The organism is Streptomyces hygroscopicus subsp. hygroscopicus, assembly GCF_030269125.1.
GTDB classification, from domain to species: Bacteria; Actinomycetota; Actinomycetes; order Streptomycetales; family Streptomycetaceae; genus Streptomyces; species Streptomyces hygroscopicus_C.
Window position 1 is genome coordinate 55,822 of the sequence record NZ_BSSM01000017.1, and the last position, 55,228, is coordinate 111,049.

Genomic DNA, 55,228 nt, shown 5'->3' on the forward strand with positions numbered 1-55,228 from the left:
GCAGCGCGCGCAGCCTGTCCTCGTCGTCGGCGGTGAGCAGCTGCTTGCCGCGCGGGGAGCGGAAGCAGGCGTAGACGACGGCGCAGAAGGCCGCGGCGAGCAGGGCGTTGACCGTGATGTCGGTCCAGCGGGGCGCGTGCACATGCTCGATGCGGTCGGCGAACACGCCGACGCTGATGCCGCGCAGATAGGTGTAGACGATCTCGTCGGCCAGACCCGCGCCGGGCAGCGTGTTGGTGGCGTGCACCAGCAGGGTGCCGAGGCCGCCGGTGACCAGCACTCCGCCCGCGCCGACGGCGAGCGCCAGCTTCGGGTTGGAGGGGTCGCCGACCGCGTTGAACTCGCGTCGGCCGATCACCAGGGCGGCCACGAACAGGCCGGTCAGGGCGGCGGAGACCCAGTTGAAGAGGTGGTCGGCGTACCGGTCCTGGGTGAGCCCGACGACGTAGACCGCGAAGAGCGGTCCGGCGAGCAGGAGGTTGGTCAGCCAGGCGGCCCGCTTGCGACGCCGCATCACCAGCATCAGGAGGATCGCGAGCGCGGCCGAGACCAGCCCGCCGGTGGCCAGGTACGGCGTGAAGAAGGCGCCGTGGTGCTGCGGGTGCTCCTGGTTGAAGAGCTTGCTGGTGTTGTGCTCGTGGACCTCCTCGCGAAACGGCAGGGAGAGGACCGCGAGGACGTTGAGCACGGCGATCAGCCGCAGGTACCACACCGTGGCCGAGGCCGCCGCCGCGCGCAGCCGGGGGCCGGGCGTGATCGTCGGGAACTCGCGGCGCGGGGTGCGCCGGGCGGGGGCGTGCGGGGAGGGGACGGTCGACTGCGGAGCGGGCATGGTGACTGGTCACCTTGGGGAGGGGGACGGTGCCTACGGGCGCGACCCTACAGCGCGTAGGGAAACTCGCCCGGTCGGTCTACGGTAAAGGAGCGTACCGGGACCGCTTCTTACCCGGCCCTTTCCGTACCGCGCCGGCCGGAGGCCAGCGTCCAGGCCAGGTTCCCCGCCGCCGCCCCGGCGGCCACCACGGCGACGATCACCCCGGCGGTGGCGAGGCCGTCGCTGAACAGGTGCGGGCGCCGGTCGAGGCTGTGCAGCCCGAAGCCGCACAGCTCGTACACGCCGACGGCGGCGATGAAGAGGCTGACGACGAGTACGGTGAGGGTCGGCGCGAGGCTGCGTGCGCAGACCTCACCACCGGGCGCCGTCTCCGTGTCCTGCATGGGTCCCCCGTCGGACGTCGTGGAACAGGTGTGTGAACTGCCTTGAGGCTCTGACCGATCGGGAACCTACAATACGTAGGGTCCGTCGAGGCCGACGCCACCGTGTCCACGTGAGTGCGGACATGGAAGGCGTCACCGGCCTCGTCGACGCGGACGGCGTCCAGCCGGACGGCCGGGGCCACGAGTCGGGCCGCTCCATGATGGCGGAGGACGTGAACGCGGCGGTGCGCGGCGCGCTGGCGGCCGGCGCGAGCGACGCCCTCGTCGTCGACGCCCACGGCCCGGTGCGCGGTCCGCGCCCCGACGACCCGCCCCGTCCTCGGGCGGGGCGACCCCTGACGTCCGGTGGCGGTCCGTGTCCATCGCCACGACGGCGCGCGGCCCGCCCGGGTCATGGCGCGGAGGACGGCCGTACGGTCCCTGCGAGCGGCGGACCGCCCTCCCTGTACCGGCGGTTCGGGGTGGGGGCGCGGGGGCCCGCTGTCCGGACAGGCGCCGTGCCGCCGAGAGGGCCGGGCCGCGTGTTCAGGAGGGGCTGCCCCGGGTGCTCGGGAGGAGCCGCGTCGCGGGTTCCTGGCGGGGCGGGGCCGTGGCTCGGGAGGGGATGCCGCGGCTCGCGTGCTCCGGTGGGGCGGCTTGCGCGCTCCCGGCGGGGGCGGTTCGCGGGTTGCCGCGGGGCGGCTGGTGTCGTCCGGGTGCGGTCGGCTCAGGCGTCTTCGGCGGGGGAGGCCGGGTCGGGGCGCGCGGTGCGGCGGGCGTAGGCGCGGGCCGCGCGGGCGCGGTCGCCACAGCGGGTGGAGCACCAATGGCGGCGGCCGCGGCGGAGCAGATAGCGGTTGCAGGGGGCGGAGCCGCACGCGGTGAGCCGGTCGGCGTCCGGCCCGGTGAGCAGCCGGGCGGCGTCGGCGGCGAGGGCGGCCAGGGCGTGGTCCAGGATCTGCGTGGTGGGGTGGGCGGCCGCCCGGTGCAGGCCCCGCTCCGGGGACCAGTGCAGGAGTTCGGCGGCGGGGGCCCGGGTGAGCGCGTCGTTGACGGCGTTCAGGGCGCCGGCCGGGGGTGCCTGCCCCTCGACGCGGGCGGCGATCAGGGACCGTACGTGCTCGCGCAGGGAGCGCAGCTGGGCCGCGCAGGTCTCCCGCAGGCCCGCGTCCTCGGGCGCGAGGGCGTGCGCCGCGAGCCAGTGGTCCGCCGCGGCGGGCGTGCCCAGGAAGTCGGTGAAGTGGCCGCCGGGCAGCGCGATCGCGCTGTTGGCGAGGTCGAGCGAGGGGTACTCCTCGGCGCCGGGGGCCGGGGACGGCTCGTCGGCCGGCCGCGCGACAGCCGCCCCGGTCCCGGCGGTCGTCCCTGCCTCCGGCCCCATCGCGGTCCCCGCCCCGGAGCCCACCGCCGACCCCGCCACGCTCCCCGCCATGCTCTTCCTCACGCTTCCGGCGACGCTTCCCGACTCTCATGGTAGCCCTTGCGGTCATCCGTGAGGAACGACTACCGTCCCTCACGGATGAACTCATACCCAACCGTGAGGTGAGTGCCCATGGCAGCGACCGCCCGCCCCGTCGACCTTCCCGTCCGTGTCCTCGGCGGCCCCACCGTCGTCCTCGAGTACGGCGGCCTGCGCTTCCTGACCGATCCCACCTTCGACGAGCCCGGCGACTACCCGTCCCCGAGCGGCCGCACCCTGGTCAAGACCGCGCCGCCGTCCGCGACCCCCGCCGACATAGGCGCGGTGGACGTCGTGCTCCTCTCGCACGACCAGCACGCCGACAACCTCGACCACTCCGGCCGGGCGCTGCTCGCCGCCGTACCCCGCACCCTCACCACCCCCGCGGCGGCCGGCCGGCTCGGCGGCACCGCCGAACCCCTCACCCCCTGGCAGTCCGTCGACCTGCCACGCCCCGACGGCGGCACGGTCACCGTGACCGCCGCGCCCGCCCTGCACGGCCCCGAGGGCTGCGAACCGCTCGTCGGCGAGGTCACCGGCTTCGTGCTGACCGCCGCCGACCTGCCCACCGTGTACATCAGCGGCGACAACGCCTCCCTCGGCCTGGTCCGGGAGGTCGCCGCCCGGTACGCCCCCGTCGACACCGCCGTACTCTTCGCGGGCGCCCCCCGGATGCCCCTCCTCGACGACGCGCTGCTCGTCCTCGACGGCAAGGGCGCGGCCGCCGCGGCCCGGCTCCTCGGCGCCCGCCGGGTGGTGGCGGCCCATGTCGACGGCTGGGCGCACTTCACGGAGACGCGGCGGGACGTGGAGGCGGCCTTCGAGGAGGCGGGCCTGGCGGACCGGCTCCAGTCGGCCTGACCCGTACGGCCCGGTCGCCGGGTCCCGCAGCAGCACGGCGAGGCAGCCCGAGGCCCCCCGCCGGCGTCGACCCGTCGGCCGCCGCGTGCCGTGGCGACCGCCCGCCGTCGAAGCCACGCCGAGCCCGTCCCGCGTCCGCCGATCGACGCGGAGGGCGGGGTCGTGCCCGCGCGCCGTGGCGAGCCGCCCGATGGACCGCTGCCCGTCGCCCGCCCGACGCGGGATGACCACGCTTCTCCTCGGAAGGCCGACGGACGTCGCGGCCGTAGCCCGCCGCCGGCCGCCCCCACCCCGCCGCCGAAGCCGCCCCCGTCCGCCGTGGCGAGCCCGCCCGGGGCGGCCGCGCCGACGGCCCGCGCGAACACCTCGGCCACGACCCGCACCCCACCGCCCTCCTCGGCCTGCGCCCGCTCTCTCACGGCACCGGCACCGCCGCCGCCCCGGGCTCCGCGCGGGAGCCGCTTTTGCGGGCGCGTCCGCGCCCGGGGCCGCCGCCTCGTCGCGGTCGGTGTCCGCCGGCCCCGCTCGGGATCACCTCCCGGAAGGCCCGACCGCCCGATCGCTGCCGACGGGCTGTTCGGGCAGGCGCGGCTCGCCGTGGAAGACCTGGCGGGTGTGCCAGTCGCGGTGGGCGGCGGCGACCGGGCGCACGCCCGGCTGGGGGCCGACGAGCCGGCGGCCCGCGAGGGCCGTGACGTGCGCACGGGCGGCGGGGCTGTGGCCGACGAAGCGCTGGGAGACCAGGATGCGCTGCCCCTCTCCGACGCCGAGGACCCCCCGGTCGAACAGCTTGTGGTGCAGCGAGCACAGGCACAGCCCGTTCTCGATCTCGTCGGGCCCCCCGAACGCCCACCAGCGCACATGGGCCGCCTCCAGCCCGACCGGCACCGCGCCGATCCTGCCGTCGTACCCGCAGAACGCGCACCGGTACTCGTAGGCGGTCAGCACCAGCTCCCGCATCCGCGGATCCCGCCGCCTGCGCGCCACCGCGAGCGCGTCGCCCTCCGCCGGGTCCAGGCGCAGGCCGACCGCCTCGCACAACTCGCCGTGCAGGGAGGGCGGGAAGTGCACGTCGAGCAGCAAGCGTGCGACGGCGCCGAGCAGTGGCGGTTCCCGTCGCAGCGCCGCTCGGAACTCCGGCGCGAGCCGCCCGGTGGCACCCGTCTCCCTCAGGTCCCGCACCCCGGTTCCCGGACTGCCGGACCCGCGGTCGGTGCGCACCTCCCACACGCCGTCACCGACCAGGTGGTGGAAGGGGTACGCGGGCGTCGTCCGGTGCGGCGGCCCGTACTCGGTCAGCAGGCGTTGCAGATCCCGCTCCACCGCCGTGTACCGCAGACCGCCCTCGGCGTCCTCCTGGAACCGGCCGAGCGCGTACAGCAGCAGGAGCGGCTTGTGCGGAGCGCGTGTCCCGTTCCTGGCCCACTGCCTCAGCTTCCCGACCCGCCCCAACCAGTCCATGCCGCCCGATCGTAGACGCCCTCCCCGAGCCCCTGGCAGCGCCGTCGAGTCGGTCGGGGCCGGGGCGCGTTGCCGGACGGGGCGGCCCGCCCGGCGTCCGGTCCGGTCAGGCCGGGGCCGCGGCGCCGGGGATGTCCGCGCGGGCGGAGCGGACGCCGTCGCCGGTCACCGGGTCACGCCTCTCGCCGGGCGTCGATCTCGGTGATCAGGGCCTCGATACGGGTCCTGATCTCGTCGCGGATGGGGCGGACGGCCTCGACGCCCTTGCCGGCCGGGTCCTCCAGGGCCCAGTCCAGGTACTTCTTGCCGGGGAAGACCGGGCAGGCGTCGCCGCAGCCCATGGTGATGACGTAGTCGGACGCCTGGACGGCCTCGGTCGTCAGGACCTTGGGCTCGGCCCGCGAGATGTCGATGCCCACCTCCTCCATGGCCTCGACCGCGGCGGGGTTGACCTGATCGCCCGGGAGGGAGCCCGCGGAGCGGACCTCGACCCGGTCGCCCGCGAGATGCGAGAGGAAACCGGCGGCCATCTGGGAGCGGCCGGCGTTGTGGACGCAGACGAACAGCACGGAAGCGATCGGGCTGGAGGGCATGGTTCTTCCTTCGCTGGACGTACGGCTGCGGGCGGGCCGGGGTCCCGCCGGACGCGGGCGATCCGCGGTCGGCGGGGGTCCGCTCCGCTCCCACTGGACGGGAAGCCGGCTCCGACGAGCGACGGATCAGCCAAGGCTGGTATCAGCCCTGACTGATGTGAGAGTATCAGTGCATGCTGACGTCAGTCGACGCTGATCTGATCCGGGTGCTGGCCGACCCGCTCAGGCTCAGGATCGTCACCCTCCTCGCCAAGGAGACGCTCTGCACCACCCACCTGGTCGAGGAGACCGGCGCGAAGCAGACGAACCTCTCCAACCATCTGAAGGTGCTGCGCGAGGCAGGGGTGGTGGATACCGAGCCGTGCGGCCGGTACACGTACTACAAACTGCGCCCGGACGTGCTCGCCCGCCTCGCCGACCGGTTCGCCGAACTGGCCGGGTCCGCCCGGAACGCCGCCGACACCAAGAGAGCCTGCCCGTGACCCGCACCGAAGCACCCGCGACCGCCGAGGACGCCTCGGTCGTCGCGAAGCTGTCGACCCTCGACCGTTTCCTCGCCGTCTGGATCCTGCTCGCCATGGCCCTCGGCCTCGGCCTCGGCCGGCTCGTCCCCGGGCTGAACGACGCGCTGGCCAAGGTCGAGATCGGCGGCATCTCGCTCCCGATCGCCGTCGGCCTGCTGATCATGATGTATCCGGTCCTGGCCAAGGTCCGTTACGACAGGCTCGACGCCGTCACCGGCGACAAGAGGCTGATGGTCTCCTCGCTGGTCGTCAACTGGCTCGTCGGGCCCGCGGTGATGTTCGCCCTGGCGTGGATCTTCCTGCCGGACCTGCCCGAGTACCGCACCGGCCTGATCATCGTCGGCCTGGCCCGCTGCATCGCCATGGTCGTCATCTGGAACGACCTCGCCTGCGGCGACCGCGAGGCGGCCGCCGTCCTCGTGGCGCTGAACTCGGTCTTCCAGGTCCTGGCCTTCGGGCTGCTGGGCTGGTTCTACCTCGACCTGCTGCCCGGCTGGCTCGGCCTCGGCGGCGGCCGGCACCTGAGCATCTCCATGGGGAAGATCGCCCTGAACGTCGTCGTCTTCCTCGGCGTCCCGCTGCTCGCCGGGTTCCTCACCCGCCGCGTCGGCGAGAAGAAGCTCGGCCGCGCGAGGTACGAGACCCGCTTCCTGCCGAAGATCGGCCCGTGGGCGCTGTACGGCCTGCTGTTCACGATCGTCATCCTCTTCGCGCTCCAGGGGAGGACGATCACCTCCCGGCCGCTGGACGTGGCCCGGATCGCGCTGCCGCTGCTGGCCTACTTCGCGATCATGTGGTTCGGCGTCTTCGCCCTGGGCAAGGCGATCGGCCTGGCCTACGACCGCACCGCCACCCTGGCCTTCACCGCCGCCGGCAACAACTTCGAGCTGGCCATCGCCGTCGCCATCGCCACCTTCGGCGTCACCTCCGGCCAGGCCCTGTCCGGCGTGGTGGGCCCGCTGATCGAGGTGCCGGTCCTGGTCGCCCTGGTCTACGTCTCCCTCGCCTGGCGGCGGAGGTTCGGCGCCGACCCGCGGCCGGCCCCGGCCGTCCAGGACAGCTGATGCCCGGCCCGGACCGCCGCGGGGAGCCCGGGGCGGCCGGCCGGGGAGTGCGATGAGCGTCCGGCACCCGCAGGTGGTGATCGTCGGCGGCGGCCAGGCCGGGCTCGCGGCCGGGCTGCCACCTGCGCCGCCGGGAACGGAACGTCAGGCCGCGGCCGGGGCGACGGCGAGCAGCTTGCCCATCGACGCCAGCACCGACGGCTCGACCCGGTAGTACACCCAGGTGCCGCGCCGCTCGGAGGTGAGCAGCCCGGCGTCCTTGAGCTTCTTCAGGTGGTGGGAGACGGTCGGCTGGGAGACGCCGACGTCGGAGATGTCGCACACGCACGCCTCGCCGCCCTCGTGGGAGGCGACGGCGGAGAACAGCCGCAGCCGCACCGGATCGCCCAGCGCCCTGAACATGCGCGCCGCGGTCTCGGCCTCCTCCGCGGTGAACGGGCGCTCGGTGAGCGGAGGGCAGCACGGCGCCACGGCGCCGGACTCGGGCGCGATCAGCGGCAGCACCTTGGGGTTCGACATGCGTCTATGTTGACACGTCTCGAACCAAGGGGTGAGGGGTCGACCGGGGCGACGGGACGGCCGCCACGGTGGCGCACCCCTTCGAGCTGGTGAATTCGACACATGTCTATGTTGACGTTCATCGAATCAGCTGGAATGCTGGCGGTACAAACCATCGACGGATGTCGAAACACGCGAGGAGTCGCCGTGAACCTGCCCGCCATCGCCGAGCTGCCCGTCGTGGTGATCGGAGCCGGACCCGTGGGCCTGGCCGCCGCCGCCCACCTGGTCGACCGCGGCATCGAGCCCCTGGTGCTGGAAGCCGGTCCGGCCGCCGGCGCGACCGTGCGCGAGTGGTCGCACGTGCGGCTGTTCTCCACCTGGGGCGAGGTCACCGACCCCGTGGCGGAGAAGCTGCTCGCGCCGACCGGCTGGACCAGGCCGGACGCGGCGACCTATCCGTCGGGCGGGGACTGGGCCGAGCGGTACCTCCAGCCGCTCGCCGACGTCCTCGGCGACAGGGTCCGCGTCGCCGTGACCGTGACCGGTGTCTCCCGCGCCGGCCGCGACCGGATCGTGGACGCCGACCGCGAGGAACAGCCCTTCGTCGTTCACGTCGCCCACGCCGACGGCCGCGAGGAGCGCCTCTTCGCCCGTGCGGTGATCGACGCCTCCGGCACCTGGACCACGCCCGGCCCGGCCGGCGGCAGCGGGCTGCCGGCGCTCGGCGAGAAGGCGGCGGCCGAGCGGATCAGCTACCGCGTCCCCGACCTGAAGGACCCCGCCGTACGGGCGCGGTACGCGGGCAGGCGCACCGCGGTCATCGGCTCCGGCGCCTCCGCGTTCACCGCGCTCGCCTACCTCGCCGACCTGGCCGAGTCCGACGAGGGCGAGGGCACCAAGGCGCTGTGGATCCTGCGCCGCGGCATCTCCGGCTCCACCTTCGGCGGTGGCACCGCCGACCAGCTGCCCGCCCGCGGCGCGCTCGGCCTGGCCGCGAAGGCCGCGGTCGAGAAGGGCCACGCCGACGCGGTCACCGGCTTCCGCACCGCAGCCGTCGAGCGCGACGGCGACGGCCGTCCGGTCCTGGTCGCCGAGGACGGCCGACGGCTGGAGGCGGTCGACGAGCTGATCGTGCTGACCGGCTTCCGCCCGGACCTGTCCTTCCTGTCGGAGGTCCGCCTGCGCCTCGACGAACGCCTCCAGGCCCCGGTCGCGCTCGCGCCGCTGATCGACCCCAACCAGCACTCCTGCGGCACCGTCTACCCCCACGGCCACCGCGAGCTGTCCCACCCCGAGCAGGGCGTCTACCTGGTCGGCATGAAGTCCTACGGCCGTGCCCCGACGTTCCTCGCCATGACCGGGTACGAGCAGGTCCGCTCCGTCGTCGCCGCGATCGCCGGCGACCTGGAATCCGCCGACCGCGTCGAACTCACCCTCCCGGAGACCGGGGTGTGCGGCGGCGCCGGCCTCTTCGACGACCCCGACGCCGACCAGGGGGGCGGCTGCTGCGCCCCCGCCCCCGCGCTCGTCCAGCTCGGCACCGCTCCGGCGGCCGAACCGGGCGCGGAGACCGCGCAGCGACCGGGTGAGGGCTGCTGCGGCTGACGGCCGCCCGCACCGCCCGCCGTTCCCGGCTCAGGGCCGGACCAGGCGATACGCCGGCCCGCCTGACGCCCGCGCGTGCCCTGGCGGGCCGCACCGGAGGGCGCCCGACCGGGGACCCCCCGGGCACCGCCTCGGCATGCGCGGGGAGCGCCCGGGGTCCCTGTCAGTGCTTGCCCTTGCCGTGCTTGGCGGTCTCCTTGGCGTCCTGCTCGGCGGGCTGTGCCCGGGGCGAGGAGGCCGTCTGGTAGGCCGTCGGGAGCGACGGCGCGGTCGTGGAGGAGGCGGTGGGGCTCGCGCTCGTGGACGGCGTGGTCTGCGGCTCCTGCGACGAGCCGGCGTCGGGCGAGAACCACGCCATGCCCACCAGCAGCGCCAGGGTGAAGAGGACGGCGCCGCCCAGTGCGGCCACCAACCGGGAACGGCGCAGGAACGGCAGGCGCGGGCGGCGGGGCGCGGCCCGGTGCACGCTCGTCTGCCACTCGGTGCCCGTCGCCGGGGCGAAGGCGCCGTGGGCGGCGGGAGCGGGGACGGGGCTCGCGGGAGCGGCGGCTTCGAAGCCGGTGCCGTGCGGCAGGGCCGGGCGGCCGTGACCTTGGTGTTCGTTCGGCAGCGGCTCCGGCGTGCCGCGCCAGGCCCCGCGCCCGAACCAGTCCGCCACCTCCTCGGCCGTGGGGCGGCCCTCGGGTTCCTTGGCCAGCAGACCGAGCAGGTAGCTCTCGAAGGCGGGCGGGAGGTCGGTGCGCATGCGCCGGGGTGACAGCGGGGTGGAGTCGAGGTGCTGGTGAAGCACCGCCAGCGCGCTGTCCGCCTGGAACGGCGGTCGCCCGGTGAGGAGTTGGTAGAGGACGCAGCCCAGGGAGTAGACGTCGGACGCCGGGCCGGCGGTGTGGCCCAGGGCCCGCTCGGGCGCGAGGTAGAGGCTGGTGCCGACGATCTGCCCGGTGGCGGTGAGCGCGGCGCCGGGGTCGTCGAGGAAGCGGGCGATGCCGAAGTCGCCGATTTTCAGGGTGCCCTCGGTGTCCAGCAGGAGGTTGGCCGGCTTGATGTCCCGGTGCACGATGCCCTGCCGGTGCGCGGTGGCCAGTCCGACGGCGGCCTGCGCGGCGAGCTGGGCCACCCGCTCGACGGGCAGTGGCCCGCAGGCGGCGAGCAGCCCGGCGAGGCTGCCCCCGTCGACCAGCTCCATCACCAGGAACAGGCGGTCCTCGTACTCGCCGAAGTCGAGGACGCCGACCACGTTCGGATGGCTGAGACGGCCCGCGGTCTGCGCCTCCAGCCGGAAGCGGGAGGACGCGGTGGGGTCGGAGTCGTGGGGGAGCAGGAGTTTCACGGCAACCGGTCTGCCGAGCATCTCGTCGTAGGCCCGCCAGACCTCCCCCATCGCGCCCCGCCCGATGGTGTCCCGCAGCCTGTATCGGCCCGCTATAAGCACTTGGTCTTCATCCCCATGCCCAAAGACGTCTCGTTCGCCGCAGGCGTGACTCACCGCGGGAGCGGATCATCGGACGGGAGGGTGCCGCAGCGGCCCAAGCGTACCGGCCCCCGCGGCCCGGCCCTGGCGCGCTCCCCACGAGGAGGGACGCGGGAGGCGGCGGCCCGGCGGCGCAATTTCTTTCCGCGGCCCTTCGTCCGCCGTCCATGATATTCACGCCATCGCCACAAGAATCCCGGTGTTCTCACCCTCTCCGTGAAGATCTGACTTACGTCGGCGCGGAACACGGATATGAGGGTGGAATGGTGACCCGAGTTACTTTGTTTTCGGCCGCGAATGTCCCGACATGAGGGACAGGGGTATCAAATCCGTCGCGCGGAATATCTCATCAGGTGGTACCAGCTGGTCCGATTCGGAAAATGCCCTGAAGTTGCTCGCGGCGTCGAAACGGTGATTGCATCGCGGCCGGTCGAGGAACCGCTCTCCGCGCATGGACGGGGCGCGGTCGGAAGGGAGTGACGTGGGTTGCTCGCACGCCGCAGGATGCCCCCTTTTCCCTTTTCTCAGGGGGAGCCTGCAAGGTTGGCGCGAATATTACTGCGACAGCGAGGACCGGTGGCTCGGCTGCGCGCGTTACCAGACGTCACTCACCGGCGAGCGCGTGCCGATCAGCCTGCTGCCCAACGGAGCCCGCGCACGACACCTGGAGGCCGAGGCCGAGGCGGGTCGCTCCGGCGCCGCGTCCCGGTCGGCACCGGGCCGGCCGCAGGAGCGGCCGGCGCGCGAAACCGCGGCACCGCAGGCCACGGACCGGTTCGGGGCGGCACCGTCACCCGTCCCGCGTGACCGCTCGGCCCCGCCTCCACAGGTTCCCGCGCCCTCGGACGGCCGCGCCGGACACACGCGGCGAGCGGCCGGACCGAAGAGCGGCTGGTGGACGCGATTCGCCGACTGGATGAGAGGACCCGCATGAGCAGTACCTACTGGCCCTGGTGGGCGGGCGCCATCGGGCTCGCTCTGACCACCGTCAACTACACCCTCGTCACCGACCGGTCTTTCGGGGTGTCGTCCGCGTGGGACCGCGTATTGCACTGGCGCCGTGAACGCCGCATCGAGCGGATGGACGAGGAATTCACCGACGACCAGGCACTCGCCGACGCCCTCGCCGCGGCCACGGCTGAGCACTTCGGCACGGGCACCGGCCCGTCCGCCGAGCCGGCGATTCCGTACGGTACGTCGCGGCCGGTCGAAGCGGTCGCCCGACCGGCGACATGTGAACCTCCCGCGACCACGAACCCGCGCCCGGTCCCGCTGGTCACCCAGGCCGCCCTGCTTTTGTCGATCTTCGTCGGCGGGTTCGTCGCCGCGGTCACCTCCGGGCGGTTCCACCTCCGCTACGACATGGGCCCCGGTTTCCGGAACCTGGTCACGGCCGACCCGGCCACCATGATCGCCCTGCTGTTCGCGGGTGGCGTGCTGGTCGGCTTCGGCACTCGGCTGGCGGGCGGGTGCAGCTCCGGCCACGGACTCAGCGGCTGCGGCCGTCTCCGCCCGGTCAGCATCGTCGCGACCACCGTGTTCTTCGGCACCGCCGTCGCGGTGTCGTTCCTCCTGTGGAAGGTGATCTGATGCGTACCCGGGGCGCGATCCTGCTGGCCAACATCATCACCGGCCTCCTGCTCGGCTACACCGTCAGCAACATCGGCTTCGGTGACTACGCCCAGCTGAACCGCATGTTCACCTTCCAGGACCCGCGCATGCTCCTCTCCTTCGCCGGCGCGGTGGTGATCATCGTGTGCGCCTTCGCCCTGCTGAGGGTGCGCCGGACCCCGGAACGCATCCACGCGGGCGTGGTCCCCGGCGCCGTGCTGTTCGGCACGGGCTGGGCGATCTCGGGCGGGTGTCCCGCGATCCCGGTCGTCCAGGTCGCCGGCGGGTACCTGCCTGCCCTGGTCACCATCGCCGGCGTCGTCGTCGGTATGCGGCTGTGCCGCTGGGTGTCCACCCGTTACCTCGGCCTCGACCGCGGCTCCTGCGGGCTGTAGCCCAGGCGCCCTCGCGAAGGCCCTGGCGGGCGACCGGGGGCGGTTTCGGCCGGACCGCCCGGTCAGGTGTGGTCGCTGTCCTCTCGCATCCGCAGGAAGCGGCCGTGCCAGGTGTGGTCCCAGACGTCGCCGGTGGTCGCGTTGACCGAGATCATGCCGACGACGTGACCGTCACGCAGGGTGTGCAGGGTGTAGTAGCCGGGAAAGGCGTCCGGCCGGGCGGCGTGCAGCCCGGGGCGGTGGTCGCGCAGCCACTGGTCGGCGATGCGCACGGCCCGGTCGGGGCCGACGGCCGGGGCGCCGCCCGGGGCGCGGCCGGGGGTCATGCCGTGGCCGGGCATCATGCCGTAGGCCGTGTTCCACATCATGGCCGGGCCGTATTCCAGGTGCACGGCGCCCGAACCGGGCTCGACGAGGACCTCGGTGGCGTGCCTGCCGTGGGCGTCGAGGAGCTCCGCGTAGTAGTTCTCGCTGAACTGCATGACCTCGCCGACACGCAGGTCCCACCGGCCGGCGAAGCGTTCGGCGGCGCGGTCGGCGCCGGCCAGGTCGCGCACCGGTCCGGCGCGGGCGGCCGTGCCGGCGGTGGGGCCCGTCCGCTCGAAGCCGCCGCCCGCCGGCCAGACCACGGACGCGATCAGCGCGGCCAGCGCACCGACCAGCACGGCCAGCGGCAGCCGACGGCCCCGCAGCCGGCTCACCTCGGCCCCGCCCGGTACGAGGAGAGGTGCTTGCGCGCCTCGTGATAGGCGTCCGCGTCGATCTCACCCGAGGCGAAGCGCCGGTCGAGGATCTCCTCCGGTGTCTCCCGCGACGTCTCCCGGGGAGTCTCCCGGGGAGCCCAACCGTGATCGCCGCCGCCCCGGCCCTCACCCGGGTGCCGGGTCAGGCGAACCACGGCCCAGACCACCAGCCCGATCAACGCGAGCCAGAACAGCGGCATGAACGCCATCCAGGCCCAGCCGCCACCGTCCCAGTACATCATCAGAACCCACCTCCTCAGGAGCTTCCGCGCACTGCTGACACTCCTCATCGTCCGCCCGGCCCGATGCCGGGGCCAGGGGCCCTTCGCCCGAGGCGATGGGCCGGTCGGTACCCGGACACGGCCCACGCCCCGGGCCGGTCGGCCGCCGCGGGAGCGGGCGCCTCGCCGTCGTTCACGGAGCGAGGGAGAAGTAGTTCTCCTCCTCCTGCGTGAAGTGCAGGCGCAGGACGGTGTTGAGGCCGTAGAGGCACGAGCGCAGGTCGTCGAGCTGTCCGGCGGAGAGGTGCCCGTCGGCGTGGGCCAGTTGCAGGTGCGTGGCGATACGGCGGGAGAGCCGTTCGATCTCGGTGTGGGCCCGGCTCATCGTGGCGGTGGCCTCGGGACCGCCGAGTGTCGGAGCGAGGGCGGGGTAGAGCTGGTGCTCCTCGGCGTACTCGTGCGGCAGCAGCCGTTCGGTCAGCAGCCGGTGCGTCTCCTCCACCGCCGCCAGGGCTGTCGGGCCGGAGCTGTCGGAGAGACGGTCGGCCGCGTCGCGTACCGCTTCCAGGACGTCCTGGAGGTCGTCGTGCTCGGAGGCGAAGCGGTGGATGAGGGCTTCGGCGGCAGGGGTGAGCGGCGGACGCGCGGCCTGGCCGACCCGCAGGGCCCGCAGGGCGTTGAGGATGACGGCGACGTCGATGCCCTCCTGGAGCAGGGCGCCGGCGGCGGGCGGGAGCAGCCCGAAGGCGGCCGCGGCCATGGCGGCCAGGGACATCAGCATGCCGCCGAGCGCGCTCTGGACGGCTATGCGCCGGGCTCGTTGCGCGATGGCGACGGCGTCGGCGAGCCGGTCGACGCGGTCGGTGGTCAGGACGATGTCGGCGGCCTCGGAGGAGGCGGTGGAGCCGCGGGCCCCCATGGCGACGCCGATGTCGGCGGCGGCGAGGGCGGGGGCGTCGTTGACGCCGTCGCCGACCATCACGGTGACCGCCCGCTCGCGTTCGGCGCGTACGGCGGCGACCTTGTCGGCCGGGCCGAGTTCGGCCCGGACGTCGTCCAGGCCGAGGACGGCGGCGACCTCATGGGCGGGTGCGGCCCGGTCGCCGGTGAGCATCAGAATCCGGTCGATGCCCGCCGTCCGCAGGTGACGCAGGGTGCGTGGGGCGTCGTTGCGCAGGGGATCGCGCAGCAGGACCGCGCCGGCCAGGTGCCCGTCGACGGTGAGCCAGGCGACGGCGGCGCCGTCGAGCAGCGCACGGTTGTCGACCGCCTTCGCCCAACCGGGCCGGGCGGTCGCGGCATCCGTACGGCCCACGGAGATCCGGTGCCCGTCCACGGTTCCGGTGGCCCCCCGGCCGGGCTCCTCGGTGACGTCCGCCGGGACCGAGAGCCCGAGGCCGCGTTCGCGCGCGGTGTCGACGATGGCCTGGGCGAGGACATGCGGCGAGTACTGGTCGAGGGAGGCGGCGAGGCGCAGCACCTCCGCGGCCTTGACGTCGGGCGCGGCGATCACGTCGAGGACGCGGGGACGGCCGCGGGTGAGGGTGCCGGTCTTGTCCAGCAGCAGGGTGCGGGCGCGGCCGAGGTTCTCCAGCGCGCCGCCGTCCCGGATGACGACGCCCAGGCGGGAGGCGCGGGAGAGACCGGAGACGATGGCGACGGGGGCGGCCAGCAGCAGCGGGCAGGGGGTGGCGACCACCAGGACGGCGACCGCTCGTACGGCGGAGCCGCTGACCAGCCAGGCCAGCCCCGCCACCGCCAGGGAAAGCGGCAGGAACCAGGCCGCGTAGCGGTCGGCCAGCCGCACCACGGGCGCGGACTCGGCGCCGGCCTGCTGGGCCAGCCGTACGATCCCGGCGTAGGTGCTGTCCCGCTCGGTGGCCGAGGCACGCAGCTCGAAGGCGCCGCCGGCGTTGACCACGCCGCTGCGCACCGCCCCGTCCCGGGCTCGCTCCACCTGGACGGACTCCCCGGTGAGCACGGACTCGTCGAGGACGGCGGCGTCGCTCTCCACGCGGCCGTCGACGGGCACGACCTCGCCGGGACCGACGACGAGCAGGTCGCCGACGGCGACCTCGGCCAGCGGCACCGTGGTCACCCCGGCGTCCGTGCGGCGGCGCGCGGAGCGCGGCGCGTGTTCCAGCAGGGCGCGCAGGTCGTGGGAGGCGCGCCGCTGGGCCGCCGCTTCCAGGGTGCGGCCGGTGGCGAGCATGAGCGCGATCAGCGCACCCGCCAGGTACTCGTGGACGGCCAGGGTGCCGACGAGCGCGAGGACGGCGATGAGGTCCACGCCCGCGCGCCCGTGGCGCAGCGCGGAGAGCACCCATCCCACCGCCGGGACGACGGCGGACAGGGTGCCCAGCGCCCAGAGGAGGTCGGCGAGGCCGCCGGCGCCGGCGAGCCAGGCGATGCCGCCGGCCGTCAGGGCCGCCGCGGTGACGGCCAGGAGGACGGGTTCGAGCCGTGGCGAGACGACCGCCGCGGTCAGACGGCGCAGCGGGGTCGGGGACGTGCGGTGGGTCATGGCGTACCTCGGTTCGTCCGGCGCGGCGTTCGGGGGACGGGTCCCCCCTCCAGCACACCGCGTCCCGGATGCCGGCGCGAGGGGACGTCCGGCCCTGCTTCGGGGCCCTGCGGACGGCGCGTGTCCGCGCCGGTCATGGCCGGTCCCGGTCGGCGTGGAGGGCCAGCCGGGGACACGCGGCGACGGCTCGGCGGGCGTGGGCGCGCAGTTCGCCGGGCACCGCCCGGCCTTTCAGGACGGGGTAGCCCCATTCGTCGAGGTCGATCAGTTCGGGCAGGAGCTCGGCGCACAGCCCCTGGCCGGTGCAGGCGACGCGGTCGACGCGCAGGCTTCGGGTGCGGGTCATCGCCATGTCTCCGGGGGTGTCGCGGGCGGTACCGGGACGCGGGGTGGCCGGTGGGCGGCGGGGCAGGGGCCGTGGGCGAGGTGGTGGCCGACGTCGTCGGCGAAGGTGTGCAGGGCGGAGGCGGCGAGGCGGGCGGCGCCGTCCGGATGGCGGCAGGCGCCGCGGTCGGGCAGCAGACCGGTGCGACGGCGCAGCCGCGCCGGCAGACCGGGGTCGGCACGTCCGGTGGCCAGCGTCGTGAAGTCCTCGGCCACGGCGGGCAGGCCGAAGTGGCAGGGGCCGCACTGGCGTGCGCTGTGGGCGGCCAGGTAGGCGAGCATCCGCGCCGTCTCGCTGAGCCCGCAGGCCGCTCGGGGCAGCGCGACGAGGACCCCGGCGCCGGGTGCGGCGCCCAGCGGGGCGAGATCGCGCCGGGCGAGGGGGGTGTCCAGGTGCGCGGCCGGGAGCCAGGTGCCGGCGAAGCCGCCGAGCAGCACCGCCCGCAGGGGGTCGGTGGGTCCCGCCGCGCGGTCGAGGAGCGTGCTGATCGGTGTGCCGAGCGCGACTTCCAGGACACCCGGTGCGGCGACGGCGCCGGAGACGGTGACCAGCGTGGTGCCGGGCTCGTCCGGGGTGCCCGCGCGCCGGTACCAGTCGGGGCCGTAGCGGGCGATGAGGGCGAGGTGCGCGAGCGTCTCGGCGTTGTCGACCAGCGTAGGGCGCCGGTCGACGCCGCGCTCGTGGGTGCGCGGAGGGCTGCCCTGCGGCCGGGCCGGGCCCCCGTTCAGCCAGCGCACCAGGGAGGTCGACTCGCTGGAGACGTAGGCGTGCAGGAGGGCGTGCAGCCGCAGCCGGACCGGATCGAGGCGGGCGCGCCGGCGTTCGTCCAGAGCCGCGCTCAGCTGCCGGTACTGGGCGGTGCGGTCGCGGGGCAGGCACACGTGGACGGTGTCCGCGCCGACCGCGACCGCGGCCAGTACGGCACCGTCGAGCACGAGGTGCGGTGCGACGGCGACGAGGAACTGGTCCTTGCGGCTCGCCGGTTCGCTCTCCATGGCGTTGACGACGACCACCGCGCGGCCACGGCGTTCCGCCACGGCGCGCAGCTTGCGGGCGGTGGGGAAGCCCGCGCCGCCGCGCCCGGTGAGTCCGGCCGCCTCGACCGCCTCCACGAGCGGCACGGACGTACGCCCGCCCTTGCCCGCGGGGACCGGCGGAGGCCCGTAGCGTCCGAGGTGATCGGACAGGGCAGCCGGCCGCCCCGTGGCGTACCAGCCGGCCAGCAGCCGGGGTTCGCCCGACGCGGCGGAGGGGCGGGCCGAAAGGGCCGCCGTGGCCGAGGAGTTCACCGTCCACCTCCCAGGAGGATCGTCGTCGCGGCCGCGCGCTGGGCCCAGCCCGGCTGGAGCGGGCCGGCGGCGAGGAACGCACCGAGCACCACCGGTACGGCGGTCGCGGCCACGGCGGTCAGCAGGCGCCCGGCGATCCGGCCCGGCCCGGCCTCGGCCGACCGCCACCACACGGCGGCCACCACCGTGCCGAGGCATCCGGCGTAGAGCCACAGCTGGAGGGGCAACCGGGTGTCGGTACCGGTTCCGACACCGTGGAAGAGGGCGAGCGGCCAGGCCGCGTACGCCAGCCAGTGCACGGCCTTCCAGCGACGCACGCCGAGGCGCCGGCGCAGGGCGCTGGTGACGATCACCGCGAGCAGCAGGTCGAGCGCGGCCGTGCCCAGGCCGAGCCAGAGCGGTCGGTACGACGCCCCGAACGGCACGACGGTCACCGCCCACCCCAGGCGGGCGAACGGATCGAGCACCGCCGTCACCCCGTGCACGGCGAGGAACACCAGCGTGAGCAGGGACAGGTTGCGGTGCAGCAGGCCGATCTCGAAGCGGCCGACGCGGTGGGGCGCGGCGCGGCCGCCGGAGGCGATGCCCAGGGCCACGACGGCGGTGAGCAGGATCAGGGCGAGGGTGCCGCTCGCCCGGCTGGCGTACCACAGGGGGCTGCCGGTGAGGGCCAGGGTCGTCATCGGGTGCCTCCCGGGGCGGGAGCGTCGGAGTCGGGTGGCCAGCCGCCGAGACGTACGACGTGGCCGTCGAGGCCGACCAGCCGGGCGGGCAGGGCGGTGCCGCGCAGCCAGTCGACGGCCCGGTCGCCCAGCACGATCGAGGCCGTACTGGCGGTGTTGGCGTCCACGCACGTGGCGGCGGCCACGGTGACGGTGCGCCAGACGGGGGCGGCCGGTTCGCCGGTGGCCGGGTCGACGATGTGGTGCAGCGTGCGGCCGGCGCGCCGCCAGGTGCGCACGCGGATGCCGGAGGTCGCCAGCGCGCCGCCGGTGATGGCCACGGCGGGGCCGTGGTCCGTGGCGGGCCGGGCGTGGTCGTCGGCCAGCGCGACGCGCCAGCCGTCCGCGGGCGTCGGCCCGGCCGTCGCGAGGTCGCCGCCGAGACCGACCAGGACGCCGCAGCCGGTGGCCGCGGCGGCGTGGCGGGCGGCGCGGTCGGCGGCGAGGGCCTTGGCGGTGGCACCCAGGTCGAGGGAGGTGTGCGGCGGCAGGAACAGCCGGCCGGTGCGGGGGTCGAAGTCGATCCCGCGCCATCCGGGGACCGGCCGGAGCCGGGGCAGCGGGCGGACGTCGTCGGGGCGCAGGGAGGCGAAGGTGCGGTCGTAGCCGAGCGCGGCCACCGCGTGGCCGACGGTCGGGTCCACCGCCCCGTCGGTGAGGTCCGCGGCCCGCAGAGCGGCCAGGAGGGCCTCGGCGAAGACCTCGCCGACGGTCACCGGGCCGCCCGCGCTCCGGTTCACCCGGGTCAGTTCGGAGTCGGAGCGGAAGCGGCTGCACGCGCGGTCGACGGCGGCCAGCTCGGCGCGCAGGACCGCCTCGGCGGTGCGCAGGGCGGCCGGCTCGGTGACGAACAGCGCGGCCGTGGTGCCGAGCGCCGGGAAGCTGACCTCGGCGGGAGACGGCTTCGGGATGTGCGTGGTCATGACGCCCCCGTCGTGGTGTGGGGCTTGTGCTGGGTGGAGGCGGGCGGCTGGGCCGGGGCCCGCGGCACGGGCTTCGCGGCGGCCGCCTCCTCCTCCTCGTCGTCGGAACCGTCCTCCTCGTCGTCTCCTCCGGCGGGGGCGGACGACGCGTTCGGGCTCTGCCCGGACGCGGGCGGCGTCGCGGGCGAGGACGCGCTCCCCGGGATCAGATGGGTGTAGAGGCCGCCGAGGGCCGCCGTGGCGGCCACGGCGGTGACGGCGAGCCACCGGGTGAGGCGGCGGGTCCGGCGCAGTCCGCGATCACGTGCGAGGGGCGAACCGGCCGAAGGGGTCCGGTCGAATTCGTGGGACGAGGGCGAGGGTGCCATGGCAGCGGCTCCTGGTGGATTCGGCGGCCCGGATCGGCTGCGTGCACCTCCAGGCTGTGACGGCGGCACCCAGGAACTCGCTCACGTCCTTTTCAGGACTGGTAAAGATCTCCGGTCACCGGGGCGACGGCCCGGGTCGGCCCTGCGGCCACGGCGGCAGGTCCAGTACGACGGTCAGCCCGCCGCCAGGGGTGTCCTCCAGCCGCGCCGTACCGCCGTTGGAGGTGACCAGCCGGTGGACGATGGCGAGCCCCAGACCGGCGCCCCTGGCCTCCGGGTTGCCGAACCGGCGGAAGGCGACCGCCTTGGCCCCGGCACTCATTCCGGGACCGTCGTCCCGCACGCGCACACGGATGACGCCCTCGGTCGCCCGGTGGTCGAGCCCCACGGTCCCGCCCTCGGACACGGCGTCCACGGCGTTGGCGATCAGGTTGTCGAGGACCTGCTCCAGGTGGCCCGCGCCGAGCGCGGCGGACAGGGCGGGGCCGTCCGCGACGGTCAGCCGTACCCCGCGTTCCCCGGCCACCGGTGCCCAGGCCGCCACCCGCTCGGCCACCACCTCGTCGACCCGGACGGCGACCGGCCGGGGCGTCACCTGCTCGGCCCGCGCGACCGCGAGCAGCCCGTCGACCAGCCGGGACAGCCGGGCGATCTCCTCCTGCGCGGCGGCCAACTCGGCGGCGGTGTCGCCCCCCGCCCCCGCGCCGAGGACGTCGAGCCGCAGCCGCAGCGCCGCCAGCGGCGTGCGCAGCTGGTGGGACACGTCGGCGAGCACGGCCCGGTGGCCGTGCACCAGCGCCTCCATGCGGGCCGCCATGGTGTTGAAGGTGGCGGCCAGACGGCGTACCTCCTCAGGCCCGCCGTCGACCTCGGCCCGCTCGTCGAGGGCGCCCTCGCCCAGCCGCTGGGCGCTGACGTCCAGTCTCGACAGCGGGCGGCCGACCCAGCGGGCGAGGCGGACGGACAGCAGCACCGAGGCGGCCAGCCCCGCCGCGCCGATCGCGGCCGACCAGCCCCAGATGGCGGCGATCCGGGCGTCGAGCGGGGCCGCGGAGCGGCCCAGGACGACCGCCCCGGACGGGTTGCGGACCTCGCCGGCCGGTTCCGCGGTCAGCAGCCGGCCCTCGTTCTCCGGCGGTTCGGGCTCGTGCCCGGCGAGGACCCTCTCGGCCAGTTCCTCCGCCTCCCGGCCCTGGGCCGCCGTACAGGGCGTACTGGCCACCAGGCGTGCGGAGGCGTCGTACACGGCCGCGCAGTCCCCCGTCCGGGCCGCGGCGTCCAGCTCCTGGCGCATGACGGTGGCGGGCCTGTGGTCGGAGAGGTGCTCCTCGGCCGCCGCGGCGATCACCCGGGTGGCCGCCCGCTGGCTGTCGCGGAACGCGACGCGCTCGCGGGCCGTCAGCGACACCGCGAGCGGTACGACCGCCAGCACCAGCAGTACGGAGGTGAGGACCAGGAGCGTCCAGGCGATCCGGCGGGTCACGTCCCCTCCTGGGACTCCTGGACCTCCCCGAGCCGGAAGCCGTGTCCGTAGACGGTTTCGATGAGCCCCGGGGCGCCGAGTTTGCGGCGCAGCGCCGCGATGTGCACGTCCACCACCTTGGTGGGGCCGTACCAGTGGTCGTCCCAGACCCGCTCCAGGACCTGCTGCCGGCTCAGCAGCCGGCCGGGGTCGGCGGCCAGGCACTCCAGGATGCCGAACTCCTTCGGGGTCAGCGTGACCTGGCGGCCGTCGACCGAGACCTGCCGGGTGCGCAGGTCGAGCACCAGCGGGCCGTGCCGGAGAACCTCCGGCTCCGCCGGGCGCCGGCGGCGCAGCACGGCCCGGATCCGCGCGAGCAGCTCGGCCAGCCCGAACGGCTTGACCAGGTAGTCGTCGGCACCCTCGTCCAGAGCGACCACCCGGTCCGCCTCCTCGCCCCGCGCGGTGACGGCGATGATCGCGGCGTCCGACCGCGCGCGCAGCCTCCGGCACACCTCGACGCCGTCGATGTCGGGCAGCCCCAGGTCCAGCAGCACGACATCGGGGCTGGGCGCGGCCAGCGCCGCTCGCCCGGTCCGGACGCCCTCGACCGCGTAGCCGGCCTGTCGCAGCCCGCGCACCAGGGACTCCGCGATGCCCCGGTCGTCCTCGACCACCAGCACACGCGTCTCATCGGTCCCGCCCGTGGCCTCGGCACTCATGCCACCCGTCTCCTCGGCGGTGGGAACAGCTGTCCGTACGGCACGTCCAGCCTGCTCTCCCGCCGGAGCCGACGGCAGGGGCCGTTCGTCCCTCGGCCGCGCCGCGCTCAGCGGAGCCGGTCGAGGGCTGCCTGGAAGGCGGCGGCGTGCCGGGCCTCGTCCGCGGCGGTGCTGCGGAAGTAGGCGGCGGCCGCCGTGTCGTGGACCGCCTCCGCCCGACGGGCGAACCCGGGGTAGACGGCGGTCGCCTCGGAGCGCTCTCCGGTCACCGCCCTGCTCAGGTTCTGCCTCGTGGTCCGCACCAGTCCCGCCAGGACCGCCTCGCCGGCGAAGTGCTCGTGCAGCTCCACCGCGGCCGTCCCTTCCCACAGCCGGGCCAGTGCGGGTGCGCCGGTCCGCTTCGCCTGCGCCGCGAACAGCGTGTACTTGGCGTAGGCCAGGGCCTCGCCGTGCATCGCGGTGTCCAGGTTGGTCCTCGTGCGGGCGGCGCGCACCTTCGGCGGCCCGGCGGACACCGGCACCGTCGTGGCGGTGGGCGGCGCCGGAACGGTGCCGTGGCCGGAGGTCACGACGGTGAGGGCCGTGCGGAAGGCATCCCGGTGGCGGCCCTCGTCCGCGGCGAGCTCCGTGAACAGTTCGGCGGCCTTCGTGTCCCCGTCCTGCCGGGCCTGGGCCGCGAAGCCCCGGTACATGACCTGGTGCTCGTACGACTCCCCCTGGATGGCCGCGCGCAGGTCGGCGGCGTTCGTGCCGACCACGCCGGCCAGCGTGGCCGCCTCGCGCAGATGCTCGTCCAGCTCGGTCCGCGCCGCGGTCCGGAAGAGCCGTCCGGCGGCGGGGTGGGCCGCGCCGTCGGCCTGGGCGCCGAAGAGGCCGTAGGAGGCGTAGGCGAACGCCTCGCCCTGCATGGCGGTGGTCAGGTCAGCGAGCGTCCGCGCTCCCATGGCGCGGGCGGCGCGAACCTCGGGGCGGGGGCCTGCCGGGCCGGCGACGGCCAGGGCGGAGACCGTTTGCGATGCCGCGGTCAGCGCGCACAGACCGATCAGGAGCGTACGTATCGAGTGGCGGAACACGACTTCCTCCTCCGGGGGCCTTCCGGGTGACGGCACCCCTCCTCATACGACCCGTCCGGGCGGGTCCACGCCCTGTCTGCTCCGCCTTCCGGGTGATGACCGAACGTGACCAGGTTCAGGGCGGGGCGCCGCGGCGGCGGTGTCGCGTCGTCCGGGAGCCGGTGCCGACCCGGTCCGGCGCCGGTGCCCCGAGAAGTCGCCGGAGGCCTCGGTCCCCTGCGCCGCCCGGCACGGTGGCGGAGGATGGACGGGAGCCGGGCAGGGCGAACGCACGGACGGCGAGGCGAGGAGGCGCGGCATGGCGAAACCGGTCGTCGTGGGAGTCGACGGCTCACCGTCCAGCCTGGACGCGGTCGAGGCGGCGGCACGCGAGGCGGTGCTCAGCGGGGTCGGCCTGCGGTTGGTGCACGCCTTCGGGTGGCCGTCGATCCATCCGCCGTCCGGCGGGCCTCCTTGGGATCCCGCCCGAGCGGGGGTGCGCGAACTGGTGGACGGCACCCTGGCCGAGGCCGAACATAGGGCGCGCGAGGCCGCCCCGCGTGTGGACATCGCCCGGGAGGTGCCCGTCGGCGAGCCGCTGATGGTGCTGGAGATCGAGTCGCGCACCGCCTCGCTCGTCGTGGTGGGCAGCCGCGGGCTCAGCGGGTTCGGCAGCCTGCTCCTCGGTTCCACCGCCGTGCACCTGGCCGCCTACGGCCACTGCCCGGTGCTGGTGGTGCGGGGCAGGCCGGACCCGACCGGCCCCGTGCTGCTGGCGGTGGACGGCTCCCCGGCCGGCGAACGCGCCGTCGAGTTCGCCTTCGCCGAGGCGTCGATGCGCGGGGCCGACCTGCTGGCCCTGCACGTGTGGAACACCCGGAGCGAACGGGCGTACGAGGGGCCGGGCGACTCGCTGAACCTGGTGGTCGACATCGATCGGCTCCGCGAGGAGCAGCAGCGGTTGCTGGACGAGACCCTGGCCCCGTGGCAGGCGCGGTACCCACAGGTCGCGGTGGAGCGGCGCCTGGCGCGCTCGCGGATCCGCGCGGCGCTGATCGAGGCGAGCCGCGACGCACAGCTGGTCGTGTGCGGCGCCCGCGGGCGCGGCGGCTTCGCCGGCCTGCTCCTCGGCTCGGTCAGCCAGGCCCTGCTGCATCACGCGCACTGCTCCGTCGTGGTGGTCCGCGGCAGGGAGTGAGCACCGCTTCCCGCCTGCCGGTCGCCTCCTCACCCGACCGGGCTCGCCGGTGGCTCCCGCACCACGGGGTGAGGCACTCGTCGCCGTCGGCCACGCGGCCGAACAGGCGCCCGCGACCCGCCGCGGCGGCCGGGCACGGGCCGCCGCGCGGGCCCCGCCGGGACGCGCGGTCACTCGCACGGGCTGAGACCACCCCGGGTGCGGGAGGCCGTCGTCTCCGGCGGGAAGGGCGAGGACATGACGTGGTTCGTGACGCTCCTCGGCGTCGCCCTCGTGATGGCCATCCTGCGGGACGTGTTCCACACCATCTGGCACCCGACCCGCCACGGTGGCCTGAGCAGGCTCGTGATGACCGGGTTGTGGCGGCTGTCCTCGCGCCTGAGCGTCCGGTGGCGCGCGGCCGGGCTCGCCGGCCCCATGGGCATGGTCTGCGTCGTCGCGGTGTGGGCGCTGACCGTGGCCGTGGGGTGGGCCCTGGTCTACTGGCCGCACATGCCGGAGAGTTTCGCGTACTCCTCGAAACTCGTCGCGGCCGAGCACGCGGGGCCGGTGGACGCGCTGTACGTCTCCCTGGTCACGCTCTCCACCCTCGGCTTCGGGGACATCGCGCCGGCCACGGGCTGGCTGCGCGTCGCCGGCCCGCTGGAGGCGCTCGTCGGCTTCGCCCTGCTGTCGGCGACCGTGTCGTGGATCCTCGGCATCTACCCGGCCCTGGCCCGTCGCCGCACCTTCGCGCTGCGCCTGTCCCACGTGCGTCGCGGCGGGGTGACCTCCGAGGCGCTCGACTCGGACGGGGGCGCGGCCCTGCTGGACAGTCTGGCCTCGGCCGTCTCGGTGATCACGGTCGACTTCCTCCAGTACGCCGAGTCGTACTACTTCTACGACGGCGACGAGAACACCTCGCTGCCCCGGCAGATCGGCCATGCCGCCGACCTCGCGGAGCGGGCGGCCGGCGCCCGCCATCCCGATGTCCGGCTCTCCGCCGCGGTGCTCCGCAGGGCGCTGGACGATCTGGCGGTCATCCTGGACGAGCGCTTCCTGCACACCGGGGCGGCCACGGCCGGCGTCTTCGCGACCTACGCCTGCGACCACGGGGACCGCGGGGGTGCCGGGCCCGCCCGCCCGGACGGACCGGACCCGTCCTCCCCCGGCGGTGCGCCGCGGCGCCCCTGAACGCGGCCGGCCGTCCGTTCCGGGACGGCCCCCGCGCCGGACGAGGGGTGCCTCGCCGCGCGCGGCACGGAGTCCTCGTCGGCACCGCTCCCCCCTCATGGGCGGCCGGGCCCGGACGCCGGGGCCGGCAGGCTCGGGGAACGGGGGCACGCGCCGGGCGGCCGGCGCGTGCCCCCGCCTCAGCACGCGATGTCGAGGGTGACGACGGCCCCCGGCGAGATGTTCCCGGCGCGTGCGGTGCCGCCGTGGGAGGCGGCGACCGCCGCGGCCAGGGCGAGGCCGAGGCCGGTGCCGGAGGTGGTGCGGCTGGACTCGGCGCGGGTGAAGCGGTCGAAGGCGTGCGCGAGGAAGTCGGGCGGGAAGCCGGGGCCCTCGTCGGACACCGACAGGCGCAGTCGTCCGCCACGGGCGACGGCGCGCAGCCGGATCGCGCCGGTCCCGTGGCGCAGGGCGTTGTCCAGCAGGGTCCCGACGGCCGGCTCCAGCCACCGCGGGTCGACCTCGACGGTGGTCTCCTGGCCGCACTCGACCTCGAACGCGCGTCCGTCGCGCTCGGCGGCGCCGCGGTAGGGGGCGGAGGCGTCGTCGAGGAAGCGGGCCAGCTCGACCGGGGCGCGCTGGATGTGCTCGCCGCTCGCGAGCTGTTCCAGGTCGAGGAGGGCGTTGGCGAGGGTGACCAGGCGGCCGACCTCGGTGTCGACCGAGCGCAGGGTCTCGGTGAGCTCCTCGGTGGTGCGCGGGCGGTGCAGGGCGACGTCGAGTTCGGCCCGCATCAGGGTGAGCGGGGTGCGCAGTTCGTGGCTGGCGTCGGCGATGAACTGGTGCTCGCGGGCGCTGGCGGCGGCCAGCTGGTCGAGCATGTGGTTGAGGGTGTGGCCGAGGCGGGTGATCTCGTCGTCGCGGTCGGCGGGCACGTCCAGGCGCAGGTCCTGGGCGCCGTCGGCGAAGGTGGCGGCACCGCGGCGGTAGCGCTCCACGGGACGCAGGGCGGCGCGGGCGGTGCGGTAACCGACGTAGGACGCGGCGATCAGCGTCAGCCCGGAGGCGAAGGCGAGCTGGCCGAGGAGTTCGCGCAGCGCCTCGTCGCGGTGGCCGCGCCGGACGGCCGCGACCACGATCCGCGCCTGTCCGGCGGTGGTGACGCGCCGGGCCTGGAGGCGCAGGGTGCCCGAGGTGATGGGCAGCAGGGGGCCGACGTCGTGCCGCACCGTCCGCCCGCCTGCGGCCGCGGAGAGTTCGGCGGCGGTGAGGAGCCGCCGGTGGCGCACGGCGTCGCTGGAACCCAGGACGCGGCCCCGCTCGTCGAGGACCTGGTGGAGGCTTCCACTGGGGCCGGGCGGCAGGGGGGTGCCGGTGCGGACGGCCTGGTCCAGGCTGTGCCGGTAGGTGGTCAGGTCGTCGTCGAGCTGCTGGTCGAGGGCCGTCTGGACCCGCCAGTAGACCAGGCCGGCGGCACCCGCGAGGACCATGGACATGGTCAGGGCGACGGCCAGCACGAGGCGGGCCACGACGGGCAGGCGCCTGAACCACGTCCACAGGCGTCCGGCCCCTCTCACGAGGCGGTCTCCAGCCGGTAGCCGCGTCCGCGCAGTGTCGTGATGGTCGTACGACCGAAGGCCCGGTCGGCCTTGGCGCGCACCTTGGACACGTGCACGTCGATGGCGTTGCTGCGCAGGTCGGTCTCGCCGTCCCAGACCTCGTCGAGCAGCTGGAGGCGCGAGACGACCCGGCCGGCGTTCTCCATGAGCACCCGCAGTACGGCGAACTCCCGCCGGGACAGGTCGAGTTCGCTGTCCGCACGCCAGGCACGCTGCTGTTCGGGGTCGAGGACGAGGTCGCCGACCCGCAGGCGGCCGGCGGTGTCGGGGCGGCGCCGGGATATCGCGCGCAGCCGGGCGAGCAACTCCTCCATGGCGAAGGGCTTGACCATGTAGTCGTCGGCGCCGGCGTCCAGGCCGGCGACGCGCTCGCTGATCGCCCCGCGCGCGGTGAGCAGGATGACGGGCACGTCGATGCCCTCCTCACGCAGGGTGCGGCACACCTCGATGCCGTCGAGGCCGGGCAGCATCACGTCCAGGAGTACGCCGTCGACCCGCGGGTCGCGGGCCGCGGCCAGGCCGGAGGTGCCGTCGTAGCGGCCCTCGGCGGTGTGTCCGGACTCGGTCAGGTAGCGGACGACCAGATCGGTCAGGCGGGTCTCGTCGTCGACGACCAGGCAGTGCATGCCGGGCAGACTAGCCGCCCCCCGGGCACGGCCGGCCGGCTGGAAGCCTTCATGGTCTGTTCATGTGAAATCCCTACTGTCCCTCCGGTCGCGGTGCTCCGCGGACCGCGACCGGTCCGCCGTCCGACGTGTCGCGGCGGAAGGAACAGCCATGCACGCACTGGTGCTCGCCACCAAGGGCATCACCCACCACATCGCGGTCACCGACCTGCTGACCCGCGGCGGTCTCGATGTCATCGCCCTGCTGATCCTGGTCGGCCGGCTCTACCGGCGCCGCCCGAGCGCCCCGGCGATGCCGTTGGTGCTGACCACGCTGAACGTCGGCCTGTTCGCCGCGATGAGCGTCATCAGCGCCGGCAAGTTCCCGGCGGGGGTCGGCTTCGGACTGTTCGGCATCCTCTCCCTGGTCCGCCTGCGCAGCGCGGCCTTCACCCTGCGCGATGTCGCGTACACCTTCGTCACGCTGGTGATCGCGCTGTGCACGGGCCTGCCGCAGCGTCAGATGTGGCTCGTCGTCGCTCTGGACGCCGTGGTACTGGTGGCGGTGCTCATGGTCGACGACCCCGCGTCGTACGGGCCCCCGGCCCGGACGGTGAAGCTCACCCTCGACCGGATCTACCCGGACGACTCCGCGATCGCCGGGGACGTGGCCCTCCGCTTCGGCCGGGCGCCGCTGTCCGTCGTCGTGGACGAGGTGGACTACGTCCGCGAGACCACCCGGGTCTCCGCCCGCTATCCGGTCGGGCCGCAGGAGCCCGCCATCGCCTCGGACCCCGAGCCGCGTGAACCGGTGACGGCGCCGTGACCCCGGGTTCCCGCCTCGCGGCCGAGCTGTGCCTGGAGGAGTTGCGCGGCGCGACGCTCGCCGAGGTGGACGCGGCCGCGGCGCTCCAGCACCGGGTCGACCGCAAGTACCTGGTCCCGGTCGACCGGGCCCGCCGTCTCATCGCCGCCCTCGCCGACAGCCACCACGTCCTCGACCTCGGCGGCCGTCGCACGACCAGCTACCTCAGCACCTACTTCGACACCCCGGGGCTGGGCGCCTGGCGGGCCCACGTCCAGGGGCGTCGCCGGCGCTGGAAGGTCCGTACCCGCCTCTACGCCGAGGACGGGCTGTGCCGGGTGGAGGTCAAGACGAAGGACGGCCGCGGCGCCACGGTCAAGCACGCCCTGACGGTCCCGGCAGCCGAGTACGGCGAACTGACCACCGGGGCGGCCGGGTTCGTCGACGGCGCGCTGGGCCGGGCAGGCGTGTCCGCGAGGTCCGCCGGACTGTCCGCCGCCGCCGAGGTCCGTTACGTACGAGTGGCCCTCGCCGACCTCGACCGCGGCAGCCGCGTCACCCTCGACGGCACCCTCAGCTGCCACCGCGACGACCGCACGGCCAGGCTCGACCACGGCCACGTCCTGATCGAGACCAAGGGCGGGACGCGGCCCGCACCCGCCGACCGGCTGCTGCTCGGCATGGGCGTCCGGCCGGTCTCGCTCAGCAAGTACGTCGTCGGCCTGTCCCTGCTCACCCCGGGCCTGCCCGCCAACGACGTACGCCGCCTCGCGCGCGCCCACTTCACCACCGCGGCGATCCCCGCGCCGCTCCCCGAAAGGATTCCCGCCGCATGAACGTCCTGCGCGGTGTCAAATGGCCCTACGCCCTGGTCGCGCTGCTCGCCGTCGGGGCCGTCGCCCTCGGCGCGCTGCGACCGCAGCTGGTCACGACCGTCACCTCCTCGAAGAAGAAGCCCAGCGCGACGGACAAGATCAAGCAGGACCCGCCGCCCACGCTCTTCACCGACCACGAGATCGCCGCGATCGGCAGGGCGGCGGACGACCAGCGCGAGAAGGCCGACGCCCTCTTCGCCCAGTGGAGGAGGACGCACGGCACCACGCGCGACGACAAGGCGTTCGCCGCCTGGGCCGCCCGGCAGGTGCCCGCCCCGCCCACCGCGGCCCAGCGCACCGCCGAACTCCACCAGGACCAGCGGCTCGCCAGGACCCGTACGGCGGCCGGGAAGAGGGCGGCCACCTGGCTGGAGCTCCACGGCAAGAAGGACGTCTGGAAGCTCTACCTCCACGACCAGCGCGAACTGGTCCCGGCGCGGCAGGGCACGGCCGAGAAGACGGAGCTGAAGGCGGCCCTGAAGATGGCCAAGACGATCAGCGACCAGGTGGCGGCCAGGGACAAGCAGCCGGCCCCGTACGTCCTGGACCCCACGCTGCGCCCGGACAAGCACATCCAGCCCGGCGGCAAGGGCCCGTACTCCTACCCCTCCCGGCACGCCACCCTCTCGGCCGCCGCCGTCACCTACCTGGGGTCCCTCTCCCCGCACCGGGCCGAGGAGTACCGCTGGATGCGGGGCGAGGTCCTCTACTCCCGCCTCTACATGGCCGGCCACGTCACCAGCGACATCACCGCCGGCACGCTCCTCGGCGACCTGATCGGCGACTACGAACTCACCGTCAGCGGACGCTGACGCACCCCCCGGTGGCCGGACGAGCGGACTTCGGCCGCCGACCGGGGAGTCCCCGTGTGAGCGAACCGACCGTCCGGGACACGTCGTCGTGGGCGCGGCGGGTGCCGCCCCCGACGTCGGCGAGCTGATCACCGCTGCCCTGGCGACCTGGGACGTCGGTATCGTCACCACCCCGCGGGGCCTCCGCTTCATCGACGCGCGGGCGGTCGAGGCGGCAGGGGCATCCCGACGGCGGCGCTGCCCTACCCGGACTCCGCCCAGGCCGCCCAGCCCGCCTACCGGGGGAGCCTGAACCGGCTGCCGGGGATCGGCGTGCTGCTCGGCTCGTGCGCACCGCACCGGCCGGAGACCGGCGGAGGCGCGGACCGCTTCCGCCGGGACGAGGCCCTGGACCTGCTGGAACCGCTGGTCGGCTTTGTACGGTGACACACCGTGAGGCGGCCGGTGACGTCTTCAGACAACGACACGCTCCGGCGCGGGAGGCCCGACGTCCCTCCCAGGAACTGGCGGAGGCGGGACCCGAAGGCCCCGCCTCGACGCACCGGAACCCGGGTATCAGGGCCACACCAGGCAGTACGCCTGATGCCCCGCCTCGTGCAGCCGATGGCTGAAGTCCTGCCATTCGTGCAGCGATTGGGGGCGGCGGGGCGCTGACCTGGGGTTTCTCGGTGAAGTGTGCGTTGACCTGCGGGAACGCGTCTCGGTAGTTCTCACAGGTCAACGCCGTTTCCCGGGCTCATGTGCCCTGGATGTGCCCTCGGCGACCGTGACCGTCGAGGGTCGACAACCGGATCAGTCGGCGACGATGTTCGCCGTAAGGATGCGGACGGCTTCACGAGTGTTGTCCGCGGCGAAGCGGACCTCTCGTACTTCCTGAAGTGGCTTGCCAGTCTTGGGTGCCACAGGGTACGGCTCGCGCAGCTTGACGCTGAGCGTGGTGGAGTCGCCGATCGGCATCGCCAGGACGCCGTCGTCGATCTGGACGGCCCTGCGATAGCCGCTGTGCCGGGTCGTGCGGACCGATTCGACGAGGTCAAGCGGGATCGCGATCTGTACGAAGTGAGCAAACCGCAGCACCATTTTGCCGTCGCCGACGCTGTGCGGGCGGATGGACAGTGCCGCGATGAAGCCGAGCACCCAGAGGGTTCCATAGATGGAGAGCGCCAGCAGGATGATGCGCACCACGGACCAGGGGACGAGGAACTCGACGGCGAGGATCTCCAGAGGCACGAGAAACACCATTGCCCACATGATTGGCTTGATTTCCGAGCCGTAGGTCAGGATCTGGTGGCCTTCCGGTGCGTCCGGCTTGCGGCGGATCCAGCGCCAAAGAGCGCGGAAAAGGCCGAATTCCATCCCCATCACCTTGGCCACCGGGGCAGGGAGCACGGTGGATAGCGCCTGGTTGAGGGCCTCCTGCCCGTCGGCCCCCCGGCTCCGGGAGGTCTTGTAGGCCCGCGTGGCAAGGGTAAATTCGGTGATCACGATCCCGGCCAGGAGGAGTTCGAGTAACAGTCCGACCACCACCGCCTCGCCGAGGCTGAACACGCCGGTCCGTACGAGGCAGACCTGAGCGAGGACAACGGTAGGTGCCGCCCAACGGGCGGTGGTCGCCAGGAACCTCCGCAACGTCAACCAACTTTCCTGTGGGGGGTGTTAGGTTCACTGGTTATTATTCCCGCTGGCTCTTCGTGGCTAAGCGACGCGAAGACCCGTACTGGCTGCTTTCTTTCGTAGACGCGGGCCGAAAAAGAGAGCTTTCCGGACGAGCCGCACTCACTGTTTCTGCCAGTCCTCTTCCACGACGATCCAGTTCTCGCCAGTGAGCTTCTGTTCGAGGAAGGCGTAGGGAAGGAGGCCGTAGCCCTGGACCCCCCAGCCGGTTCCCCAGCTGTTCCGGACGCGGAAGGCTCCCGAGCCGGTACCCCGGTCGTAGGGAGCGGTGTCCGCCTCGTCGTCGTAGCCGGTCAACAGCACCACATGAGGTCCCACCGACTGCTCCGTGGGCAGCTGTACTGGGATGACACCGCCGTTCAGCAGGGACATGGAGATCGACGGGCAGAGCCGGATCTCCACGCTCACAGGGATGCCCAGCGCGATGGACCGGCGCGCTAGGTTGAGCAGGCCGGCCCCGTCCGGCGCGCGCAGCGGACGCGCGATCGGGCGGGAGTGCCGCGCGGTGACGTGGCAGTGCTCGGGCGGATCCCGGTCGACCCGGGTCGGACCGAGTTCGTCGTACGGCCAGGCTGCCTCCTCGCACAGCCCCGACTCCGCCCAGGCACGGAAGCTGTGTTCCAGACGGGAGCCCTTACGATCCGCGGAACCGGCGAGTCGGCGCGAGAGCCGGTAATTGAAAAGGACTGAGGGGGTGAACTCCATCTGCTTGGCCCGGCGGGCGTAATAGCCGGCGATCGCCGTGGTGACCGCGGCGGTGCACAGTGGGACCTGCCCCTGGTCGATCACGGGCGGCATCCAGCCGGACAGGTCCATCCGGTGAGGGACGCTTCCGGCCGTCCACCAGGGAGGCGCGATCCCGGACAGCCAGTCGGCGTCGGCGGCCTCGGAGACCGTGGAGTCGGATTCCTTGCCGGCAGGGTGTGCCGTCGTCACGACGGGTCCCGGGGTGTGTCAGGGCCTTTCCCGGCGTTCCGGTTCTGGACCGTCTGGTTGATCCGCTTCTGGCGACGAGTGACAGCGGAGTAGAAATCGTTCAGGGCGGCCTGGTCGAAGTCAGACTCGGGCCTGCGCTCGGGCAGGAAAGCACCGGTGTCCGTTCCGCGGACGAGCAGGGCGCTGTCCTCGCCCGCGGTGGGAGAGACTCGCGGTGTGATGTAGTCGATTGCGAAGTTGAAACGTCCAGTATCGGTCTGGTTGGGGCCCGAGGCGTGGGCCATGGCCAGGTGGTGCACGGAGCACTGGCCGGCGTCAAGGAGAACGTCGACAGCCGCCGCCTCGTCGATGTCGACGGCGATCTCCTCACCGCGCATGATGTCCTCCAGCCCGGACCCGCCGAACCGGTGCGGCAACGCGCCGTGCAGGTGCGAGCCCCGCGCGTAGCGCATGGTGCCGTTGGCGATCGTGGTGTCGGTGAGGGCGACCCACACGCGTGCCGCGTGCTGCTGGTAGCCGTCCAGTCCGAGGTAGACGGCGTCCTGGTGCCAGGCGAGTGAGCTGCCGCTGTAAGCGGGCCTGATGAATAGGTTGGTGGACCACACCAACAGATCGGGTCCCAGCAGTGACGCGACGGCGTCGAGGATCGCGGGGTGGTGCACGATCCGATCGGCCCAGGAGGCGACCAGGTGGATCTTGGGGAAGGCCGCGTACCGTGCCAGGGCGCCGCCCACTGCGCTCACCGCACGCAAGTAGGTCTGGCACTCGGCCAGCGCCTGTTCGGCCTCGGCATGCGTGAGCGCGTTCACGGGGAAGACGAACCCGTCAGTGCGGAACCGTTCCGCGAGGTCGGGAGCGGTCGTGGTCATCGGGCAGCTACCTCCGGGACGGGCACGGTCTTGTACTGCTTGGCGTCCTGCCGCATCCGGTCCAGCAGGGCGAGCGCGTCTTCCCGCTTGGCATCCGGAGCCTCGGGGGACCGCAGGTAGCTGGCAAGGCGCTGTCGGTCGGGTTCGGGCATTGTGCCCTTCAGCTGGTGCAGGGTGGCGGCGGCGGTGCGCTGCGGGAAGTACAGGGCCTTGGCGCTCTCCAGGAACAGTTCCGCGTTGTCCTTGCTCACCACCCTCCGGCGCAGCGCCGCGTCGAGCGCGACGCGGATGTTGACCATGGGTTCGCACACCGGACGCAGCGACTCGCTGTCGAAGGTGATGGCGACCTCGTCGTCATCCTCCAGGGCGCCGGAGGCGTACATGCTGTACACGGTTCCGACTCCGGTCATGCCGTACACGTCGAGTTCGGCGGCCCGGAGGGCGCCCATGCTGGACGAGCCGTAGACGCGGACCCCGCGGTCCATGGCCCGCAGGATCTCCTTGGGGGAGATGGAGAAGCTCTGCAGGAACTTTCCGTCGATGATGCCGATGCGGCGCGGTGGCTGCTCCTGGGCCATGAGTGCGTCGATATCGCCGCGCTCGATGGGTGGCAGGAACTCGGCGCCGGGGAGGTGGGCCGCAGCCTCCTCGGGCGGCAGGCTGGGGCCGACGAACACGACCGTACGCATGATGTCTTCTTCCCTCACTGGGCGGAACCGGCGGTCCGCAGCTGCTGTCGGGCCGAGTTGATGGCGGCTAGGGCGTTGTTCCACGCCTGAGTGGCCCGAGGACCGAGCTTGTTGCGGTCGACAGTCCAGGACTCGATGCCGGGCACGATGACCCGTACGACTGTGGCGGGCACACCGGGCGCTGACAGGTCGACGGCAATGGCCTGGTCGAGGCCGCGGGTCCGCAGGCGCTGGAGCAGCAGCCGTACGTCGTCCATGACGTCCGTGCTGGGATGGGACGGGACGTCCTGGAAGCGAATGGGGCGTGCGGACGGCTTGATGGCCCAGGAGTCGGGATTCGCGCGGTTGCTGCGCCGCACGTGGTAAAGCGCCTTCTCGACGGGCTGCCCGGCGGCGGTGATGTCCTCGCGCATGGCCTGGATGTCCACCACGCGGGACTGGGCGACCTCGCTGATGGCACGTACGACGGCGACCTCGGCGTCCGGGTGAGTTCCGATGCCATGGTGGGAGCGGGAGAAGGAGTCAGCGACGTATTCCGACACCACTGCTTGGAAGCTCGGGATGCCCGTCGCCGAGGTGATGTTCTTCACCTCGATGGAGATCCCGGCGTCCAGGAACTTCTCCATGAAGAACTGTGCCCGTGGCGGAAGCGTCGACGCATCGAGGCTGGGGTGGCGCTCCTGCGCCCAGGCACGAATGGCGTCCCCGACGGGACCGCCTTCGTCGTCGGCGGCCAGCTTGCCGAGGCGGTTGGAGATGAGGTCGGCCATGGTCCAGTCGTCGCGCTCGACGAGTTCGCACAGGGCGTGGCAGATGGCCTCTTCCAGGGAGTTACCGGAGGCGATGCCGTTGGTCGTGGAGACGGGGTAGCAGGGGACCTCGTGGTAGCTCATGTAGTAGCCGGCCAGGAACTGCGGCACTAGGATATTGCGCTCGTGCATCAGGTCATAGCCCTCCACCCAGGAGATGGGGGTGTCGATGCGGTAGGCGTGGTGCAGCTCGAAGTTGCACGACCGGGGGTCAAGTACGGTGCGTCCGGACTTTTCGAGTTCCGGGTAGGAGGCGATGGCGGCCGGCCGGAGGGGCAGGGCGGCGGCGAACCGTTCGGCGGCCTCCATGACGGCCGACGTCTTGGCGTCGATCTTCGTCGCACCCTTGCCGTTGTAGACAGAGATGATGTCGAACGAACGTGGGGCGATGGCGTTGTAGACGGGGATACCGACCCGGTCGAGTCCGGTGATGTCGGCGACCCTGGTCACGCCGATCCGCTTCAGGTGCGGGGCCATGCGTGCGTAGGTGGTCTCGGCGGTGATCTCGCGGTGCGGGCCGTTTCCGGTGATCTTGGGAACGCTGGAACGCAGTTTCAAAGCAAGGGCTCCTTGGTTGCGCTGTACACCGGGTAGGTCAGCGGCTGCCGACGGGTTCGAGGTGGGATGTGCCATCGCCGAAGTAGCGGTAGATGTAGGCCAGTTCCTGACCGGTGGTGATTTCCACGGGTTCGGGAAGCGCCCAGACGGCGGTGTACCAGTGGCTACGGGCGCAGCCCAGCCAAGGAGCCGTCGACAGGGTGGTGTTCGGCCCGAGGCGAGCCTCGAAGTGGATGACGACGGCGTTGGCCTCGCCCGCGCGATCGGCGGTGAGCGTGCACCGGGTCTCAAGCGGGCTGGCCATGTCCTGGTACAGGTCGACCTGGTACAGCTCGGTCGGCTTGGACAGGAACTCCCAGGTCTGCACGGTCTCCGGGCGCTCGTAGAAGCCGATGGAGCGTCGGCTGTCTGACTCGGCCATGGGGCCGAAGTCGATGCCGAACATCTCCTTCCAGCGAGCGAGATGGGCCTGGGTGACCCGGTGCTTGTCGAGAACGCCGTCGGGAATCCGGGCTAATGTTGCGAACGAGGTGAGACGGCCGGGGACCAGGCGAGGGGCGTCCGTCATCAGCCGGTGCCGGGCGTCCTGGACGGTCTCCCAGATCTGCATGTCCAGTGCTTCGTTGCCGACGATGTCCGTCAGCAGGACATCGGCCTGCTCGGGGAGTTCGAGCTGCGGCGACCAGCCTGGGATGAACTCGATGCGGTCGGCTACCCCGTTGCGCTCGGCGATCCGCCGGGCCAGATGGACCATGCCGGCTGGCTCGACCGCGTAGACCTTGCGGGCTCCCGCCTGCGCGGCGGTGATTGCCAGGATGCCGGAGCCGGTCCCAAGGTCGAGGACGACATCCCCCTCCTGGACCGTCTCGCGGACGGCCTGTTGGAAAGCGGCCTTGCGCACTGGGTCGTCCAGCATGGCGATGTGGACGAACGCGGCGTCGTAGCCGCCTTTGGGGAACGGCTGGTTGCTGAATCCCGCGGTCGCATCGGTGCGCAGCAGGCCCGCTTGGTGGAGCGAGACCACGGTGGTCAGCGCTTCCTGAGCGGCCCGGGGTCCCTTCAGCCGGGGGCCGAGCAGGGTCAGCGCCTGGCCAACTGTGCGGGGCTGGTGAAAGATGTCGAGGAGGCCGAGTGCGTCATGGCCGACCTTGAGGATCCGGCTCTCGAAGTGGATCTTCACCTCGTTGCTGGTGTCGACCTCTGCGATGAAGGACGGCGTCCTGTGGAGCACGGTTTCGGGTGTGAGTTTGGGCATCTGCTGATCACTGTCCTCGTGGGTGTGTGAGTCGGGCGGCCGCCTGCACCAGAGCGGCGGAAAGGGCCGGCTGGAAGTCGCCGAGCGAACCGGCTTCCCGGCGCCCCTCGGTGAGGGAGATGCCTTCCTTCGGCTCGACGATCTGGTAGCCGTCCTCGCGTAGTTGATCGACGTTGCGGCGTACGGCGGGCTTGGACCACATGGCTGCGTTCATGACGGGCGCGATGATTACGGGGCACTCGGCGGCGAGGAGGGTCGCCGTCAGGACATCATCGGCGATGCCGTGCGCGGCCTTCGCCAGGAAGTTCGCGGTGGCCGGCAGCACCACCAGCACATCCGCCCAGGAACCGAGGGCAACGTGCGCGGCGCCGCCGCCGGTGTGGTCCTCCCAGTCGGTCACCGGGACGTGGCCGGTGACGGCCTCGATCATGCGCGGCCCCATGAGGGCGTGCGCCTGCGCGGTCATGATGGTGCGGATCTCCCGGATTCCCACGGTGCCGCGCAGCCATGCGTTCACATGGGGGACCGCGACGGCGGAGAAGGAGCCGCACACCCCCCACAGCAACCGCACCTCGGCGAGCGCTTCCTGTGGGCCGCTGGCGCGCTCGCTCATCGGTAGATCACCTCTCCGGGAGTGCCCACGGCATGCAGGACGCCTGGAAGGGCCAGTTCACCCTGCCGCAGCAGTGCCTCGGCGCCCTGCTGATCGGACGCTGACCAGGCGCGTAGGGCCACGTGCTGGAGGATGCCAGCGGCGAGGTGTGTTGCCAGCCGTGCATGCTCGTCCTTGCTCAGCTGAACCCCCCGGGTCGTCTCGTAGCCCCTGATCGTCTGTTCGGCCCGCCGTTCCTGGAGTTTCCGCGAGCCCATGGCCGCGGCGGCCTGCACCAGGTCCCGCAGCAGGAACGCGAGGTCGGTCATGGGGTCGGCGATGCCGGCCTCCCGCCAGCCGAGCACGCGCGGAACGGTGCCGGGGACGCAGGAGCCGATTGACAGCCGACCGTGCACGACGGCCTGTGGACAGGCATACCCCGGTACTGAATCCGTGTCGGCGAGACACCGGATGCGTGGAGCTGCGTTTTGGTCCAGCCGGTCGCGCGCGGCGCGGATGCCCGCTGCTGCGTCCGGTGCCGCGTCCAACCAGGCCGGGCGGGGCCTGACCGGCAGGGCGCGCACCTGTGCGACGGGGATGGCGTGCAGGTGCGCAAGGAAGATGCCGAGCTCGCGGAATACCTGCACGTCGTTTGGGTCGGCTGCCTCATTGGGCGCCGAGCCGCTGAAGACGGCGTCGCTGAGCAGCGCCGGTGTGGCCACAACGGGGTGGATGGCGGTACGGGCGTCGGCCAGTTGCGGAAGGCAGGCGTACCGGGCGGCTGGCGTCGGGGTGATCGCGTCGGCGAGAGCGTTCAGCGCGTCGGCGTCGAGATAGGCGGGTGTGGCCTCCGGGATGCTCTCTCCCCAGCGGTACCCACCGTCGGCCCGAAGACAGACGCGGGTGACGAACGGGCCGGGAAGCGAGCGCACCGGCTGCCCGTCCTGCACAGTGGTGTGAGTCATCGAGCGGTGCTCCCTTGCGCGTTGAGGTACGGCTTCGCGGGATCGAGTCGCTCGGCCCGGTAGCGCTCCTCGATGGCGCCGAGCCGGTCCGCCGCGGTCGTCCGGCCGTCCCGCCAGGCCGCCACGAGCCCCTCAGCGACCAGCAGGCAACGATGCTGACCGAAGCTCATCAGTCGGCCGTGCCGCTGCTCGGGCTCGTCCGCCAGCCACCAGCCCCGGCCCAGCTCCAGCGCGAATGCGGGGCCGGTGTCCCGGAGCGTGCCGCTGTGCTCCCGGTGCAGGTCCGTCAACGCGCGCTCTTGCGAACGCCAGTCGTCCCGGTACAGATAGAGGACCATTGCGTCCCGCCGCTCGTACCCTTCCGGGTGGTTGGCCGCCTTCAACTGGTACGGGACACCCGCGCCGCACAACAGGTCGGTGATCGCACGCATCAGGCCGGCGGCCGCCGCCGGGTCCCGAGGCGCGTAGTACAGGCGTACGACGGGACGTTCGCCGTGGCGGGGCAGTCCCGCGTCACCGATGGCGAGGTACCAGCCGGGGTACATGTACGGGCGCTCGGGCGGAAACCTGACGCTCACCGGTTGCCCCGGTCCGGCCGACGGCGGCAGTATCTCCTCCGCGGTGACGGTCAGGGTCAGGCTGTTCTTGCGCACGCGGCACCTCTCCGGCCCCGCCGTGACCGTGCGCCAGTCAGAGTCCCAATACCCACTGCCCTGATTTGCTTCGGACAGGGCACGGGCCACGGCTGGGGCCTCCCGCCTGCGCGTGCCCAGCACCACGGGTGCGCCGTCGATGAGCCAGCGTGCCGCGCGGGTGTCGCCCGCGTAGTAGCTCAGGTACAGGAACCGGGACAGGTGGGGCAGGACGGGGAGATCCTCGGGCACGGACTCGACGCCAGGGGCGGGGCGAAGCTCTCCCCACTCGCGATGGTGGAAGGCTGACTCGTTCAGCACCTCCACGTCCTCGGCGATCGCGGCGAACGCCGCCTGGTATCGGTTCATGCGCCTGCCTTCCGGAGGATGCCGGGAGCGAGTAGCTCGGCCACGCCTCGGGGGTCGTTCAGCAACGTGCGGCCCACGAAGAGGCACAGATGCCCGATCTGCCCTAGTGAGCCGATCTGCTCCAACCGCCCGGCCGCGTACATCAGGACGGACAGTCCGGCGTAGCGGAACGCGAGGTCCCGCTGCTCCAGCGAGAGCGGGGCGCTGTGTTCGTATGCGGTGAGGAAAAGGCCGACGTTGCGTCGCACGGTGGCCCACGTGCTGGCGTCGGCCAGGCGGCCGGCGTCGCCCCGCACCGTGTGGAGCCACTGGATCAGGAACTGTCCGATGATGGTGCCCACGTCGAGCATCGGGTCGCCGAAGCCCGACAGTTCCCAGTCGACGAGCGCGACCTGGGGGCGCGCACCCTCGGCGTCCTTGACCAGGATGTTGTCGTCCCGGAGGTCGAAGTGCACCAGCCGCCTCGGGGTCCACTCCTCGCGCATCCGGGCCACACTGTCGTCGACCGCCTGCATGGTGGCCGCGTAGTCGGAGTAATCCATTCCCGGTCCGCTCGCGAGCTCGCTCGGGGTCAGGGTGACGAAGGAAGCGAAGGGAAAATCGATGAGTTGCGGACGGTACCCCGGGTCCGTGGTGAAGCGCTCGACCGTGGAGGTGTGAAGCCCGGCGGTCACGGAGGCCAGCGACACCAGTAGTGGTACAGGGATCTCGGGGAATTTCCGGCCGACATCCCGCATCGAAACGAAGCCGGTCTTTCCCTCCATGACGAGTGTTTCGGTTTCCGGGTCGGTTGCAATGAAACGAGGAACAGCCGTCCTGACGTGATGTGGAACGTCGGATTCGGGTATCAGTCTGAGCATTTTCTCTTCGTTGCCGGTTGCCGTGCCGACGGCTCTGGCCGTTGCTGGATCAACCTGTTTCAGGAAGAGTGCCGTCCCGTCCTCGAAGTGCAGCATTGCCACGCTGTTGCGAGCTGCGAACGTCTGTATCCGAACGATGCCGCCCCGGTCGATACCGAGCGAAGAGAGCCAGGAACGAGTCCGGGCCTTTTCGGGCCCGGACTCGTTCGGCAGCGCCCCGCACCAAGGCGAAGACATGCTGCCGCCCTCCCGTCCGGTCTTCGGCGACGCGACACCGGCTGGGCTGTGCGAAGCGCTTGTCATCATGAGACGAACGACTCAGATCAACAGTGGAAGGCCACCGTCGCGGCAGCGGCCATCACGCTGCCCTGAGCCTCCTCGTCGGGCGAGATGCCGGCCTTCTCCTCCAGGAACGCCTGCAGCTCCTCCGGGCTGACGCCCGCGAGCTCCTGCAGGGCCTTCTCGCCGGAGGCGGGGTCGATGACCGCGCGCTGCTCGTCGGTCATCGACGCCTCGGCGTCCTGGATCTTGCTGACGAGGTCGGCGAACGCGGTCTCGTCCACCGCGGAAACCATTGCTTCAGACATGTGATCCTCCTGATTCGGCCCCTGCCAGTCGGCGGGGGAATCGAATGGACGGATGTGATCTAAACAAACGTTCACCCTCCTCTGTCAATGGGTTTCCAGTATTCCGCTTGTGTGTGTTGGGAATTCAAATTCGGGCATGCGAATGAGCCTGTCGGCGATTTTCCGGCAGGCGATTGTAGAGCTGTCTAGCTAAGTGGGCGCGCGGAGATTCGACGTCGTGAGGGTTACAAGGGTGCGGGAACCTAGGAGCTGGCGCGCGTGCATGACGAGTGAGTCATCAGAAGCCCCCGTGGCCAATCTCGTGGTCGTGGCGAGGGTAGGCATATGTCGGCGGCTGTGGCCAGAGGCTGCCTGGTCGGCCGAAAAGATCAAGACGTTCCGGAGGTGCGATCCTCGGTCATTGCTGGCTTGCGAGTATCCCATTTGGCGGAAACGGCACGCAGCTGATCGAGGGGACTTCTGGTTGAGGATTTGACCATCTTGATTTCGGGCGTCGAAACCCATCTGATCGGTGCCATGGCGAGATGTGGACCACCGCGACGGCGTCTTTGTCCCTGGTGAGAGGCGTGATATGCGGCGGCAACGCTATTGCGGACACTCACCGATGATGGCTTGATCAATGCAGAAACGGGCACACTGCTTCATGCCAACACGACTCGCTGGGCTGTTCCGGCCGGGACACTGCAACAGAGCCAAGCATCCGGCACCGGAAGATGGAAGGGGCTCAAGGTCGGTGAAGAGGCCGACGATGCCACATTCTCCGCCCACGAGCGGGACTGTCTGAAAGACGCTTCGGTCCTCACACGGCCCGCGCCCCGGTCGAGCACGGCTTTGCCCACCTCAAGACCTGGGGGTTCTGGGCAAGGTCTGCACCGACCCGAAGCGGGCAACCGTGCTGGTCAGGGCCCTGCTGGTCCTGACGACGGGCCGAAGCCTTCACCACGTCGCCTGTGGTTTATCGAGGCGTAGCCAGGACGGGCACTGGTTGCTTCAGGCGAACGTAAGCGCGCGGAAGGCGTTGCGGACGTCGGTCAGGGGCTGGCGGTCACGGGTGTAGTAGAGCTTGTTGGTCAGCAGTACTGCCCACCGTCCTTGCTGGGGCGAGATCCACATGCCGGTGCCGGTGAAGCCGTAGTGGACCCAGATGCCGTCGGCGAGGTGCGTGCCAGGGGCGGGGTGCCAGAACAGGCCGCGTACAGGTTCCAGGGTGCCGGTCTGGACCGTCAGCGACTGTCTGGTCCAGGCGGGGCCGAATCCGGCTCGCACCAGGCCGGTCGAGGTGTCCAGCATGTAGCGCAGGAAGACGGTGATGTCGTCGAGGGTGGTGAAGGCGCCGGCGATGCCGCACACTCCGCCCAGGAGCCGGGCGGAGAAGTCGTGGGCGATGCCCTTGAGATGAGTGTCGGTGTCCTGGTCGAGTTCGGTCGGCGCGCACCGGGCGGCGATCTCGGCGGGCAGCGGTCCGAACCGGGTGGAGTCCATGCCCAGTGGCTGCCAGGTCCGCTCTGTGGCGAGCTGGTCGAGGCGCTGGCCGGAAAGGTGCTCAGCGAGGAATCCGAGGATGAGGGCGGCCCGGTCGGTGTATTCGACGGCCTCGCCGGGCGGGCGGTGCAGGGCCTCGTGGAGGACTCCGTCGCGGATGTCCTGGGGGTCGGTGCCGTAGAGGTTTTTGAGTTGGGCGCGGAGCGGTGCGCCGGCCGTGTGGGTCAGCAGGTGGCGGGCGGTCACGGCGCCGAGTGGGTGGCCGTCGACTTCGGACCAGAAGGCACCGAGCGGGGTGTCGAGGTTGAGCTTGCCTTCCTCCCACAGGGCTCCGATCGAGGCCCACACGGCGAGGATCTTGGTGAGGCTGGCGGCGTCGAAGACGGTGTCGGGCTGCATCGGCACGTTCGGCTCGTTGGGGTCGAGGACCCCGGCGGCGCCGTGGGCGCGGGTGCCGGTGGCGTCACCGACTGCCCATACGGCGCCGGGGTAGACCTTGTCGCGGACGCCTTCGTTCAGGAGGGCTTCGATGCGGTCGGTGCTGTACGTCATGGTCTCCCTGTTCGCCGTGGCCAACCCGCCGGATCAGCGTAGTGACGCGGGCGGCACCAGTGGGGCAATGGCGTGTCGGACGTCGGCTGCGGGGCCAGATCGGTGTGCGTCTCAGGCGAGCTGGCAGCCAAGGTCGGCCAGGGCCTGAGCGGTAGTGGTGAGGGGGTAGCGGGCGGCGTTCGCGTAGCCCGCCTGTCGCAGGGCGGGCAACAGGCCGGGGGCGGTCCGTAGGCGGTCGAGGTCGCGGGCGAGTGCGGCGGAATGGGTGAAGTCGGTGGCCACTCCGGACGAGGCGACGACTTCGTTGAGGCCGGACACGGGTTGGTACAGGACAGGCAGACCGCATGCTTGGGCCTCCAGCGCGACCAGGCCCATGGCTTCCAGGGTGGTGGACGGCATGACCAGGACGTCGTGCTCGGCGAAGGCGTTCCACAGCTGTGGACGGCGGAGCCAGCCGAGGTACCGGGCCCGCACTCCGGTCCGCTGGAGGAGTGGGGCCAAGGCGTGGAACTGGGCTCTGGGGGCGGCGATGCTCAGCTCGACTCCTGGAATGGGCGCCAGGCCCGTGATCAGGTGCTCTGCGCCCTTCTCGGCGGTCAGCCTGCCTGCGTAGAGCAGTCGTAGGTGGCTGGTGGAGGTGCGGGCGGGCCGCGTCGGCGGATCGGTGAGCAGATGGTCGGGGATGCCCCATGGAATGCAGACGACCTTGCGGCGGTCGATCTGCGGGGCGAGCTTGAGAAGGCGGTCGGCCATCGCGCCGGTGGGGACGACGATCGCGTCGGCGGCCCTCGCCGTCTCGCGGAGGACTTGGAGCTGGTCGCGGTGGGCCTCAGCGAAGATCAGGTCGGTGCCGTGGACCAAGGCGATCCTGGGGTGGGCGGGCAGAGCCCGGAGCAGGGCGGGCGTGGCGCCGAAGGTGAGGTGCTGGAGGTGCAGTACCCCGATCTGGGCTGGATCGATCGCGGTCACCAGCGCCCGGCGCAGGGCCGCGACGTAGCGGCTGAAGGCGGCGCCCTCCAGGCACTTGCCGGCGACCGTCAGCAGGTCGAGCCCGGCGGGAAGGTGGGCTTTGGGGCGGGTGGGGGCCAGCATGAAGGCCCGTGCGGGGATGAGGGGCCTGTCGCCGGTGTACAGGTCGAGGAAGAGTTCGACGCTGCCGCCGGGGCTTCCGGCTGGGAGGTCGAGGAAGGTGGCGGCCAGCGGCCCCGCGGCCGGGCGGACGAGGGGGCTCACAGCGCTCCTTGGGGGATCTCTTCGTACAGGCGGGAGATGTCGATGCCGTGCGTTGCGGCGTACTTGGCGCGCTGCTGCTGGTAGCTGGCCGGGGTGCCGAGAGTGGTCAGGAAGACGAGCTTGCCGAAGGTCATTCCCGGATAGACCCGGGCGGGCTTGGCGGCCCGGATCTCCAAGGTCCAGCGGATCGCGTGGCCCTGGTGGCCAAGTGGAGCGGAGACGTGGACCCAGATGCCGAGGGCGCCGATGGTGCGGTTGCCGTTGAGAAGTTGGGCATACGTTTCCGAGCCGGTCCTCTCCAGCGTGACGCCGAGGTAGAGCACGCCAGGCTGCAGGACCAATCCGAAGGCGGGGATGGCCAGTTCGGTGAAGGCGGTGGGGGCGGCGGCGTCCAGGTCGCCGTCGCAGATGCGGATCGTGTCGCCCAGCCGCCAGTCGTAGGCATTGGGGGACAGGCGTGCCGGGTCGTAGGGCGCGATGGTGATCTCGCCTGCGCTGACGGCGGCGGCAATGGCGGAGCCGGTGAGGATCACGAGGCGCCCGCCTGCACGTGTGCCGCATCCCGCCAGTAGCGGGAAGGCTGGGGGCCGGCGGCGCCCTGGTACTTGCCTCGGTACAGGTCGACGTCCCCGGTGGAGACGAAGAACATGATCTGCCCGATCTTCATGCCCGCGTACACCCGCAGAGGGCGGATGGGGGACAGCATCAAAGTCCACTGGCCGTGGAAGCCGATGTCACCGATAGGGGCGGTGATCTCGACGAATAACCCCAGTCGTCCGACCGAGGAGCGGCCGAACAGCAGTGGGATGAAGAGGTCCGAGCCGACCTCCTCGACGGTGTGGCCGAGGTACAGCTCGCCGGGCTGGAGGACGTATCCGTCCGTGTCGATTCGGATCGTGTGCGTGGGGTTGGCGTGGTGGGCGTCGATGACCTTGGTGGCGTACGTCAGCAGGGTGGCGCCCAGGCGGACGTTGTAGCTGTTGGGGTTCGTCTGCTTCGGGTCGAATGGGGTGATACGAAGGCGTCCGTCGGCGACGGCCGTGTTGATTTCGGGCCCGGTGAGGATCATTGAGCGCCCCCTTGAAGAGCATCGGCAGAGTCAGCGAACGGGGCCGCTAGGACGCTGCGTACCGCCTGGCCCAGACGCAGTCCGGCTTGATGAGTGCGGCCGCCGAGATAGGTGTCGGCGATGTAGTCGGTGGTCAGCACGATGCGCGCTGTGGGTGGAAGGGGCGTGGGCGCGACTGCCAAGGGGCCGACGTGTTCGGTGAGATGAGCGAGCAGCTTGGCGTGGTCCTCGGACTGATCGTCGGGGAAGAAGGCGTGGACGAGCTGGTTGCCGAAGGGCTCGATGGCGAGCAGGTCGCCGAGGGTGAGGACATCGCCGAGCGGTACGGGACGCAGAGCGGTCTCGTTGAGGATGACCGCGTCCGTTCCGAGGCCGGTGTGCAGGCGGGTGGCGATCTCGTCCAAGAGGAGGCGCCGGTCCAACAGGGTATTGAGATACGGCTCGTTCACGATGCCGAGTCGGCTCCCCAGGGTGCTGCCGATGAGGGCGATCTTCTCCTGCAGTACGGCGAGGTCCTCGGGGATGAGGGACGTGTCGGGGAAGGTGCCTACGCGGACGGCCCAGCCGGCCCCGACCGGCTCGGCGGTGGCGTACCCGACGCCGAGTTCGTGGCCCTTGACGACGAGGGTGTCACCGACGGGCACGGGGCCGTAGGTGTCGCTGTGGCAGTGCCCGGCGAAGATGACGTCCACGAACGGGCAGGCGGCGGCCAGCTTCAGGTCCTCGTCGAAGCCCGAGTGGGACAGCACCATCCAGGCGTCGGCACGGTGATGGTGCTCCAGCAACACCTCGCGTAGGGCCTGGGCCGGGTCGGTGACGTGGTGGCCCGTGCGCTGGTTGGCAGGGATCGCGTTGAAGGCTTGCAGGCCGATTACCGCGGTGACGGCAACTCGCCGGCCGCCGATGTGCTCGATGCGCACGCGGTCGAAGAGCGGCTTGCCACTGCTATCGGCTGCGTTCGCGCACACGGTCATCTCGTGCAGCTGCGGTTCGAAGTAGTGCGGCCAGCCGTGGTTTCCGGGGGCGAGCAGGTCGTACAGGCTGGTGAGGACCTCGCGCTCGATCTGTCCCTGGCCGAAGCGGTAGAAGCCGGTGCCTTCGAAGAAGTCGCCGCAGTCCACGACCAGGCTCTCGGCCCTGGCCGCGTGGAGGTAGGCGAGCATCGGAGTGGCCTGGGCGAAGGAGGAGTGGACGTCGGTCGTGGCGGTGATTCGCTGGAGCTGCCGGGTCATGGAGTGACCTCGCAGATGTCGGCGCCCAAGGCGTGCAGTTTGGTGGGCAGGTCGGCGTGGCCGCGCCGGAGCTGTTCGAGGCCGCCGAGGGTGGTGACGCCGCTCGCTGTGAGGCCGGCGATGAGTAGGGCCGAGCCCGTGCGGATGTCGGTGGCCGCCACGCCGGCGCCGGTCAGCTGCTGCGGTCCGGTGAGGCGGCATTCGGTGGGCGAGAGCTCGTGGATCTCGGCGCCGAGGCGCGCGAGCTGGGGGAGCAGGTTGCCGTGACGGCCGGGGTTGATGGTGTCGGCGAACAGGTGAGTGCCGGGCAGCCCGAGGGCGAGGGCCATCAGCGATGGTTCGAAGTCGGCGTCCAGACCGCCGGGGGAGAGGGAGGCGATGGCGCGCAACGATCGCCCGGTCGGCTCGGCGTCGTGAGCCCGGACGGTGAAGGCATCGCTCTCGACGTCGGCTGGGACTCCCAGCCAGTTCAAGGCTGAGACCAGGGGAGCGACGTCGTCGGCGCGTACGCCCCGGATATGTGCACCCCCGCCGGTCGCCGCGACCGCACAGGCCAGCGTCCCGGCTTCGACCTTGTCGCCAGGCACCGCCCAGACGGTGGTCTCCGTCGAGACGGAAGTGGGTGGTGACAGCGTCAGGACCGACTCACTGACCCGGCACGCCCATCCCGCCGCCTGCAACGCCTCTACGACGCTGATGACTTCAGGCGAGAGATTGGGGTGGCCAAGGCGCAGCGACCGGCCGGCGACGACCGCGCGCAGGAGGGCGGCGATGCTCGCCCCGCGAGAACGGAAAGGCAGCACCACGGACACCGTTTCGGTCCCACCAGTGGCTGCCTCCACGACGTACCCGTGGCCGTCTACGGTCGTGCGATCACCGAAGTGCTCGTAGACGTTGAAGTGCTGCTCCATCCCGCGTTCCCCGATCCGGCAGCCTCCCGGCCAGGGCAGCCGGGCTCGCCCGGACGCGCCGAGCAGGGCCGGTACGAGGTAGTACGAGGCCCGGATACGGGCGGCGACCTCAGGATCGGGGCCCGGCTGGGGCTTGTCGCTCGGCAGGATCACCGTGGTGTGCGGGTCGCTGACCGGACGGGCCGTGTGCCAGCCGGCCTGTTGGAGCAGGGTGAGCATGGTCTCGACGTCTGTGTTCGACGGGACGTTGCTCAGATGCACCGGGCGGTGCAGAGCCGCGGCGGCGGCCAGCAGGGGCAGGGCCGCGTTCTTGGAGCCGTCGACGGTGATGGAGCCAGCGAGTGGGCTGCCGGGTCGCACGGCGACCACTTCTGCGGCGACGGGGGGAATGCGTACGGCTGTCAACGGTCAACTCCTCTGCAGGGGCAGGTGTGATGCGGTGGGTAGTAGGGTGCTGACCTTGAACTCGGCCCAGCAGCGTTTGCCGGGCGGCAGCGGATCGAAGCCGTGGCGGTCCGCGAGTGCTGCGACGAGGAACAGCCCGCGTCCGCCTTCCTCGTCCACATCCGACAGGCCGACCTGTGGGACGGCGGGGTTGGCGTCGTTCACCCCGATCCGCAGTCCCTTGTCGCTCAGGCAGGCGCCGGCCGTGATCGGGCCGCCGTTTGCGTGCCGGACCGCGTTCGCGATGAGCTCTGCGGCCACCAGCTCTGCCGCGTCCAGGAGTTCGGGGCCGAGGAAGGCGCTGAAAGTCCGTATCCCGTCCGCGAGCTGCTGGCGCGCGGACGCTGCGGCAGCTGGCGTGCCGGAGACGGGAATCCGGATGTGATGCGCTTCCATGAGCGGCCTCCTGGTCGGTTCGGCCACTCCACGCAATCGCTCCGGAGGTAAGCGGAACCAGTCGGTGTGCCGAGGCTGCATCACTTATGCAGGAGCTGCATCACTGCCAAATGCCGCTCGGTTACTCTCGGTTGAGCAGGCAGGATCGGCGACGGCAGAAGGGGCCGTGGCACAGATGGCCGAGGCACAGAGTGAAGCGAGACGGATCGGCGAAGTGATCCGTCAGGCACGCGTGTTACAGCGGCGCTCGCAGAAGGACGTTGCCGCCGCGCTTGGGTATCACCAGTCGAAGGTGAGCCGCCTGGAGAGCGGCAGGGGTACCGAGGACGTGCGAGTGCTGCGCGAGATCGCGCAGGTGCTGGAGATTCCGCCGCAACGTCTCGGCCTCGCCGCCGCTTCTGATGCCAGCCCCGCCGAGCCCGGAACAGAGGACATGCACCGCCGTACCTTCCTTGCCGCGAGCGTCGCCGCGCTCGCGGCTCCGCCGTCGTCGAGCGCGGCACATCACGAGCTGATCCAAGTCCTGTTGCCAGGCACGAGCCCCGCGGCCACCGGGCAAGCCCTGGGCATCGACGAGCTGCGGGACCGGGCACGGGCCGTACGCCGGATGTTCTGCACGTGTGACTACGCGGAACTGGAGCAGACCTTGCCGGGTCTGATCGCCGACCTGCGTCAGGCCGCCGGAGGCTCATCCGGCTCGGCGGAGGTGTCCGGGCTGCTCGCGACCGCCTACCAGACATCGGTGAGCCTGTTGCTGAAGCGGGCCGATCAGGGCAACGCCTGGCTCGCGGCCGGTCGGGCCATGGCCGAGGCGGAACGGTCCGGGGATCCCGTCGTCCTCGCCGCGAGTGTCCGCGTCCACGCTCACGTCCTCGTGCGGGAGAAGCACACGGCCCAGGCCGTGAACATGGTCCGCCACACTGCCGACCAGCTCACCGGCTCCTACGACCAGCGCTCGCCCCGGTACCTGGCAGCGGTTGGTCTGCTGTTGCTCCGCGGGGCGACCGCCGCCAGCAGAAACGGTGACCGCGACACCACCCAGGACTTCCTCACCGAGGCCAAGGAAGTTGCTCGCTACGTCGCCTTCGACCGGCCGGACGCCTGGGCGAACTTCAGCCCCACCAACGTTGCACTCCACGAGATCAGCGCAGCCGTCTCCTTCGGTGACGCCGGCATCGCCCTGGAAACCGCACGGCCGCTCATGCGGCGGCACATTCCTGTCCCCGAGCGTCGGGCCGCGCTGTGGGTGGAGACCGCCCGCGCCTACAGTCAGCAGGGCAGGCTCGCCGAGGGCTACCAGGCCCTGCGTATCGCCGAGAGCTGCGCGGCACAGGACATCCGCCGCCCGGCCGTACGCGAACTGGTCGCCGACATGGCAGCCCGCGACCGCCGCCGGGCACTGCCCGAGCTGCACCACTTCAGCCGCCAACTGGGAGTGCCCGCGTGAGTGATCAGCCCGACAAGCCGTTCCTCCAGATCGTGGTCTGCGCGTCCGGGGTCGCCGCCGACGTCGGCAAGCTGATCACCGCAGCACATGAACGGCACTGGGACGTCGGCGTGATTGCCACCCCACAAGGACTCGGCTTCCTCGACGCGGAGGCGGTCGAGGCGCAGACCGGCCGCCCCATCCGCTCGGCCTGGCGATCACTGGGCGAACCGCGCCCGACTCGGCCCGCGGACGCGATCGCGGTCGCTCCGGCCAGCTTCAACACCGTCAACAAGTGGGCCGCCGGGATCTCCGACAATCTCGCCCTGGGCGTCCTGTGCGAAGCACCCGCCATGGACATCCCGGTCGCCGTGCTGCCGTACCTGAACTCGGCCCAGGCCGCCCACCCCGCGTACCGCCGGAGTCTGGAACGGCTACGCGAGATGGGCGTCCTGATCGGCTCGTACGAACCGCACCGGCCAAAGGCCGGCGGCGGGGCCGACCGCTACCGCTGGGAGGAAGCCCTGGAGCTCCTCGCGCCCAAGCTGTCCGCACCGGCCTGATCAGCGCTGCCGTGTCGGTGACCCCTGGTGGTGGCCGGCCAATGGCTGCCGCGGGGTGGACCGGCACGCTGGGCCGTTGCATGGCACTGTGGGCCCTGGCTGCCTGGGCCCACGGACCGGGAACGTGGCGCTCGCCGAGGCGGCGGATACGCCAGGTCAGCGCGCGGGCGGGACTGCGGGCGTCGTCCAGGGCACGTTGGTGCAGCGCTTGGCCGAGGACGGTGGCTGCGTTGTGTCCTGCTGCCTCTGCCTCGGCGAGCACGGTGGCGAGTGCGTCCCAAGCGGGGTCGTTGAGGATGCGCTCGGCGTGCTCCGGAACCACATCCTGAAGGTGGTGGGCGAAGCGGCGCTTGGTCTGCGGGCCGGGTGCCCGGCTGGCGAGGCCGACCAGGACGGGCTCGGCGGTCCGCGCGTACGCGGTCTGTAGATGGAGGAGGGCCTGTTCGGCTGCCGCCTCCTGCTGGGCGTGCTGGCGGGTGCGGTGCCAGTGCAGCGCGAAGGCGACCGCGGTGAGTGCGGCGTCCAGGAGCATGATGAGCCCGGTGCCGTCACTGTCCTGTGGCCTCTCGCGCCAGATGGTCTGGATGCTGCGGTGCAGGGCGCGGGTGCTGACGAGGTCGGCGGCGATGCGGGAGCGGGTGGCGCGCTCGAAGGCAGCGGCGGCTTGTTCGAGTTCGGCTCGCGCCGTGGTCGGTGCCATGACGGGCAGCAGGTCCAGCGTCGCGCCGAGCGCGACGAGTTGGCCCTGGGCCGTCTGCTCGTCGCCTTTCGTGAGGTGGTGGGGGATGCGTTCGGTGGCAGCGGAGGCCTGGTGCCACGGGTTGCCAGGCTGGACGGTGGCCGGCTCGGGGCTGGTGGTGGCGAGGCGTTCGCGGATCTTGGGCAGGGAGAGGTCAGGGGCAAGGGTGAAGCCCGCGAACCACACCGGGTCGCCTTCCTCGTTCACGTTGCCGGGCAGGGCGAAGTTGCAGCCGAGCGCGTCGCCGGAGGGAGCGAGCTTGAGGCGCACGTCCACGCCGGTCGCCTCCAGCAGCGAGAAGAACTCGGCCTCGTCGGCCGCGGCGGCGACCGCGCTGCGCACCCGCATACGCAGGACCTCGCGGGCGGTGGCGTCCTGGTCCAGGCGTTTGGCCTTGAAGTGTTCCTTGCTGGTGGGGCGTTTGGCGGCGGTGCCGTCGCCCGGCTTCAACCGCCTGAGCCCATAGTCGACTTCGATCTGACGGGCCTCGCGCTGGACGGCTCGGATGTCGTAGTCCCGTTTGGGGCGGCGGCCGTCTTGGCGGACGAGGGTGGCGGCGATGTGGATGTGGTCGTCGGCGTGGCGTACGGCCACCCAGCGGCAGGCTTCGGTGTCTCCGGCGGGGGCGATGCCGGCGGCGGCCACGATCCGGCGGGCGATCTCTGCCCACTGGGCGTCGGACAGGATGGGGTCCTCTGGGGCGGCACGGACGGGGCAGTGCCAGACCGTGGTCTGGGGAGCCCGGCGGCCGAGCATGGCCACCGGCTGGTCGAGCTGGGTGTAGAGCTGCTTCTCCACCTCCTTGGGGTCGCGGTGCGGGCTGCGGCCGGGGTCGGGGGCGAAGTCGTTCCAGGACGCGACCAGGTGAGGGTCGACGTGCTCGTTGGCGTCGCCCTTGCCGAAGAGGTAGGCGATCAGATGGCGGGTGCTGCCCTTGCCGGTGATGATCTTCGGTATCACCGGCCCTGCCTTCCCTCGGTGACCTGGGCGATCGCGGTGTCCACGTCGGTGATCGATGCTTCGACGCGGGCCAGGAGCCGGTGAACGACGTCGGGCTCGGGCCAGGCGCCGTCCTTGTGGAGATGCCAGGTGAGCTGGTTGAGGTTGTTGCCGAGCCAGGCGAGCTGCCGGTTGGCGGCCATAAGCACCTGCACCATGGCGCGGTAGTCGGCGATCGCCGCCGTGGGGTCCTCGGCGCGGGCCGCGGCGAGCGACGCCTCGGCGACGTAGCCGCCGATCTGCATACGGCTGAGCGCGGCGGCGTGGGCGAGGTCGGTGAACTCGCTGTCGCTGTAACGGGGGTGGACGCGGCGCTCGCGCAGGCGCGGCTGACGCAGACGGCGCTGCGGCTTCGGGGTCTGCGCGGCGTGCGGCGACGGTCTGGTGTCTCCCGTATCGGTCGGCTCCCCCAGGCCAGCCGATCCCGGCGCCCCCACGGCGCCGGGTGCCTCCGCCACCCCAGGGGCGGAAGGCGGGTAAGGACTCCTTACCCGACAACTTGCTGCGCTGTCTGGGGCTGAGGTGGTGGGCGTCTGCTGTTGAGCTGTGGGGAGTTCGTGGTGCTCTTCGTGCATGGGGGTGCTCCGGTGCTGAGGGGGCGGGAGATGTGTCACGTGCGTCGCATGCGTCCCATGCCTGGTCAGCACAGGTACGGACGCGCGGGCAGGTACGGAGATGTCCGTCCCGGTGAGGACATCCGTCCCCGCGCTGACCTGCGCGGGGACGGATGCGACGCAGTGATACGGACCCAGGGGGAGGCGGGTCAGCGGGCGCGTTTGGGGCCGGCGGTGCCGCCGGGCGGGCCGATGGGCAGCGAGCCCGCCGGGGCGGCGGGCGGCTTGCCCTGGGCCGGGCGCGCGGGCGTGGCGTCGTGCGTGGGGGCAGGCGCCGTCTCGGCGAGGTCGGGGCAGTGTCGGGCCCAGCTGTCGAGGAACCGGTTACGGGCGTACCCCTTCGCCTGCCTGCCTTTATCGAACCGGTAGTTGGCCGGACGGATATCGAAGTCCCGGAGCATTCTGCCCAGGTAGTAGGCGTTGAGTCCCTTGGTGCCGTGCTCCGCCCAGGGGGCGTCGGGGTCCTGGAGCAAGGCGGCGACCAGATCCTGGCTGGACAGGGCCTCGGGGTTGCCGTGTGCCTCGAAGACGCGGTGGATGTCGCGCAGCAACCGCGTTTTCAGGTTGGTCTGCTCGTCCTGGACGGCCTCGAACCGGGTCATCGCCACACAGGCCGCACGCGCACTGGCGGGCCAGTGGCCGCCGGCCAGGTCGGCGATGATGACCAGCGGTTCCCAGGTGTCCGCCGCCCGGTCCTCCACCGGCATCGTCGGCGCCATGCGGCCGGCTGTGCCGCGCAGCGGTCCCAGCCAGGTGGCCAGCTTGTCCCGCAGTGCGTTCAGCTCCGGTGTGGCGTAGCGCGAGCGGAACGGGGTCACCTTCTCGCCCGGCTTGCGCTTTTGCATGCGGAGCACGACCGCCCGGTCTGTGATCGTGTCGGGCAGGTCGCCGATCGAGGCCAGCGCGGCCATGGCGAAGGTCGGATACGGGGTCGGCTTGTGCTCCGGACCGGAGATGCGCCAGGCCGGCCGGTTGCGCTGGTGTCCGGCGTTCAGCAGGCCGCGCAGTTCCTCGTTCTCGCCAGCCTTGCTGAAGATGGTGTCGGCCTCGTCCACCAGGATCGTGCGCGGGTTCATGCCGATGACGCGGAACAGCACCGCCGTGGACATGTTCACCGTCATGATCGGCTGGTGCACGGTCTCGTGGAGCACGTCCAGAACACGGGACTTGCCGCAGCCCTTCGTCGGGCCTACGACCGCCAGACGCGGCGCGTGCTGCAGAACGGTCTGGATGTGCGTGGCCGCCACCCACAGGGTGACCGCTGTCAGCGCCTCCTCGCTGGGCAGCACGACGTACTTGCCGATCGCCGCCCGCAACTCATCCAGCAGTTCCGCACCCTTGCCAGAACCCTGTTCCCTGGGGCCTGCCGGTCCCCGAGGAGGCCGGGAGCCGGTCCCGTGATCCGGTCCCCGTGCGTCGACGGGACCGGTCCCCTCCTGCTGGGCGGTTCCCGCCACGGGGTTGTCGGTCCCCAGCGACTGGCGCAGACCGTGATCACGGTCCCCGCTGCGGTCCCCTGGTGCAACTGCAGCCTCTTGGGGACCGGTCCCCATTTTGACGCCGCTGACCTGCGGATTTGCGTCGGATGTCAATACGGGGACCGGGATGTGCGGGGACCGAGCAGCGGCCACGTCGCGGGGACGGTCCCCAACAGCGGCATCAGCAGACGGCTGGGGACGGTCCCCGTGTGCTTCCACATCCGCCGAGTGCTCGACGGTCCCCGACGCCGGGGACCGTGTGTCCGCCTGATCTCTGCGGCGCCAGGGGATGCCTTCGCCGGGGACCGCGGGAGTGGGCCAGCCGGTCGGGGAGGTGTTCGTGGAGCTGGGGGACGTAGAGTCCTCCATAGGCGTTCCTCTCCGGTGAGGGGCAGGACGGGCAATGTCCCGCTCCTCACCAGCTCATTCGTTCAGGGATGGGCGATCAGTTGGAAGTCTTCGGCCCTCGGCGTTGGCGCGCCGGGGGCTGCTTCGTTGTTCGCGCCAGACGCGGGGTCAGGCCGTGAGGTCGTACGACGTCCGGGCATCCAGCCACGCGTCCACCTCCCGCCAGCGGTAGCGCAGGTGACGGCCGACCTTGTGGACGCTGGGGCCGATGCCCCGGTACTTCCACTGGTAGAGGGTCTTCACCGGTACCCCGAGGTACGCGGCCACGTCGGCGGGAGTGGCGAGTTGGTCACGCTCGGCGCCGGCAAGGCGCGGGGAGTTGTTCGGCAATGAGGTCTCCATATAGGAATCAGAGTTTTGGATGGCAAGCGTGGGCAACACATCCACACCACCTGGGAAGCGTCCAGAGTGAATTCTGGAACCCCCGGCTACTTTCCTCGGCATCGCCGGGGAAGACCAAAACAGTAAGGGCGGATCCCCGGTTGCCGAAATCGCTCCCACTAAAGCCGAAATTTTCTGGGGCGCAGCAACTGGCTGAAGTGCCGGAATCCGGTACCTCAGCAGCTCAGAGGCGGCGTCCAGCGCTGAGGAGTGACGTGGCCAGTCCAGCGGACATCGCGCCCGATAGTCGCTCAAATCGCCCACTTCTTTGATGCGGAGGGAAGGTA

The 55,228-nt window shown here is 72.1% G+C and carries 55 protein-coding genes and 1 pseudogene (1 of these 56 cut by a window edge); 14 read left to right on the forward strand and 42 right to left on the reverse strand.

Going from position 1 to position 55,228, the window contains the following annotated elements:
* Both QSK45_RS30620 and QSK45_RS30625 read right to left on the reverse strand, forming a co-directional pair.
* Positions 1-832: the 5' end (the start) of a phosphatidylglycerol lysyltransferase domain-containing protein gene (locus QSK45_RS30620; RefSeq protein ID WP_285562141.1), read on the reverse strand. The gene continues 980 nt to the left of window position 1, outside the view; the window shows 832 of its 1,812 coding nt (coding positions 1-832); it begins with the start codon at positions 830-832; its stop codon lies off the left edge, out of view.
* Positions 833-942: 110 nt separating this feature from the next.
* Positions 943-1,218: a hypothetical protein gene (locus QSK45_RS30625; RefSeq protein ID WP_285562142.1), complete on the reverse strand. Its 276-nt coding sequence runs from the start codon at positions 1,216-1,218 to the stop codon at positions 943-945.
* A 110-nt stretch (positions 1,219-1,328) separates the two neighbouring features.
* On the opposite strand from QSK45_RS30625, the gene QSK45_RS38670 reads away from it, so the two are divergent.
* Complete coding sequence (locus tag QSK45_RS38670) at positions 1,329-1,979, forward strand: M55 family metallopeptidase (protein ID WP_395483521.1); 651 nt, start codon at positions 1,329-1,331, stop codon at positions 1,977-1,979.
* Here QSK45_RS38670 and QSK45_RS30635 read toward each other — a convergent pair.
* Positions 1,925-2,578: an ABATE domain-containing protein gene (locus QSK45_RS30635; RefSeq protein WP_395484896.1), complete on the reverse strand. Its 654-nt coding sequence runs from the start codon at positions 2,576-2,578 to the stop codon at positions 1,925-1,927. The two genes, QSK45_RS38670 and QSK45_RS30635, sit on opposite strands and share 55 nt — an antisense overlap.
* 171 nt (positions 2,579-2,749) lie before the next feature.
* Between QSK45_RS30635 and QSK45_RS30640 the strand changes: the two genes are divergently transcribed.
* On the forward strand, positions 2,750-3,517 hold the full coding sequence (locus tag QSK45_RS30640) for an MBL fold metallo-hydrolase (protein WP_285562144.1): 768 nt from the start codon (positions 2,750-2,752) through the stop codon (positions 3,515-3,517).
* Between the two features lie 531 nt (positions 3,518-4,048).
* On the opposite strand, the gene QSK45_RS30645 is transcribed toward QSK45_RS30640, so the two are convergent.
* Complete coding sequence (locus tag QSK45_RS30645; protein ID WP_285562145.1) at positions 4,049-4,978, reverse strand: phosphorothioated DNA-binding restriction endonuclease; 930 nt, start codon at positions 4,976-4,978, stop codon at positions 4,049-4,051.
* Positions 4,979-5,151: 173 nt separating this feature from the next.
* Complete coding sequence (locus tag QSK45_RS30650) at positions 5,152-5,571, reverse strand: arsenate reductase ArsC (protein ID WP_285562146.1); 420 nt, start codon at positions 5,569-5,571, stop codon at positions 5,152-5,154.
* Positions 5,572-5,744: 173 nt separating this feature from the next.
* Here QSK45_RS30650 and QSK45_RS30655 point away from each other — a divergent pair, with 173 nt between their 5' ends.
* Both QSK45_RS30655 and arsB read left to right on the forward strand, forming a co-directional pair.
* Positions 5,745-6,053: an ArsR/SmtB family transcription factor gene (locus QSK45_RS30655; RefSeq protein ID WP_285562147.1), complete on the forward strand. Its 309-nt coding sequence runs from the start codon at positions 5,745-5,747 to the stop codon at positions 6,051-6,053.
* Positions 6,050-7,159: an ACR3 family arsenite efflux transporter gene (gene arsB, locus QSK45_RS30660; RefSeq protein WP_285562148.1), complete on the forward strand. Its 1,110-nt coding sequence runs from the start codon at positions 6,050-6,052 to the stop codon at positions 7,157-7,159. Before QSK45_RS30655 ends, arsB begins: the two co-directional genes overlap by 4 nt.
* Positions 7,160-7,303: 144 nt before the next feature.
* Here arsB and QSK45_RS30665 read toward each other — a convergent pair whose 3' ends face one another.
* Positions 7,304-7,678, reverse strand: a complete 375-nt coding sequence (locus QSK45_RS30665; protein WP_285562149.1) for an ArsR/SmtB family transcription factor — start codon at positions 7,676-7,678, stop codon at positions 7,304-7,306.
* A 186-nt stretch (positions 7,679-7,864) separates the two neighbouring features.
* Between QSK45_RS30665 and QSK45_RS30670 the strand changes: the two genes are divergently transcribed.
* Positions 7,865-9,265 (forward strand): FAD-dependent oxidoreductase, encoded by a 1,401-nt coding sequence (locus QSK45_RS30670; RefSeq protein ID WP_285562150.1) that lies wholly within the window; start codon positions 7,865-7,867, stop codon positions 9,263-9,265.
* A gap of 163 nt (positions 9,266-9,428) precedes the next feature.
* Here the strand turns inward: QSK45_RS30670 and QSK45_RS30675 are convergent, their stop codons facing one another.
* Complete coding sequence (locus tag QSK45_RS30675; RefSeq protein WP_285562151.1) at positions 9,429-10,697, reverse strand: serine/threonine-protein kinase; 1,269 nt, start codon at positions 10,695-10,697, stop codon at positions 9,429-9,431.
* 969 nt (positions 10,698-11,666) lie between these two features.
* Between QSK45_RS30675 and QSK45_RS30680 the strand changes: the two genes are divergently transcribed.
* Together QSK45_RS30680 and QSK45_RS30685 are read left to right on the forward strand one after the other, a co-directional pair.
* Positions 11,667-12,326 (forward strand): YeeE/YedE family protein, encoded by a 660-nt coding sequence (locus tag QSK45_RS30680; protein ID WP_285562152.1) that lies wholly within the window; start codon positions 11,667-11,669, stop codon positions 12,324-12,326.
* On the forward strand, positions 12,326-12,742 hold the full coding sequence (locus QSK45_RS30685; RefSeq protein ID WP_285562153.1) for a YeeE/YedE thiosulfate transporter family protein: 417 nt from the start codon (positions 12,326-12,328) through the stop codon (positions 12,740-12,742). Before QSK45_RS30680 ends, QSK45_RS30685 begins: the two co-directional genes overlap by 1 nt.
* A gap of 62 nt (positions 12,743-12,804) precedes the next feature.
* On the opposite strand, the gene QSK45_RS30690 is transcribed toward QSK45_RS30685, so the two are convergent.
* The 11 genes from QSK45_RS30690 to QSK45_RS30740 all read right to left on the reverse strand — a co-directional run bounded on the left by QSK45_RS30690 (position 12,805) and on the right by QSK45_RS30740 (position 23,174).
* Positions 12,805-13,443, reverse strand: a complete 639-nt coding sequence (locus QSK45_RS30690; protein WP_285562154.1) for a hypothetical protein — start codon at positions 13,441-13,443, stop codon at positions 12,805-12,807.
* Complete coding sequence (locus tag QSK45_RS30695; protein WP_285562155.1) at positions 13,440-13,727, reverse strand: SHOCT domain-containing protein; 288 nt, start codon at positions 13,725-13,727, stop codon at positions 13,440-13,442. Before QSK45_RS30695 ends, QSK45_RS30690 begins: the two co-directional genes overlap by 4 nt.
* Before the next feature lie 172 nt (positions 13,728-13,899).
* Complete coding sequence (locus QSK45_RS30700) at positions 13,900-16,230, reverse strand: heavy metal translocating P-type ATPase (RefSeq protein WP_285562156.1); 2,331 nt, start codon at positions 16,228-16,230, stop codon at positions 13,900-13,902.
* A 133-nt stretch (positions 16,231-16,363) separates the two neighbouring features.
* On the reverse strand, positions 16,364-16,576 hold the full coding sequence (locus QSK45_RS30705) for a ferredoxin (protein WP_285562157.1): 213 nt from the start codon (positions 16,574-16,576) through the stop codon (positions 16,364-16,366).
* Positions 16,573-17,904 carry an NADH-ubiquinone oxidoreductase-F iron-sulfur binding region domain-containing protein gene (locus QSK45_RS30710; RefSeq protein WP_285562158.1) on the reverse strand — a complete coding sequence of 444 codons (1,332 nt, stop codon included), beginning with the start codon at positions 17,902-17,904 and terminating at the stop codon, positions 16,573-16,575. Before QSK45_RS30710 ends, QSK45_RS30705 begins: the two co-directional genes overlap by 4 nt.
* Positions 17,901-18,587 (reverse strand): ferric reductase-like transmembrane domain-containing protein, encoded by a 687-nt coding sequence (locus tag QSK45_RS30715; protein WP_285562159.1) that lies wholly within the window; start codon positions 18,585-18,587, stop codon positions 17,901-17,903. Before QSK45_RS30715 ends, QSK45_RS30710 begins: the two co-directional genes overlap by 4 nt.
* A complete protein-coding gene (locus tag QSK45_RS30720; protein ID WP_285562160.1) occupies positions 18,584-19,549 on the reverse strand; it encodes an FAD:protein FMN transferase in 966 nt (321 codons plus the stop codon). Before QSK45_RS30720 ends, QSK45_RS30715 begins: the two co-directional genes overlap by 4 nt.
* On the reverse strand, positions 19,546-19,917 hold the full coding sequence (locus tag QSK45_RS30725) for a hypothetical protein (protein ID WP_285562161.1): 372 nt from the start codon (positions 19,915-19,917) through the stop codon (positions 19,546-19,548). Before QSK45_RS30725 ends, QSK45_RS30720 begins: the two co-directional genes overlap by 4 nt.
* A gap of 115 nt (positions 19,918-20,032) precedes the next feature.
* Positions 20,033-21,400 carry a sensor histidine kinase gene (locus QSK45_RS30730; protein ID WP_285562162.1) on the reverse strand — a complete coding sequence of 456 codons (1,368 nt, stop codon included), beginning with the start codon at positions 21,398-21,400 and terminating at the stop codon, positions 20,033-20,035.
* Positions 21,397-22,101: a response regulator transcription factor gene (locus QSK45_RS30735; protein WP_285562163.1), complete on the reverse strand. Its 705-nt coding sequence runs from the start codon at positions 22,099-22,101 to the stop codon at positions 21,397-21,399. Before QSK45_RS30735 ends, QSK45_RS30730 begins: the two co-directional genes overlap by 4 nt.
* Before the next feature lie 107 nt (positions 22,102-22,208).
* Complete coding sequence (locus QSK45_RS30740) at positions 22,209-23,174, reverse strand: ferritin family protein (RefSeq protein WP_285562164.1); 966 nt, start codon at positions 23,172-23,174, stop codon at positions 22,209-22,211.
* 298 nt (positions 23,175-23,472) lie between these two features.
* On the opposite strand from QSK45_RS30740, the gene QSK45_RS30745 reads away from it, so the two are divergent.
* Positions 23,473-24,351: a universal stress protein gene (locus QSK45_RS30745; RefSeq protein ID WP_285562165.1), complete on the forward strand. Its 879-nt coding sequence runs from the start codon at positions 23,473-23,475 to the stop codon at positions 24,349-24,351.
* A gap of 237 nt (positions 24,352-24,588) precedes the next feature.
* Entirely contained in the window at positions 24,589-25,524 is a 936-nt protein-coding gene (locus QSK45_RS30750; RefSeq protein ID WP_285562166.1) for a potassium channel family protein, read from the forward strand.
* A gap of 179 nt (positions 25,525-25,703) precedes the next feature.
* Here the strand turns inward: QSK45_RS30750 and QSK45_RS30755 are convergent, their stop codons facing one another.
* A complete protein-coding gene (locus QSK45_RS30755) occupies positions 25,704-27,080 on the reverse strand; it encodes a sensor histidine kinase (protein WP_285562167.1) in 1,377 nt (458 codons plus the stop codon).
* Positions 27,077-27,748: a response regulator transcription factor gene (locus QSK45_RS30760; protein ID WP_285562168.1), complete on the reverse strand. Its 672-nt coding sequence runs from the start codon at positions 27,746-27,748 to the stop codon at positions 27,077-27,079. Before QSK45_RS30760 ends, QSK45_RS30755 begins: the two co-directional genes overlap by 4 nt.
* 151 nt (positions 27,749-27,899) lie before the next feature.
* Here QSK45_RS30760 and QSK45_RS30765 point away from each other — a divergent pair, with 151 nt between their 5' ends.
* The 3 genes from QSK45_RS30765 to QSK45_RS30775 are packed head-to-tail and all read left to right on the forward strand — an operon-like array spanning position 27,900 to position 30,219.
* On the forward strand, positions 27,900-28,553 hold the full coding sequence (locus tag QSK45_RS30765; protein ID WP_285562169.1) for a DUF4956 domain-containing protein: 654 nt from the start codon (positions 27,900-27,902) through the stop codon (positions 28,551-28,553).
* Positions 28,550-29,368, forward strand: coding sequence for a polyphosphate polymerase domain-containing protein (locus tag QSK45_RS30770; RefSeq protein ID WP_285562170.1), 819 nt, complete (start codon positions 28,550-28,552; stop codon positions 29,366-29,368). The genes QSK45_RS30765 and QSK45_RS30770 overlap by 4 nt, the downstream gene beginning before the upstream one ends.
* Entirely contained in the window at positions 29,365-30,219 is an 855-nt protein-coding gene (locus tag QSK45_RS30775) for a phosphatase PAP2 family protein (RefSeq protein ID WP_285562171.1), read from the forward strand. Before QSK45_RS30770 ends, QSK45_RS30775 begins: the two co-directional genes overlap by 4 nt.
* Positions 30,220-31,011: 792 nt before the next feature.
* Here QSK45_RS30775 and QSK45_RS30785 read toward each other — a convergent pair.
* From QSK45_RS30785 to QSK45_RS30870, 18 genes are all read right to left on the reverse strand, one after another.
* On the reverse strand, positions 31,012-31,767 hold the full coding sequence (locus tag QSK45_RS30785; RefSeq protein WP_285562172.1) for a hypothetical protein: 756 nt from the start codon (positions 31,765-31,767) through the stop codon (positions 31,012-31,014).
* A gap of 228 nt (positions 31,768-31,995) precedes the next feature.
* Positions 31,996-32,829 (reverse strand): C1 family peptidase, encoded by an 834-nt coding sequence (locus QSK45_RS30790; protein ID WP_285562173.1) that lies wholly within the window; start codon positions 32,827-32,829, stop codon positions 31,996-31,998.
* Complete coding sequence (locus QSK45_RS30795) at positions 32,826-33,698, reverse strand: phytanoyl-CoA dioxygenase family protein (protein ID WP_053055418.1); 873 nt, start codon at positions 33,696-33,698, stop codon at positions 32,826-32,828. Before QSK45_RS30795 ends, QSK45_RS30790 begins: the two co-directional genes overlap by 4 nt.
* Positions 33,695-34,387 (reverse strand): TfuA-like protein, encoded by a 693-nt coding sequence (locus tag QSK45_RS30800; protein ID WP_285562174.1) that lies wholly within the window; start codon positions 34,385-34,387, stop codon positions 33,695-33,697. The genes QSK45_RS30795 and QSK45_RS30800 overlap by 4 nt, the downstream gene beginning before the upstream one ends.
* Before the next feature lie 14 nt (positions 34,388-34,401).
* Entirely contained in the window at positions 34,402-35,754 is a 1,353-nt protein-coding gene (locus tag QSK45_RS30805) for a YcaO-like family protein (RefSeq protein WP_285562175.1), read from the reverse strand.
* Positions 35,755-35,791: 37 nt separating this feature from the next.
* On the reverse strand, positions 35,792-37,009 hold the full coding sequence (locus QSK45_RS30810) for a 50S ribosomal protein L11 methyltransferase (RefSeq protein WP_285562176.1): 1,218 nt from the start codon (positions 37,007-37,009) through the stop codon (positions 35,792-35,794).
* 7 nt (positions 37,010-37,016) lie between these two features.
* Positions 37,017-37,622 carry a flavoprotein gene (locus tag QSK45_RS30815; protein ID WP_285562177.1) on the reverse strand — a complete coding sequence of 202 codons (606 nt, stop codon included), beginning with the start codon at positions 37,620-37,622 and terminating at the stop codon, positions 37,017-37,019.
* Entirely contained in the window at positions 37,619-38,566 is a 948-nt protein-coding gene (locus tag QSK45_RS30820; RefSeq protein ID WP_285562178.1) for a phosphotransferase, read from the reverse strand. The genes QSK45_RS30815 and QSK45_RS30820 overlap by 4 nt, the downstream gene beginning before the upstream one ends.
* A complete protein-coding gene (locus tag QSK45_RS30825) occupies positions 38,563-39,567 on the reverse strand; it encodes a T3SS effector HopA1 family protein (RefSeq protein ID WP_046417231.1) in 1,005 nt (334 codons plus the stop codon). The genes QSK45_RS30820 and QSK45_RS30825 overlap by 4 nt, the downstream gene beginning before the upstream one ends.
* On the reverse strand, positions 39,564-40,523 hold the full coding sequence (locus QSK45_RS30830; RefSeq protein ID WP_167377740.1) for an aminoglycoside phosphotransferase family protein: 960 nt from the start codon (positions 40,521-40,523) through the stop codon (positions 39,564-39,566). The genes QSK45_RS30825 and QSK45_RS30830 overlap by 4 nt, the downstream gene beginning before the upstream one ends.
* Before the next feature lie 227 nt (positions 40,524-40,750).
* Complete coding sequence (gene tvaA / locus QSK45_RS30835; protein ID WP_107481433.1) at positions 40,751-41,014, reverse strand: thioviridamide family RiPP peptide; 264 nt, start codon at positions 41,012-41,014, stop codon at positions 40,751-40,753.
* A gap of 990 nt (positions 41,015-42,004) precedes the next feature.
* Entirely contained in the window at positions 42,005-43,048 is a 1,044-nt protein-coding gene (locus tag QSK45_RS30840) for a serine hydrolase domain-containing protein (protein ID WP_285562179.1), read from the reverse strand.
* A 111-nt stretch (positions 43,049-43,159) separates the two neighbouring features.
* Positions 43,160-44,281 (reverse strand): glycosyltransferase family 4 protein, encoded by a 1,122-nt coding sequence (locus QSK45_RS30845; RefSeq protein ID WP_285562180.1) that lies wholly within the window; start codon positions 44,279-44,281, stop codon positions 43,160-43,162.
* A complete protein-coding gene (locus QSK45_RS30850) occupies positions 44,278-44,814 on the reverse strand; it encodes a dCTP deaminase (RefSeq protein ID WP_285562181.1) in 537 nt (178 codons plus the stop codon). The genes QSK45_RS30845 and QSK45_RS30850 overlap by 4 nt, the downstream gene beginning before the upstream one ends.
* Entirely contained in the window at positions 44,811-45,350 is a 540-nt protein-coding gene (gene dcd / locus QSK45_RS30855) for a dCTP deaminase (protein ID WP_285562182.1), read from the reverse strand. Before dcd ends, QSK45_RS30850 begins: the two co-directional genes overlap by 4 nt.
* Complete coding sequence (locus QSK45_RS30860; RefSeq protein WP_285562183.1) at positions 45,347-46,582, reverse strand: metallophosphoesterase; 1,236 nt, start codon at positions 46,580-46,582, stop codon at positions 45,347-45,349. Before QSK45_RS30860 ends, dcd begins: the two co-directional genes overlap by 4 nt.
* Positions 46,579-47,862 carry a carboxyvinyltransferase gene (locus QSK45_RS30865; RefSeq protein WP_285562265.1) on the reverse strand — a complete coding sequence of 428 codons (1,284 nt, stop codon included), beginning with the start codon at positions 47,860-47,862 and terminating at the stop codon, positions 46,579-46,581. Before QSK45_RS30865 ends, QSK45_RS30860 begins: the two co-directional genes overlap by 4 nt.
* Positions 47,863-47,901: 39 nt before the next feature.
* Positions 47,902-48,333: an ATP-binding protein gene (locus QSK45_RS30870; protein ID WP_285562184.1), complete on the reverse strand. Its 432-nt coding sequence runs from the start codon at positions 48,331-48,333 to the stop codon at positions 47,902-47,904.
* Between the two features lie 175 nt (positions 48,334-48,508).
* Here QSK45_RS30870 and QSK45_RS30875 point away from each other — a divergent pair, with 175 nt between their 5' ends.
* Together QSK45_RS30875 and QSK45_RS30880 are read left to right on the forward strand one after the other, a co-directional pair.
* Positions 48,509-49,780 carry a helix-turn-helix domain-containing protein gene (locus tag QSK45_RS30875; protein ID WP_285562266.1) on the forward strand — a complete coding sequence of 424 codons (1,272 nt, stop codon included), beginning with the start codon at positions 48,509-48,511 and terminating at the stop codon, positions 49,778-49,780.
* Positions 49,777-50,322, forward strand: coding sequence for a flavoprotein (locus QSK45_RS30880; protein ID WP_285562185.1), 546 nt, complete (start codon positions 49,777-49,779; stop codon positions 50,320-50,322). The genes QSK45_RS30875 and QSK45_RS30880 overlap by 4 nt, the downstream gene beginning before the upstream one ends.
* A gap of 43 nt (positions 50,323-50,365) precedes the next feature.
* Here QSK45_RS30880 and QSK45_RS30885 read toward each other — a convergent pair.
* The 4 genes and pseudogenes from QSK45_RS30885 to QSK45_RS30900 all read right to left on the reverse strand — a co-directional run.
* Positions 50,366-52,021 (reverse strand): annotated as a pseudogene (locus QSK45_RS30885) (relaxase family protein); the annotation flags it as partial.
* Positions 52,018-52,518, reverse strand: coding sequence for a plasmid mobilization relaxosome protein MobC (locus QSK45_RS30890; protein WP_285562186.1), 501 nt, complete (start codon positions 52,516-52,518; stop codon positions 52,018-52,020). The gene QSK45_RS30890 and the pseudogene QSK45_RS30885, both read right to left, overlap by 4 nt.
* Before the next feature lie 305 nt (positions 52,519-52,823).
* Positions 52,824-53,990, reverse strand: coding sequence for a DUF3631 domain-containing protein (locus QSK45_RS30895; RefSeq protein WP_285562187.1), 1,167 nt, complete (start codon positions 53,988-53,990; stop codon positions 52,824-52,826).
* A gap of 678 nt (positions 53,991-54,668) precedes the next feature.
* Entirely contained in the window at positions 54,669-54,902 is a 234-nt protein-coding gene (locus QSK45_RS30900) for a helix-turn-helix transcriptional regulator (protein ID WP_285562188.1), read from the reverse strand.
* Positions 54,903-55,228: the final 326 nt, after the last annotated feature.

Bases quoted from the DNA above. Each gene is read 5' to 3' on its own strand.
- QSK45_RS30625 (WP_285562142.1), bottom strand. From the start codon at position 1,218: ATGCAGGACACGGAGACGGCGCCCGGTGGTGAGGTCTGCGCACGCAGC.
- QSK45_RS30635 (WP_395484896.1), bottom strand. From the start codon at position 2,578: ATGGGGCCGGAGGCAGGGACGACCGCCGGGACCGGGGCGGCTGTCGCG.
- QSK45_RS30640 (WP_285562144.1), top strand. From the start codon at position 2,750: ATGGCAGCGACCGCCCGCCCCGTCGACCTTCCCGTCCGTGTCCTCGGC.
- QSK45_RS30645 (WP_285562145.1), bottom strand. From the start codon at position 4,978: ATGGACTGGTTGGGGCGGGTCGGGAAGCTGAGGCAGTGGGCCAGGAAC.
- QSK45_RS30650 (WP_285562146.1), bottom strand. From the start codon at position 5,571: ATGCCCTCCAGCCCGATCGCTTCCGTGCTGTTCGTCTGCGTCCACAAC.
- QSK45_RS30655 (WP_285562147.1), top strand. From the start codon at position 5,745: ATGCTGACGTCAGTCGACGCTGATCTGATCCGGGTGCTGGCCGACCCG.
- QSK45_RS30665 (WP_285562149.1), bottom strand. From the start codon at position 7,678: ATGTCGAACCCCAAGGTGCTGCCGCTGATCGCGCCCGAGTCCGGCGCC.
- QSK45_RS30680 (WP_285562152.1), top strand. From the start codon at position 11,667: ATGAGCAGTACCTACTGGCCCTGGTGGGCGGGCGCCATCGGGCTCGCT.
- QSK45_RS30685 (WP_285562153.1), top strand. From the start codon at position 12,326: ATGCGTACCCGGGGCGCGATCCTGCTGGCCAACATCATCACCGGCCTC.
- QSK45_RS30695 (WP_285562155.1), bottom strand. From the start codon at position 13,727: ATGATGTACTGGGACGGTGGCGGCTGGGCCTGGATGGCGTTCATGCCG.
- QSK45_RS30700 (WP_285562156.1), bottom strand. From the start codon at position 16,230: ATGACCCACCGCACGTCCCCGACCCCGCTGCGCCGTCTGACCGCGGCG.
- QSK45_RS30705 (WP_285562157.1), bottom strand. From the start codon at position 16,576: ATGACCCGCACCCGAAGCCTGCGCGTCGACCGCGTCGCCTGCACCGGC.
- QSK45_RS30715 (WP_285562159.1), bottom strand. From the start codon at position 18,587: ATGACGACCCTGGCCCTCACCGGCAGCCCCCTGTGGTACGCCAGCCGG.
- QSK45_RS30720 (WP_285562160.1), bottom strand. From the start codon at position 19,549: ATGACCACGCACATCCCGAAGCCGTCTCCCGCCGAGGTCAGCTTCCCG.
- QSK45_RS30725 (WP_285562161.1), bottom strand. From the start codon at position 19,917: ATGGCACCCTCGCCCTCGTCCCACGAATTCGACCGGACCCCTTCGGCC.
- QSK45_RS30735 (WP_285562163.1), bottom strand. From the start codon at position 22,101: ATGAGTGCCGAGGCCACGGGCGGGACCGATGAGACGCGTGTGCTGGTG.
- QSK45_RS30745 (WP_285562165.1), top strand. From the start codon at position 23,473: ATGGCGAAACCGGTCGTCGTGGGAGTCGACGGCTCACCGTCCAGCCTG.
- QSK45_RS30750 (WP_285562166.1), top strand. From the start codon at position 24,589: ATGACGTGGTTCGTGACGCTCCTCGGCGTCGCCCTCGTGATGGCCATC.
- QSK45_RS30760 (WP_285562168.1), bottom strand. From the start codon at position 27,748: ATGCACTGCCTGGTCGTCGACGACGAGACCCGCCTGACCGATCTGGTC.
- QSK45_RS30765 (WP_285562169.1), top strand. From the start codon at position 27,900: ATGCACGCACTGGTGCTCGCCACCAAGGGCATCACCCACCACATCGCG.
- QSK45_RS30775 (WP_285562171.1), top strand. From the start codon at position 29,365: ATGAACGTCCTGCGCGGTGTCAAATGGCCCTACGCCCTGGTCGCGCTG.
- QSK45_RS30795 (WP_053055418.1), bottom strand. From the start codon at position 33,698: ATGACCACGACCGCTCCCGACCTCGCGGAACGGTTCCGCACTGACGGG.
- QSK45_RS30800 (WP_285562174.1), bottom strand. From the start codon at position 34,387: ATGCGTACGGTCGTGTTCGTCGGCCCCAGCCTGCCGCCCGAGGAGGCT.
- QSK45_RS30810 (WP_285562176.1), bottom strand. From the start codon at position 37,009: ATGCCCAAACTCACACCCGAAACCGTGCTCCACAGGACGCCGTCCTTC.
- QSK45_RS30815 (WP_285562177.1), bottom strand. From the start codon at position 37,622: ATGAGCGAGCGCGCCAGCGGCCCACAGGAAGCGCTCGCCGAGGTGCGG.
- QSK45_RS30820 (WP_285562178.1), bottom strand. From the start codon at position 38,566: ATGACTCACACCACTGTGCAGGACGGGCAGCCGGTGCGCTCGCTTCCC.
- QSK45_RS30825 (WP_046417231.1), bottom strand. From the start codon at position 39,567: ATGAACCGATACCAGGCGGCGTTCGCCGCGATCGCCGAGGACGTGGAG.
- QSK45_RS30830 (WP_167377740.1), bottom strand. From the start codon at position 40,523: ATGCTGCACTTCGAGGACGGGACGGCACTCTTCCTGAAACAGGTTGAT.
- tvaA (WP_107481433.1), bottom strand. From the start codon at position 41,014: ATGTCTGAAGCAATGGTTTCCGCGGTGGACGAGACCGCGTTCGCCGAC.
- QSK45_RS30840 (WP_285562179.1), bottom strand. From the start codon at position 43,048: ATGACGTACAGCACCGACCGCATCGAAGCCCTCCTGAACGAAGGCGTC.
- dcd (WP_285562182.1), bottom strand. From the start codon at position 45,350: ATGATCCTCACCGGGCCCGAAATCAACACGGCCGTCGCCGACGGACGC.
- QSK45_RS30860 (WP_285562183.1), bottom strand. From the start codon at position 46,582: ATGACCCGGCAGCTCCAGCGAATCACCGCCACGACCGACGTCCACTCC.
- QSK45_RS30870 (WP_285562184.1), bottom strand. From the start codon at position 48,333: ATGGAAGCGCATCACATCCGGATTCCCGTCTCCGGCACGCCAGCTGCC.
- QSK45_RS30875 (WP_285562266.1), top strand. From the start codon at position 48,509: ATGGCCGAGGCACAGAGTGAAGCGAGACGGATCGGCGAAGTGATCCGT.
- QSK45_RS30900 (WP_285562188.1), bottom strand. From the start codon at position 54,902: ATGGAGACCTCATTGCCGAACAACTCCCCGCGCCTTGCCGGCGCCGAG.